The 42669-nt window shown below is 69.8% G+C and carries 44 protein-coding genes and 4 tRNA genes (1 of these 48 running past the window's edge); 28 read left to right on the top strand and 20 right to left on the bottom strand.

Annotated elements, in window-relative coordinates; translation table 11 throughout:
• Nucleotides 1-53: 53 nt before the first annotated feature.
• The 3 genes from NCG93_RS04405 (at nt 54) to NCG93_RS04395 (ending at nt 2298) form a co-directional block, all read left to right on the top strand.
• Entirely contained in the window at nt 54-1316 is a 1263-nt protein-coding gene (locus NCG93_RS04405; RefSeq protein ID WP_194415238.1) for a DNA polymerase IV, read from the top strand.
• Nucleotides 1317-1409: 93 nt separating this feature from the next.
• Entirely contained in the window at nt 1410-1730 is a 321-nt protein-coding gene (locus NCG93_RS04400) for a hypothetical protein (protein ID WP_194415239.1), read from the top strand.
• The gene (locus tag NCG93_RS04395) at nt 1705-2298 is read left to right on the top strand and encodes a sigma 54-interacting transcriptional regulator (protein ID WP_194415240.1); all 594 of its coding nucleotides are present in this window, start codon (nt 1705-1707) and stop codon (nt 2296-2298) included. The genes NCG93_RS04400 and NCG93_RS04395 overlap by 26 nt, the downstream gene beginning before the upstream one ends.
• A gap of 8 nt (nt 2299-2306) precedes the next feature.
• Here the strand turns inward: NCG93_RS04395 and NCG93_RS04390 are convergent, their stop codons facing one another.
• The 6 genes from NCG93_RS04390 to NCG93_RS04365 form a co-directional block, all read right to left on the bottom strand.
• Complete coding sequence (locus tag NCG93_RS04390) at nt 2307-2795, bottom strand: DUF2017 family protein (RefSeq protein WP_252787438.1); 489 nt, start codon at nt 2793-2795, stop codon at nt 2307-2309.
• Nucleotides 2792-3106 (bottom strand): ATP-dependent Clp protease adapter ClpS, encoded by a 315-nt coding sequence (gene clpS / locus NCG93_RS04385; protein ID WP_372495946.1) that lies wholly within the window; start codon nt 3104-3106, stop codon nt 2792-2794. Before clpS ends, NCG93_RS04390 begins: the two co-directional genes overlap by 4 nt.
• A complete protein-coding gene (locus tag NCG93_RS04380; RefSeq protein ID WP_194415242.1) occupies nt 3097-3447 on the bottom strand; it encodes a metallopeptidase family protein in 351 nt (116 codons plus the stop codon). Before NCG93_RS04380 ends, clpS begins: the two co-directional genes overlap by 10 nt.
• Nucleotides 3448-3502: 55 nt before the next feature.
• Nucleotides 3503-3578: transfer RNA gene (locus NCG93_RS04375), tRNA-His, on the bottom strand.
• Nucleotides 3579-3615: 37 nt separating this feature from the next.
• On the bottom strand, nt 3616-4242 hold the full coding sequence (gene orn, locus NCG93_RS04370; RefSeq protein ID WP_194415243.1) for an oligoribonuclease: 627 nt from the start codon (nt 4240-4242) through the stop codon (nt 3616-3618).
• Between the two features lie 77 nt (nt 4243-4319).
• Nucleotides 4320-4392 (bottom strand) — tRNA-Arg (locus tag NCG93_RS04365).
• Between the two features lie 105 nt (nt 4393-4497).
• Between NCG93_RS04365 and NCG93_RS04360 the strand changes: the two genes are divergently transcribed.
• Complete coding sequence (locus NCG93_RS04360; RefSeq protein WP_194415244.1) at nt 4498-4710, top strand: methyltransferase; 213 nt, start codon at nt 4498-4500, stop codon at nt 4708-4710.
• A 40-nt stretch (nt 4711-4750) separates the two neighbouring features.
• Here the strand turns inward: NCG93_RS04360 and yczE are convergent, their stop codons facing one another.
• Nucleotides 4751-5356: a membrane protein YczE gene (gene yczE / locus NCG93_RS04355; RefSeq protein ID WP_194415245.1), complete on the bottom strand. Its 606-nt coding sequence runs from the start codon at nt 5354-5356 to the stop codon at nt 4751-4753.
• A gap of 62 nt (nt 5357-5418) precedes the next feature.
• Between yczE and yczR the strand changes: the two genes are divergently transcribed.
• A complete protein-coding gene (gene yczR / locus NCG93_RS04350) occupies nt 5419-6843 on the top strand; it encodes a MocR-like transcription factor YczR (RefSeq protein WP_194415246.1) in 1425 nt (474 codons plus the stop codon).
• Nucleotides 6844-6868: 25 nt separating this feature from the next.
• Here the strand turns inward: yczR and NCG93_RS04345 are convergent, their stop codons facing one another.
• Nucleotides 6869-7132 (bottom strand): hypothetical protein, encoded by a 264-nt coding sequence (locus NCG93_RS04345; protein ID WP_194415247.1) that lies wholly within the window; start codon nt 7130-7132, stop codon nt 6869-6871.
• Nucleotides 7133-7364: 232 nt separating this feature from the next.
• Between NCG93_RS04345 and ssb the strand changes: the two genes are divergently transcribed.
• From ssb to NCG93_RS04325, 4 genes are all read left to right on the top strand, one after another.
• Nucleotides 7365-7904 carry a single-stranded DNA-binding protein gene (ssb, locus tag NCG93_RS04340; protein WP_194415248.1) on the top strand — a complete coding sequence of 180 codons (540 nt, stop codon included), beginning with the start codon at nt 7365-7367 and terminating at the stop codon, nt 7902-7904.
• Nucleotides 7905-7961: 57 nt separating this feature from the next.
• A complete protein-coding gene (locus NCG93_RS04335; protein ID WP_252787437.1) occupies nt 7962-8492 on the top strand; it encodes a DUF6993 domain-containing protein in 531 nt (176 codons plus the stop codon).
• Nucleotides 8493-8612: 120 nt separating this feature from the next.
• The gene (gene ettA, locus NCG93_RS04330) at nt 8613-10292 is read left to right on the top strand and encodes an energy-dependent translational throttle protein EttA (protein ID WP_194415249.1); all 1680 of its coding nucleotides are present in this window, start codon (nt 8613-8615) and stop codon (nt 10290-10292) included.
• Entirely contained in the window at nt 10285-10809 is a 525-nt protein-coding gene (locus NCG93_RS04325; protein WP_194415250.1) for an acyl-CoA thioesterase, read from the top strand. Before ettA ends, NCG93_RS04325 begins: the two co-directional genes overlap by 8 nt.
• Before the next feature lie 3 nt (nt 10810-10812).
• On the opposite strand, the gene NCG93_RS04320 is transcribed toward NCG93_RS04325, so the two are convergent.
• Nucleotides 10813-11673, bottom strand: a complete 861-nt coding sequence (locus NCG93_RS04320) for an acyl-CoA thioesterase (RefSeq protein WP_194416019.1) — start codon at nt 11671-11673, stop codon at nt 10813-10815.
• A 112-nt stretch (nt 11674-11785) separates the two neighbouring features.
• Here NCG93_RS04320 and NCG93_RS04315 point away from each other — a divergent pair, with 112 nt between their 5' ends.
• On the top strand, nt 11786-12463 hold the full coding sequence (locus NCG93_RS04315) for a DUF8185 domain-containing protein (RefSeq protein WP_194415251.1): 678 nt from the start codon (nt 11786-11788) through the stop codon (nt 12461-12463).
• Between the two features lie 27 nt (nt 12464-12490).
• Here the strand turns inward: NCG93_RS04315 and NCG93_RS04310 are convergent, their stop codons facing one another.
• The 8 genes from NCG93_RS04310 to pepN form a co-directional block, all read right to left on the bottom strand.
• Nucleotides 12491-14155 (bottom strand): FAD-binding dehydrogenase, encoded by a 1665-nt coding sequence (locus tag NCG93_RS04310; RefSeq protein ID WP_194415252.1) that lies wholly within the window; start codon nt 14153-14155, stop codon nt 12491-12493.
• A 116-nt stretch (nt 14156-14271) separates the two neighbouring features.
• The gene (locus NCG93_RS04305) at nt 14272-14808 is read right to left on the bottom strand and encodes a globin (protein WP_194415253.1); all 537 of its coding nucleotides are present in this window, start codon (nt 14806-14808) and stop codon (nt 14272-14274) included.
• Complete coding sequence (locus NCG93_RS04300; RefSeq protein ID WP_194415254.1) at nt 14805-15914, bottom strand: mechanosensitive ion channel family protein; 1110 nt, start codon at nt 15912-15914, stop codon at nt 14805-14807. Before NCG93_RS04300 ends, NCG93_RS04305 begins: the two co-directional genes overlap by 4 nt.
• 91 nt (nt 15915-16005) lie before the next feature.
• Complete coding sequence (locus NCG93_RS04295) at nt 16006-16698, bottom strand: response regulator (protein ID WP_194415255.1); 693 nt, start codon at nt 16696-16698, stop codon at nt 16006-16008.
• Nucleotides 16691-18010, bottom strand: a complete 1320-nt coding sequence (locus NCG93_RS04290; protein ID WP_194415256.1) for a sensor histidine kinase — start codon at nt 18008-18010, stop codon at nt 16691-16693. The genes NCG93_RS04295 and NCG93_RS04290 overlap by 8 nt, the downstream gene beginning before the upstream one ends.
• Nucleotides 18011-18019: 9 nt before the next feature.
• Nucleotides 18020-18880, bottom strand: coding sequence for an ABC transporter permease (locus NCG93_RS04285; RefSeq protein ID WP_194415257.1), 861 nt, complete (start codon nt 18878-18880; stop codon nt 18020-18022).
• Complete coding sequence (locus NCG93_RS04280; RefSeq protein WP_194415258.1) at nt 18880-19788, bottom strand: ABC transporter ATP-binding protein; 909 nt, start codon at nt 19786-19788, stop codon at nt 18880-18882. Before NCG93_RS04280 ends, NCG93_RS04285 begins: the two co-directional genes overlap by 1 nt.
• A 101-nt stretch (nt 19789-19889) precedes the next feature.
• Nucleotides 19890-22436, bottom strand: coding sequence for an aminopeptidase N (pepN, locus tag NCG93_RS04275; protein WP_194416021.1), 2547 nt, complete (start codon nt 22434-22436; stop codon nt 19890-19892).
• 183 nt (nt 22437-22619) lie between these two features.
• Here pepN and NCG93_RS04270 point away from each other — a divergent pair, with 183 nt between their 5' ends.
• The 8 genes from NCG93_RS04270 (at nt 22620) to NCG93_RS04235 (ending at nt 31389) form a co-directional block, all read left to right on the top strand.
• Nucleotides 22620-23819 carry a ferrochelatase gene (locus NCG93_RS04270; protein ID WP_194415259.1) on the top strand — a complete coding sequence of 400 codons (1200 nt, stop codon included), beginning with the start codon at nt 22620-22622 and terminating at the stop codon, nt 23817-23819.
• Nucleotides 23820-23902: 83 nt separating this feature from the next.
• Entirely contained in the window at nt 23903-24445 is a 543-nt protein-coding gene (locus NCG93_RS04265; protein ID WP_194415260.1) for a ribose-5-phosphate isomerase, read from the top strand.
• A gap of 4 nt (nt 24446-24449) precedes the next feature.
• Nucleotides 24450-25448, top strand: a complete 999-nt coding sequence (locus NCG93_RS04260) for an Fpg/Nei family DNA glycosylase (RefSeq protein ID WP_194415261.1) — start codon at nt 24450-24452, stop codon at nt 25446-25448.
• Between the two features lie 41 nt (nt 25449-25489).
• Nucleotides 25490-26131, top strand: coding sequence for an FMN-binding negative transcriptional regulator (locus NCG93_RS04255; RefSeq protein ID WP_194415262.1), 642 nt, complete (start codon nt 25490-25492; stop codon nt 26129-26131).
• The gene (locus NCG93_RS04250) at nt 26128-27633 is read left to right on the top strand and encodes an amidohydrolase (protein ID WP_194415263.1); all 1506 of its coding nucleotides are present in this window, start codon (nt 26128-26130) and stop codon (nt 27631-27633) included. The genes NCG93_RS04255 and NCG93_RS04250 overlap by 4 nt, the downstream gene beginning before the upstream one ends.
• Nucleotides 27634-27723: 90 nt before the next feature.
• Entirely contained in the window at nt 27724-29316 is a 1593-nt protein-coding gene (locus NCG93_RS04245; RefSeq protein WP_241742189.1) for a multicopper oxidase family protein, read from the top strand.
• Nucleotides 29297-30700 carry a sensor histidine kinase gene (locus NCG93_RS04240; RefSeq protein WP_194415264.1) on the top strand — a complete coding sequence of 468 codons (1404 nt, stop codon included), beginning with the start codon at nt 29297-29299 and terminating at the stop codon, nt 30698-30700. The genes NCG93_RS04245 and NCG93_RS04240 overlap by 20 nt, the downstream gene beginning before the upstream one ends.
• A 20-nt stretch (nt 30701-30720) precedes the next feature.
• Nucleotides 30721-31389: a response regulator transcription factor gene (locus NCG93_RS04235; RefSeq protein WP_194415265.1), complete on the top strand. Its 669-nt coding sequence runs from the start codon at nt 30721-30723 to the stop codon at nt 31387-31389.
• A 49-nt stretch (nt 31390-31438) separates the two neighbouring features.
• On the opposite strand, the gene NCG93_RS04230 is transcribed toward NCG93_RS04235, so the two are convergent.
• Nucleotides 31439-31921, bottom strand: a complete 483-nt coding sequence (locus NCG93_RS04230; protein WP_194415266.1) for a Dps family protein — start codon at nt 31919-31921, stop codon at nt 31439-31441.
• Nucleotides 31922-32088: 167 nt separating this feature from the next.
• On the opposite strand from NCG93_RS04230, the gene NCG93_RS04225 reads away from it, so the two are divergent.
• Entirely contained in the window at nt 32089-34236 is a 2148-nt protein-coding gene (locus NCG93_RS04225; RefSeq protein ID WP_194415267.1) for an acyltransferase family protein, read from the top strand.
• Entirely contained in the window at nt 34233-34772 is a 540-nt protein-coding gene (locus tag NCG93_RS04220; protein ID WP_194415268.1) for a gamma carbonic anhydrase family protein, read from the top strand. Before NCG93_RS04225 ends, NCG93_RS04220 begins: the two co-directional genes overlap by 4 nt.
• 31 nt (nt 34773-34803) lie before the next feature.
• Here NCG93_RS04220 and NCG93_RS04215 read toward each other — a convergent pair whose 3' ends face one another.
• Both NCG93_RS04215 and NCG93_RS04210 read right to left on the bottom strand, forming a co-directional pair.
• Complete coding sequence (locus tag NCG93_RS04215) at nt 34804-35712, bottom strand: alpha/beta fold hydrolase (protein ID WP_194415269.1); 909 nt, start codon at nt 35710-35712, stop codon at nt 34804-34806.
• A gap of 323 nt (nt 35713-36035) precedes the next feature.
• Nucleotides 36036-36109 (bottom strand) — tRNA-Gly (locus tag NCG93_RS04210).
• Nucleotides 36110-36328: 219 nt separating this feature from the next.
• Here NCG93_RS04210 and NCG93_RS04205 point away from each other — a divergent pair.
• The 8 genes from NCG93_RS04205 to NCG93_RS04170 form a co-directional block, all read left to right on the top strand.
• Nucleotides 36329-36402: transfer RNA gene (locus NCG93_RS04205), tRNA-Pro, on the top strand.
• Nucleotides 36403-36481: 79 nt separating this feature from the next.
• A complete protein-coding gene (tig, locus tag NCG93_RS04200; RefSeq protein WP_194415270.1) occupies nt 36482-38032 on the top strand; it encodes a trigger factor in 1551 nt (516 codons plus the stop codon).
• 70 nt (nt 38033-38102) lie between these two features.
• Nucleotides 38103-38594: a tetratricopeptide repeat protein gene (locus NCG93_RS04195; protein WP_194415271.1), complete on the top strand. Its 492-nt coding sequence runs from the start codon at nt 38103-38105 to the stop codon at nt 38592-38594.
• 79 nt (nt 38595-38673) lie between these two features.
• A complete protein-coding gene (locus NCG93_RS04190; RefSeq protein WP_194415272.1) occupies nt 38674-39267 on the top strand; it encodes an ATP-dependent Clp protease proteolytic subunit in 594 nt (197 codons plus the stop codon).
• A gap of 33 nt (nt 39268-39300) precedes the next feature.
• On the top strand, nt 39301-39981 hold the full coding sequence (locus NCG93_RS04185) for an ATP-dependent Clp protease proteolytic subunit (protein WP_194415273.1): 681 nt from the start codon (nt 39301-39303) through the stop codon (nt 39979-39981).
• Nucleotides 39982-40196: 215 nt separating this feature from the next.
• On the top strand, nt 40197-41465 hold the full coding sequence (clpX, locus tag NCG93_RS04180; RefSeq protein ID WP_194415274.1) for an ATP-dependent Clp protease ATP-binding subunit ClpX: 1269 nt from the start codon (nt 40197-40199) through the stop codon (nt 41463-41465).
• 68 nt (nt 41466-41533) lie between these two features.
• Nucleotides 41534-42520: a serine hydrolase domain-containing protein gene (locus tag NCG93_RS04175; protein WP_194415275.1), complete on the top strand. Its 987-nt coding sequence runs from the start codon at nt 41534-41536 to the stop codon at nt 42518-42520.
• A gap of 9 nt (nt 42521-42529) precedes the next feature.
• A protein-coding gene (locus NCG93_RS04170; protein WP_194415276.1) for an epoxide hydrolase family protein crosses the window boundary here: on the top strand, nt 42530-42669 show its 5' portion. It continues 979 nt past the right edge of the window; the window shows 140 of its 1119 coding nt (coding positions 1-140); the start codon lies at nt 42530-42532; the stop codon falls past the right edge of the window.

Below are 42669 nucleotides of genomic sequence, written 5' to 3'. Positions count from 1 at the left end.
TCAGGGGCCGCCCTCGCGCGTCCATGTCGGGGACTGCTGCGAGAATGGACGACATGGGGCGTGGTGACGGATCCGGGCGTCTCGTCTCGCCCGAGGACGCCGACGACGCCGGTGCCGGCATCCTGCACGTCGACATGGATGCGTTCTACGCCTCTGTGGAGCAGCTCGACGATCCGTCGCTGCGCGGCAAGGCGATCATCATCGGCGCCCCCGAGAGCCGGTCCGTCGTGTCGAGCGCCTCGTACGAGGCACGACGCTTCGGCGTGCGATCCGCCATGCCGGTCGGCCAGGCGCTCCGGCTCTGCCCGACCGCGATCGTCGTGGCGCCGCATTTCGAGCGGTACCTGGAGATGTCGGCCCAGGTCATGCGGATCTTCCGCGACGTCACGCCCCTCGTCGAGCCGCTGTCGATCGACGAGGCGTTCCTCGACGTCCGCGGAGCCCGTCGGCTCTGGGGGAGTCCCGGGCGTATCGCCCGGATGCTGCGCCAGCGGGTGCTCGACGAGACGGGGCTCACCTGCAGCATCGGCGTCGCCGCCACCAAACACGTCGCGAAGATGGCCTCCACCATCAGCAAGCCCGACGGGCTGCTCATCGTCCCCGCAGCTGACACCGCCGCGTTCCTGGCGCCGAGATCGGTCCGGGCGCTGTGGGGCGTCGGACCGAAAGCCTCGGAGGCGCTCGAGAGCCGCGGCATCCGCACGATCGGCGATGTCCTCGAAGCCCCACGCGAGATGCTCGATCGGGCGCTCGGAGCTGCGATGGGCGACCGCGTGTGGCACCTGGCACGCGGGATCGACGCCCGGGAAGTGGACACCCGCCGCGTCGAGAAGAGCGTCGGACACGAGGAGACGTTCCACGACGACATCGCCGACACGGCGATCCTCCGTTCGGAGCTGCGTCGCCTGGCAGACCGGGTGGGCTCCCGGCTGCGCGCGAACGGCTGGGAGGCATCGACCGTCGCGATCAAGGTGCGCTTCGCCGACTTCACGACGATCTCCCGCTCCCAGACCCTCGTCGAGTCGACGGCCGTGGGCCAGCGCATCGGGGATGCCGCACTGGAGCTGTTCGCGTCGGTGGATCGCGCGCTCCCCGTCCGCCTGATCGGCGTTCGAGCGGAGAAGCTGCGTCCCGCGGGAGCAGCAGCTCCGACGCTCTGGGACGACGACGCCGGCTGGCGGCGCATCGAGGATGCGCTGGACGGCGCGGCCGCGAAGTTCGGCCGCGGCGCGGTCACGCGTGCGACGCTTCTCGGCGTGCGCGGAGGCGGCACGATTCCGTCGAGCCCGCCCGCCCCTCGGCTGGATCAGGGCTGAGTCGACAGAGCGAACGCGGCACCGGTCGTTCCTGTACGCGCGAAGTTGGGAGGGCGGGTGTGCCGGAACGCTCGCGCCCGCTACCGTTGACCCATGCCCAACATCGCACTCGAACTCGGCAAGCAGTCAGCGTCTTTCGGCGTGAAGGGCGCATACGGGGAGCAGCTGGACGTGGACGGCGTCCGTATCATCCCGGTCGCCCTGACCTGGTCCGGCTTCGGCGGTGGATCCGACGAGGCCGGCAACGGCGGCGGCGGCGGCGGAGGCTGGGCCATCCCGGTCGGCGCCTACATCCGCCGCGGCGACGACCTCCGGTTCGAGCCGAACATCATCGCGCTGCTGACCATCGCGGTCCCGTTCGTCTTCTTCGCCGGCCGCGCGCTCAGTCGTGTCATCCGCACCCTCAAGAAGTAGCCAGGACGCGGTCGGCAACGCGCTGGCCATCGCAGTCGACCAGATCAGACACGAGATCGCCCAGGTGGCGGCATCCAATCCCGTCGTCCTCATCGACGGCCGCAGCGGAGCCGGCAAGTCCTCGCTGGCCCGTGCGCTCGTGGCGCGATGGCCGCTGAGAGGCCGCGTGCAGGTCGTCGCACTGGACTCGATCTATCCGGGCTGGGACGGCCTCGACGACGGGGTCGAGCTGGCGCGAGAGCTGATCCTGCGGCCGCACGCGCGGGGACTCGTGGGTGTCTGGCAGCGCTGGGACTGGACCGTCGGCGAACCGGCGGAGGCGCACGCCGTCGACCCGTCGCTGCCGCTCATCGTCGAGGGCGCCGGACTGCTCACTCCCGCGACGGCGCGCCTCGGGGATGTGCGCGTGTGGCTCGAGTCGCCCGCGGCATCCCGCAAGCAGCGCGCACTGGCCCGCGACGGCGATGGGTTCCGTCCGCATTGGGAACGCTGGGCCGCTCAGGAGCGGCAGCACGTCGCTCGCGACGACCCCATGCGCCTCGCGACGCTGGTGATCCCGGTGCCCTGAGGTCGGTCTCAGCCGTCGAGCGCGGCGACCAGGCCGTCCAGCCGGTAGCCGACCCAGTCGTAGATGCCGAAGCGAGGGTCGGCGACGTCGTGGTCGTCATCCTGCCCGACACCGAGCCGCGTCGCGAGGACGAGTCGCACGGCGGCGAGCGTCCGCAGCCATGCCTGCGCGGCGTCCGGCCCGAGCCGGATCTCGACCTGTTCGAGGAGAGCAGGGTCCTCTGGATCGTCTGAGATCCGAGCCGCGTCCTGCAACGAGGCGAGTACGACACCGGCATCGGCCGAGCGCCGGTCGAGCAGGTCGGACTGGGTCAGTGCACGGAACTCTCGGGCGGCCTCTTCATCGTCGGGGTAAGCCGCCGGTACGAGGCGAGCGAGCGCCGGGTCGCCGTCTTCGGGCGCCGTATCCCGCAACAGCTCGGCGAACTGCCCGACGAGGCCGGCCAGATGCGCGGCCTCCAGGCGGGTGATCTCCATCACCACCAGCCGTTCGCTCACGCCGGCGCCTGCCGTACGGTCGCCCACAGGCCGTAATCGTGCATCGCCTGCGCGTGCAGCTCCATCTGCTCGCGCGCGCCCTGGGCCACGACGGCGTGACCCTCGTTGTGGACGGCGAGCATGAGCCGCTCCGCCTCCGCACGTGCGAGACCGAAGTACTCACGGAAGACATGCGCGACATAGCTCATGAGGTTGACGGGGTCGTCCCACACGACGGTCTGCCAAGGCCGGGCCGGATCGACCCGCGAGGCGATGTCGAGCTCGACGTCGTGATCGACGGAGGGAGTGGCCAACGGAGTCATCAGGCCCACCCCAGCTCATGAAGCCGGTCGTCGTCGATCCCGTAGAAATGGGCGATCTCATGCACGAGCGTCGTGTGCACCTCGTCGCGAAGCTCACCCGCGTCGTCGCAGGCTGCGAGGTGCGGTTCGCGGTAGACGATGATGCGATCCGGCAGCTCGCCGACGCCGTAGCGATCGCGTTCGGTCAGCGCCCAGCCGTCGTACAGCCCCAGCAGATCGAGACTGCCGTCCTCGGGGCGATCCTCGACGACGAACACGACGTTGTCGAGACCCTCCACCATGTCGTCGGGAAGGGCATCCAGCTCGTCGGTCACCAGCTGCTCGAAGGTCTCGGCATCCATCTCCATCATGATGCCTCGCCTCTCCGCGAATGGGGCGCGTGCACGCGCCCCATTCGACCGGAATTGGGGTGAGTAACGGGACTCGAACCCGCGACATCCGGCACCACAAGCCAGCGCTCTACCAACTGAGCTATACCCACCATGTCTCCCGCCTGAGCGGGCAACCAGACGATTCTCTCACACCTCCGGAGCAAACGACGACACGACGGCAGCGGCTGCGGCGCGCGCTCCGTCGCTCGTGGGACCCGGCTCGGGGACGAACACCGCCTGGCGATAATAGGCCAGTTCGCGGATCGATTCGAGGATGTCCGCGAGCGCGCGGTGGCCGCCGTCCTTCGCCGGAGCGTGGATGTACGCGCGGGGATACCAGCGGCGCGACAGCTCCTTGATGCTCGAGACATCGACGTTCCGGTAGTGCAGCCAGCGGTCCACGCGGGGCATGTACTTCGCGAGGAACATGCGGTCGGTGCCGATGGTGTTTCCCGCAAGTGGCGCCTTGCCCTCCAGGGGCACGAACCGCTGGATGTACTCGAGAACCTGGAACTCGGCGTCCGCAAGGCTGACGCCGTGCGGGATCTCCTCCAGGAGCCCGGAAGATCGATGCATGTTCGTCACGAACTCGTTCATGTTCGCCATTGCGGAGTCGTCCGGCTTGATCACGACGGCGAAGCCTGGATCGATGGCGCGCAACTCGAAGTCGGTCACGACCACGGCGATCTCGACGAGTTCGTCGACGCCCAGATCGAGTCCCGTCATCTCGCAGTCGATCCACACCAGACGATCGTTCTCGGATGCACCCACCATGTGCTCCATCCTTGTCGCAAGTCCAGACATCCCACGGGCCTGGACCCGGGTTCCGGCTCTCACGCCGGTCCCGTGAGCCCCTCCGGGAGGATTCGAACCCCCGACCTTGCGGGTAGAAACCGCTCGCTCTGTCCCCTGAGCTACGGAGGGAAGGGTGCTCCCACACTACCGGGTCGCACCACGCCGTCGCGGACGCTGGCGCTGGCGGCGGCCTCGGCGTAGCGTCGGCATCGGAGGCATCGAAAGGAGTTCACGATGAGCACCACACAGACGCACCACTCGCTCTGGGTCGCTTACGGCGCGTCGGGCGTCGCAGGCAGCATCCGCAAGGACGACGACGGCTACACCGTCACGATGGCGGGAGCGGATCACTCGGCGGGCACGTATCCCACGATGGAGATCGCGAAGAGCGCGCTGCACGCCCACATGACCCCGGGCAGCGACTGGCCACAGTTCCGCGAACACTGAACACCGCGGCGGGGCGCAGGTCGCTCCGCCGTGAGACGCGTCAGATCGCGCGCTCGACGGCCGGCGCCGGCGTGCGGCGCGTGTCGAGCAGGGGTAGCGCGACGTGCACGAGAGGGCCGATCAGCACCGCGAAGAGCACGGTGCCGATGCCGACGGTGCCACCGAGCAGCCAGCCCACCAGCAGCACCGAGATCTCCACCAGTGCGCGGCACACCCAGATCGGCCAGCCGAGCCGAGCGTTCAAGCCGGTCATGAGCCCGTCACGGGGACCCGGGCCGAACCGGGCGCCGATGTACAGCCCGGACGCGACCGCGACCAGCACGATGCCACCGAGCAGCACGGCCAGCTGAGCGCCGAAGCCGGCCACCGCAGGGACGAGGCCGATCACGATCTGCATGCTCGTTCCGACCAGGAGGATGTTCGCGATCGTGCCGACGCCGGGCTTCTGACGAAGCGGGATCCACAGCAGGAGCACGAAGAAGCCCACGATGTTCGTGATCCACCCGATGCCGATCCCGGTCTTGAGCGAGATGCCCTGAGCGAACACGGTCCACGGGTCGACGCCGAGCCCGGCTTCGACGGTCAGGGCGCAGCCGGCCCCATAGAGGAAGAGGCCGACGAGCAACTGGACGATTCGGCGTGGCATCCACCTATCCAATCTCACTATTGGCCTGCATGGTGCAGTCCAATAGCCGTATGCTGGCCCTCATGGATTCGCGGATCTCGGCGCGTGCTCTGGCTGCTTCGCTGGGCGGATGGCGGACACGAGAACCTGCCTACGAGGCACTGGCCGACGGCATCCGTCTGTTATGTCTCGACAATCGCCTCGCGCCGCGCACCGCGCTGCCGGCCGAGCGGGAGCTCGCGATTGCGCTGCACGTGAGTCGCAGCACGGTGGCCGCCGCCTACGGCAGTCTCCGTCGCACGGCGCACATCGCCAGCCTCCGCGGATCCGGAAGCGTCACGCTGCCACTCGGACGCCGGGACGCGGGACGGATGCCGGCCTCCGACGGCATGATCGATCTTCAGCAGGCCAGCCCGCCGGCATGGCCGGGTCTCGCCGGGATCATGTCGGAGACGGCCGCGCAGGCGTCGGGACTGATCTCGCGTGTGGGCTACGACGTGCTCGGCCGCATCGAGCTGCGGGAGGCCATCGCCCGTCGGTACACCGATCGGGGGGTCCCGACGCGCCCCGAGGAGGTGCTCGTGACGACCGGCGCGCAGAGCGCGATCCATCTGGTCGCATCGGTGCTCATCGGTCGTGGGGACCGTGTCCTCGTCGAGACGCCGACGTACCCGCACGCCGCCGACGCCCTCCGTCGCGCGGGGGCTCGGCTCGTCGGTGTGCCGGTGACGACGGATGACGGGTGGGACCTCGACCGCGCCGAGCAGGCGTTCGCACGCACGCTGCCTGTCATGGCGTACCTCATGCCCGACTTCCAGAACCCGACGGGTCGCAGCATGACCCCGCGGGAGCGCGAGGCGCTGCTGGCGGCAGGAGAGCGTTCGGGCTCGGTGCTGGTGCTGGATGAGACGACCGCCGACCTCGACATCGATCGCGGCCCGGTCGCACCGGGGTTCGAGAGCTCCGAACCGGGCACCGTGGTGCGGATCGGCTCGCTGGGAAAGACGGTATGGGGTGGTCTGCGGCTCGGCTGGGTGCGCGCGGACGGCGAGCTCATCGGTCGCCTTGTTGCCGCGCGCCCCGCCCATGACCTGGGGACGCCGGAGTTCGAGCAGGCCATCGCGACGCGTCTCATCGGGCAGTTCGACGCGATCGTGCGGCAGCGATCGGAGCTGCTGCGCGCGGGCCGCGACGCGCTGATGGCGGCGCTCGAGCAGGCGCTGCCCTCATGGCACCTGCCCGTCGTCCACGGGGGAGTGTCGCTGTGGATCGAATTGGGGGCGCCTCTGAGCTCCGCCCTCGTCATGCAGGCTCGTTCGCGCGGCCTCCTGTTGAGTGCGGGACCGCGGTTCTCGGTCGAAGGCGGCCACGAACGCCACCTGCGGGTGCCGTTCACCGGACCGCCGGACGAGATGGTTCGCGCCGCGAGCGTGCTCGCCGACGCCTGGGCATCGGTGCGGTCGGGCGCGCCGTCGTCCATCACGGAGCACGTCGGCGCGGTCATCTGACGGGTGCTCCTGCGGGGATCGGGCCTCACCGCGCGAATCTCAGGCACTCGACCGCCTCGTCGGCGGTCCAGAACTCGCCCAGCTCCCGGAACGTGTGCGCGGTCGCGTGAAGACGTCGCGCCCGGAACCGGACTCCGGCGGGGTGCGCCGCCTCCTGGAGATGGCCGATGACGATGCCGCGGGAATCGACAACGCGCCAGAGAGACGGCGCGGCAGGGACCAGACGCACGCGCGCACCGGTCGTGAGACGCGGCTCGCGAGACGATCCGGCTTCGATCAACATACTCATGATTCCTCCTCGCTCTCGAACATAACTACGGGTTCGGACATCAGGTCCGCGCGCGGCCTCCGGCGATTCCTCCCCAACCGACGGTTCGCGTGAGCTGTCCCCAGATCCGCTGGTCGCCGGGGTCGGCGGCTCTGCCGCGCGCCAGGCTGAATCCACCCGCCGGCGTCCTCGGGCACGGGGCGCCGGCGGGTACCACCGGGGAAGGTCCCCGGAACGACAGATGGGAAGCGACATGAGCGATACAGGCGACACGATCACGATCACCGGCAATGTGGCCACGCCTCCGGAGTTGAAGCACACGCCGGCCGGCGTGACGATCGCGACCTTCCGCGTGGCGAGCGGTCGGCGACGCTACAACCGCGAGACGGAGTCGTGGATCGATGCCGGCACGAACTTCTACACTGTCTCGGCATTCCGCACCCTCGCCGATCACGCGTACAAGTCCCTGAAGAAGGGGGACCGCGTCCTCCTCACGGGTCGAGTACGGGTGCGCGAGTGGGAGAACGGCGCGCGTCGAGGCACCGCGATCGAGATCGACGCCGATGCGATCGGCCACGATCTGCTGTGGGGCACGACGACCTTCATGAAGGACGCCGGTCGGGCGGCGGCTGGCGGACGCGAAGGGCCCCAGGATGCCGGGACCGACGCGTGGGCCGCCCCCGGCGTGGATGCGGCCTCGCCCGCTGCCGAGGCCCCGAGCCTGGAGCCGATGCTCGTCGGTGCGGGCCACGACACCGATGCATCCACCGATGACGCTCTGACGCCGTTCTGAAGCGTTCAACTCTGAAGCGTTCAGCCCGCGCGGGGCCGGCGGCCCTAAACTCTCCCCGTGGCCCGAGACCTCCCGCCCCGCGCTGGCTTTTCCGATCGGCGCCGTCGTGCGGCCTGGGTGCTCACGGCGACTCTGCTCGTCGGCACGCTCACGGCGTGCGCTCCTGGAGGGACGCCCGACCCGACCCCCACCCCGACCGTCTCGGCGTCGAGCGCGCAGCCCACCCCGGATGCGACCCCGACGACTCCTCCCGAGCCGACGCTGGTGCCGAACGGCACCGCGGCCGAGAATCTGCCGCTGTTCACGTCGGTGACAGCGGCGGTGTGGGCATCGGAGAACCGCGTGGTCGGACGAGCGTACGTGGACGCGCTGACGGCCGCGGGCTTCGACAAGGCGGCGATGCAGGTCACGAACGATCAGACGACGGTCGGCAATCCGGCAGAGAGCATCCAGTTCTCGGTGCGATGGGGCGAGGAGTGCCTCATCGGCCAGGTGGGTCCCGCCACCGGGAATCCCGTCACGGTGGTGGTGCCGGTTCTCGCCGAGGGCTCATGTCTCGTCGGCGAGACGCGCCCCATCGACTGGTGACATCCGGCTCGGCCTGTCGGCGACGGCGCCTGTCCGCAGGCTCCGCCGTGGAGTCGGCCCGCCGCGGGGCCGGTAGGCTGGGACGCTGACGTCCGAAGTCCGAGGAGAGCAGAAACCCGCATGGCTGAGTACATCTACTCCATGGTCCGAGCCCGCAAGGCGGTCGGCGACAAGCTGATCCTGGATGACGTCACGATGGCGTTCCTACCCGGCGCGAAGATCGGCATGGTGGGCCCGAACGGCGCGGGCAAGTCGACGATCCTGAAGATCATGGCGGGGCTCGACACGCCGTCGAACGGCGAGGCGAAGCTGGCTCCGGGGTTCAGCGTCGGCATCCTCATGCAGGAGCCGGAGCTCGACGAGACGAAGACGGTCCTCGAGAACATCCAGGACGGCATCGCGATCAAGGCGAAGGTCGACCGCTTCAACGAGATCTCCGGGCTGATGGCCGATCCCGATGCGGACTTCGACGCACTGCTGGCAGAGATGGGCGTGCTGCAGGAGGAGATCGACGCGGCCGACGCATGGGACCTCGACTCGCAGCTCGAGCAGGCGATGGATGCGCTGCGCACCCCGCCGGGCGATGCCGAGATCGCCCCGCTGTCGGGCGGTGAGAAGCGGCGTGTCGCGCTCACCAAGCTTCTGCTGCAGAAGCCCGACCTCCTGCTGCTCGACGAGCCCACCAACCATCTCGACGCCGAGAGCGTGCTGTGGCTCGAGCAGCACCTGCAGAAGTACCCCGGCGCGGTGATCGCCATCACCCACGACCGGTACTTCCTCGACAACGTCGCCGAGTGGATCGCCGAGGTCGACCGCGGTCGCCTCATCGGCTACGAGGGCAACTACTCGACCTATCTCGAGAAGAAGGCCGAGCGCCTCGCAGTCCAGGGCAAGAAGGACGCGAAGCTCGCCAAGCGTCTGGCGGAGGAGCTGGACTGGGTCCGCTCCAACGCCAAGGGGCGCCAGGCCAAGTCGAAGGCGCGTCTCGCGCGCTACGAGGAGATGGCGGCGGAGGCGGACCGCACTCGCAAGCTGGACTTCGAAGAGATCACGATCCCGCCCGGGCCGCGCCTGGGCAGCGTCGTGATCGAGGCCAAGAAGCTCCAGAAGGGCTTCGACGGTCGTTCGCTCATCGACGGTCTGAGCTTCAGCCTGCCGCCGAACGGCATCGTCGGCGTGATCGGCCCGAACGGCGTCGGAAAGACCACGCTGTTCAAGACGATCGTCGGCCTCGAGCCGCTCGACGGCGGCGACCTCAAGATCGGCGAGACGGTCAAGATCAGCTACGTCGACCAGTCGCGCTCCAACATCGATCCCAACAAGACGCTGTGGGAGGTCGTCTCGGACGGTCTCGACATCATCACCGTGGGAAAGACGGAGATCCCCTCGCGTGCGTACGTCTCGAAGTTCGGCTTCAAGGGGCCCGATCAGCAGAAGAAGGCCGGCGTGCTCTCGGGCGGTGAGCGCAACCGCCTCAACCTCGCGCTGACGCTCAAGGAGGGCGGCAACCTGCTGCTCCTCGACGAGCCGACCAACGACCTGGACGTCGAGACGCTGCAATCGCTCGAGAACGCGCTGCTCGAGTTCCCCGGCTGCGCGGTGGTCATCACGCACGACCGCTGGTTCCTCGACCGCATCGCGACGCACATCCTCGCCTACGAGGGCACCGAGGACGACCCCGACAAGTGGTACTGGTTCGAGGGCAACTTCGAGGCGTACGAGACCAACAAGGTCGAGCGCCTCGGCGCCGACGCCGCCCGCCCGCACCGCACCGCCTACCGCAAGCTCACGCGTGACTGACAGCGGCGACACCGCAGCCACGGCCGCTCCGCGCGGCCGTCGCCTGCACGTGCCCATCCACCTGCGCTGGGGCGACCTCGACGCGCTCGGGCACGTCAACAACACCTCGATGCTCAAACTGCTCGAGGAGGCGCGCCTGCGCGCCTTCTGGCGCCCCGAGGACGGGACGGATGCAGCGGCCACCGCGGTCTTCGACATGTCCGTCCTCGAGGGCGGCGGCTCGCGCGCCACGCTCGTCGCGCGGCAGGAGATCGAGTACCTGCGGCCGGTGCCCTACGGGCAGAAGCCGCTGGACGTGCAGCTCTGGGTCGGCCGCATCGGCGGCTCGAGCGTGGAGGTCTGCTACGAGGTGTTCAGTCCCGAGGGGAATGACGCCCAGGTCCTGTACGCGCGGGCCTCCGCGGTCGTCGTCCTGGTCGACACCGCCAGCGGTCGCCCGACGCGATGGGGTGCCGCCGAGCGGACCGCTTGGGCACCGTTCGTCGGCGAGCCCATCGTGTACGCGAAGCGTCGCTGAGACTCAGTCCCGGCGCTCGTCGGCGTCGGGGACGCGCACCATGATCTCCTGCGCGACACTGGCGAGCAGCGTGCCGTCCGCGGCATAGATGCGTCCGGTCGCCAGGCCACGGCCGCCTCGGGCGCTCGGCGACTCCTGGACATACAGCATCCATTCGTCGACCCGCCCGAAGCGATGCCACCACATCGCATGATCCAGGCTGGCCACCTTGAGTCCAGGAGTGGCCCACGAGACGCCGTGCGCGCGCAGGATGGACTCCTGGATGGTCAGATCGCTGAGGTAGGCCAGCGCTGCGCGATGGATCGCCGGGTCGTCGGGGATCGGACGCCGCACACGCATCCAGACCGCCTGCCGGGGGGAGCGCGCGGGATCCGCTGCCACGTAGATGGGTGACGGGACGTGCCGCAGATCGACCGGCCGGTCGGTGAACAGGCGCTTCGACATCGGGTGCAGACCCTGGAGGTGCGACTCGACGTCGGGGAGATCGTCGGGCGCGGGCACGTCTTCGGGCATCGCCTCCTGATGCTCCAGACCGGGATCTTCGTCCTGGAACGACGCGATCATCGAGAAGATCGGCACGCCCTCCTGGTACGCCTGCGTGCGCCGCGTGGAGAAGGACCGCCCGTCGTGGATGCGATCGACCGAGAACGTGATGCCCTTCGCCGAGTCTCCAGGTCGGAGGAAGTAGCCGTGCATGGAGTGCACGGTCCGCTCGCCGGGGATGGTCCGCGACGCCGCGACGATCGACTGCGCGAGCACCTGGCCGCCGTAGACCCTGCCGAGCGGCATCGACTGTGAAGCCCCGGTGAAGATGTCCTCCGTGGTACGCGCATCCGATGCGCTGAGATCGATCACCGACAGCATCGACGCGACCGGATCGGCCTCGGGCGCCACCCCGGCGTTCGACTCCGCATCCACGGGTACTCCTCTCCGGGGCGGCGGCCGCCCGCAGGTCCGCTTGGTAGCTTAGGGGGCGATGTCCCAGCGCCTGTTGCTCGCCGATCCCGATTCCGCCGCCGACGCCCTGACCTTCGCCGGACGGGCCGCGCGCGTCACGGTCGAGGGGGTGCGGCTGCGGGCAGACCGCGGTGTGCTCGTCATGACCGCAGCACCGCTCGCTCCGCGCGGATTCGGCGACCCGACCCCGACTGTCCTGGCCCTGCGCACCCTCGCCGCCGATCCCGAGCTGGAGTGCGACCTGGTGGTCGACGCATCCGCCCTGCGCGCCGTCACGGACGACCCGCGCGCGCTCGAGCTGCCCGAGACGGCGCTGTCACCGGCCTGGGCCGGAATCACCCCGCCCCGGAGCGGCTGGGACGCTCGCCCGGGGATCGATGCGTCCACCCTCGCTGCGCAGGCGCAGGCGGGCATCGTCCGCGTGGGCGAGACCGTCCCGACGGATGCGGGCGAGGACGTCGTGCGGACGGTGCGCGCCGCGGTGTGGGGCGCACCCTCCGATGATCTGGGCGGGCTGCCGCTCGGCGTCGCCTACGCGGCGCTGAGCCTCGGGTTCATCAGCGGCAGCGAGACCGCGAGGGTCTTCGCGATCGGGCCGTGGACGCGCATCAGCCTGACCCGCGGGCATGTGCTGGTGCGCGGGCCGGTGGCGACCGGCCTCACGGCAGTGCGCCGCACCGGTCCAGCCGCGGGCTGAGACGCACGCGCTGCCGGCGGGTCGCCGTCACAGGGCCGCCGCCGCGGCGCGGCCGGCCACCCGGCCCGAGAACAGGCATCCGCCCAGGAAGGTGCCCTCCAGCGCGCGGTAGCCGTGCACCCCGCCGCCGCCGAAGCCGCTCGCCTCACCGGCGGCGTACAGGCCGGGTACGGGCTCACCGCTCGCGCCCAGTGCGCGGGCCGACAGGTCCGTCTCGATGCCGCCGAGGGACTTGCGGGTGAGCACATGCAGCTTCACCGCGATGAGCGGCCCCGACTTCGGATCGAGGATCTTGTGCGGTGCGGCGGTGCGGATGAGCCGGTCGCCGCGGAAGGATCGCGCCGAACGCAGCATCGCGATCTGCGCATCCTTGGTGAAGTCGTTGTCCATCTCGCGGTCGCGCCCCTCGACCTCGAACCGCACACGATCGGCGTCGAGCACCGCGCCGCCCGGCAGGGCCTGCATGCCGGCGATGAGGTCGTCGAGCGTGTCGCGCACGACGAAGTCCGCGCCTCTGTCCATGAACGCCTGCACGGGGCCGGACGCTCCTTTGCCCAGACGCGACGTGGCGAGCAGGCGCACGTCCTTGCCGGTGAGATCGGGGTTCTGCTCGCTGCCCGAGAGCGTGAACTCCTTCTCGATGATCTGCTGCGACAGCACGAACCACGAGTGGTCGTGGCCGGTGGCGCGCAGATGCGCCAGGGTGCCGAGGGTGTCGAAACCGGGGAAGAGCGGCACCGGCAGACGGTTGCCCGTCGCATCGAGCCAGACCGACGACGGCCCGGGAAGGATGCGGATGCCGTGATCCGGCCACACCGGATCCCAGTTCTGGATGCCCTCCACGTAGTGCCACATGCGATCGCCGTTGATGAGGCGGGCGCCCGCGGCTTCGCTGACCGGCTGCAGCGAGCCGTCCACGTACGCGGGGACACCGGTCAGCATGGTGGCCGGGGGAGTGCCCAGGCGCTCGGGCCACCACCGGCGCACGAGTTCGTGGTTGCCGCCGATGCCGCCGGAGGAGACGATCGTGGCGCCGGCACGGATCGCGAACGTGTCGACCACCTCGCGAGAACTGGCAACGCCGCGTGCCGCGCCCGACGGTGCCAGGACATCGCCTGCCGCACCCGTGACGGTGCCGTCCTCGACGGTGAGCGACGTGACCCGGTGCCGGGGCAGGATCGTCACGCGCCCGTCGGCCTCGCCCGACTCGACGGCCGCCTGGAACGGGGCGACCACTCCCGGGCCCGTGCCCCAGGTGACGTGGAAGCGCGGCACCGAGTTGCCGGGGCCGGTGGCCGAGTATCCGCCGCGCTCTGCCCAGCCGACGATGGGGAAGAAGCCGACGCCCTTCTCCCGCAGCCACGCGCGCTTCTCCCCGTGCGCGAACTGCAGGTACGCCTCGGCCCAGCGGCGGGGCCAGAGATCCTCCTCGCGATCGAAGCCGGCATTTCCCAGCCAGTCCTGCCGTGCCAGCTCGAGGGAATCGCGGACGCCGAGCCGGCGCTGCTCGGGCGAGTCGATGAAGAACAGCCCGCCGAACGACCACCACGCCTGACCGCCGAGATTGGACCGCGGCTCCTGGTCGACGATCGTGACCCGCTTGCCGGCGGCCACGGCTTCCGCCGCGGCGACGAGACCGGCGAGGCCCCATCCGATGACGAGGATGTCGGTCTGGTGGGTGGCGAGGGGCATGTCGACTCCTTCGTCGGCGGTGAGGTGGAGCTGTCGGGAAGCGGTGGTCTGGGAAGCGGTGGTCTGGGAAGCGGTGCGGGGGGAGTGGTGCGGGGGGAGTGGTGCGGGGCGGTGGCTCAGCCGGTGGCGCCGGGATCCGCGGGTGGAGCCGGCGTCACGGGCAGACCCGTCGTGCTGCGGGCTCCGGCCGCCGGTCCGATGCCTGCGGGCTCGAAGGTGTTCACCATCGCGTACGCGGCGCGCTGCAGGTAGTCCCAGAGGGTCGTCTCATGCAGCGGCGGCAGATCGAGCTCGTCCACGGCGATGCGCATGTGTGCCAGCCAGCGGTCGCGCGCGGCCGGATCCACATGGAACGCCGCATGACGCATGCGGAGGCGTGGATGCCCGCGCTCCTGGCTGTAGGTCGTGGGGCCGCCCCAGTACTGCTCGAGGAAGAGGGTGAGACGCTGCTTCGCGGGCCCGAGGTCCTCCTCGGGATACATGGGTCGCAGCACGTCATCGTCCGCGACGCCCCGGTAGAACGCGTCGACGAGGCGCACGAAGGTGTCGTGCCCGCCGATCTCGTCGTAGAAGCTGAGCGGCGTCGCCGGTTCCGACGCGCCCGCGGCAGCGCCGTCGCCGACAGCCGGCTGGGGAGGCGTGGAGTCGGTCATGGCGTTCCTCCCGGAGTCGTCCCCGGCTCCTCGCCCGCGGGCGGCGAAGCGGGCTTCTTGGTGGGGCGCTTGGGCTTCCACACCGGACGTTCGGGCGTGGCCGCGACGGGAGTGGGCTTCGTCTTCGGAGGGTTCGCGCCCCGGACGCGCTGCGCGCCTTCGATCCCCGTCGGCATCACCGCGGTGAGCGCAGGAAGGGTGATGCCCATCTCGTCGATCGTGTGCTTGAGCCGCATGCGCAATTCGCGCGCGACGTCGTCCTTCGCGTTGGCGCGGGTCTTCATCACGAGGCGGATTACGAGCGCGTCGCCCGAGATGGACTCGAGACCCCAGACCTCGGGCTGCTCGAGGATCCGCGTGCGCCACTTCGGGTCCTTGGCCAGGGCCTTCGCGGTGTCGAGCATCGCCTTCTCCACCTCGTCGATGTCGGAGTCGGTGGCGACCGACAGATCGAGGATGACACGGGACCAGCCCTGCGACAGGTTGCCGATGCGGGTGATCTCGCCGTTGCGGACGTACCAGAGGGTGCCGTTCACGTCGCGGACGTGCGTCACCCGCACGCTCACGTACTCGACGATGCCGGTGGCAAGCCCGAGGTCGACGACGTCGCCGATGCCGACCTGGTCCTCGGCGACGATGAAGATGCCGTTCAGCACGTCCTTGACGATGTTCTGGGCACCGAAGCCGAGACCGGCGCCGATGGCGGCGGTGAGGAGGGTCAGCGAACCGAGCGCCGTCGGCGCCAGGACGTTGAGGATGAGCAGCAGCGCGACGATGACTATCGTCACGTTGACGATGTTGCTGAGGATGGAGCCGAGCGTCCGCGTGCGCTGCACGAGCCGCACGGATGCGAGCGGCGACCGCTCGAGGGCCTGCGTGTCGTCGACGTTCGCCTTGTTCTTCGCGCCGTTGACGATGCGGTTCACGACGCGGTGGATGACGAGCCGGAGGATCCAGGTGACGACCAGCGCGCCCACGATGATGCTGACCACCGCGAGCAGGTTCCACCCCGCGGCGGCGAAGAACGAGCCGACGCCTGTCCAGAACTCGGGCGTCGTGATGTCCGGGGCATCGGCGGTCGGCGTGGTCGTGTCGAAGGGCAGCATCGTGTCGATCCTAACGAGCGTCGCCCGAGCATCGGCCGAGTGGTGCAGCGCGAGATGGACGCCGCGTCACGCGGGCCACGGCTGCGCGGCGTCAGCCCGGCCGCCCGGAATCGCGCGGGACGACGCCCAGGCGGTGAGCCAGGATCACGGCGTGGACGCGGTCCCGCGCGCCGAGCTTCGCGAGCACGCGCCCGACGTGGGTCTTCACCGTGGACTCGCTGACGAACAGCTCCGCGCCGATCTCGGCGTTGGTGAGGCCGCGCGCCATCGCGATGAACACCTCGTGTTCGCGCTCGGTGAGGTCGCGCGTGCGCGCGTCGGCGGCGGCATCCGCCGGAAGCCGATCGCCGAACATCTCGAGCATGCGGCGCGTGACCCGCGGCGCCAGCACCGCGTCCCCGCCGTGCGCGGCGCGGATCGCGCCGGTGAGCTCATGGGGATGCGCATCCTTCAGCAGGAACCCGCTGGCGCCGGCGCGCAGCGCCGCGAAGGCGTACTCGTCGAGGTCGAACGTGGTCAGCACCACGATGCGGACGCTGGGATGCTCGGCCACGATGCGCCGCGTGGCCTCCAGGCCGTCCATCCGCGGCATCCTGACGTCCATCAGCACCACGTCGGGCGGAGCTGCGCCCACCGCCGAGACGGCCTCGATGCCGTCCGACGCGTCTCCGACGACGACGATGTCCGGCTCTGCCTCGAGCACGAGCCGGAACCCGAGGCGGATCAGCTGCTGGTCGTCCACCAGCAGCACCCGGATCGGTTCCGTCGTCGTCGGCTCAGCCATGCTCGTCTCCGTTCCCCTCGGCTCCATCGCGCTCGGCTCCCTCACGCTGAGCTTCCTCCCGCTCGCCATCCCTGGGCAGCTCGGCGGTCAGGCGCCAGAGGCCCGGAGCCGCGAGGCCCGCGACGACCGTGCCGCCGAGCGTGCCGACCCGTTCCTCGAGGCCGCGCAGACCCCAGCCCGCACCCGCCGACTCCGCTTCGGGGTGCGCACCGTCGTTCTCCACGACGATGCGCACGCCGCCCGGCGAATACTCCGTGATCACGCGGATGAAGCTCCCGTCGCGCGAGTACCTCATGGCGTTGGTGATCGCCTCCTGCACCACTCGGAGGATCGCGAGCCGGTGGGCGGAGGGAACGTCGGGGTCGCCGGAGACCGACAGCGTCGCGGGGAAGCCGGCCGCACGCGCCGCCTCGATGACGTCGTGGAGAGACGCGTCCAGGAGCGGGCCGAGGGGCGCGTCGTCCGCGGCGCCGGCGCCGCGGAGCACACCGAGCATCATCCGCATCTCCGAGAGCGCCTCGCGGGCGGTCGCCGCCACCGCCCGGCTCGCCTCCCGCGCGCGCACCGGATCCGCGGTGGCGCTCGCACCCTCGGACAGCGCCACGATGACGGTGAGCGAGTGCGAGACGATGTCGTGCATCTCCCGGGCGATGCGGGCACGCTCGGATGCGGCGGCGAGCGCGGCCTGCTGGTCCCGCTCCACGAGCAGCTGACGGGAGCGGTCGATGAGGGCGCTGAGGTAGCGGCGGCGATTGCCGACGTTGATCCCGACCAGTGCGCCGAGCAGCAGCGCGACCGTAGTGGACACGTCGACGTTGATTTGCGTAGCGGCGACCGCCGGCTGGGTGAGCACCAGCGCAAGGGTGCGAAGGGCGATCAGCGCCGCCGCGGCGCCGAACGCGATCCAGCACGCGCGCACGCCGCGATAGACCGCGACCGAGTAGATCGCGATCAGCGACACCGGTCCGCTGAGCGTCGCCGCGAGCTCGGGCTCGATCAGCAGGGCGGGCAGAAGCGAGATCGCGAAGACCGTCACCGGCCAGCGCCGCCGCCACACGAGGGCGACGCAGCCGACGAGAACGAGCGCCAGGCCGGCGCCGATCATCCACGGATCGGCCGGCTCGGGCAGCGCCGAGCGCACGGTGACGGCCGGGATCGAGATCAGGAGCGCGATGACCGCGATCAGGATGTCGGTGCCGAGCGGATGCCGCGCCCAGAACTGCCGGAACACCCCGGGCGGCTTCGGTAGACGCAGCTCGTCCTCGGCCGGGAGGGACTCCCGGCCGAGGACGACGTCTGGGTGTTCGGGCACCGATCGACTCTACGCGTCGCGCGTTTTCAGCACCGCGATGCCTCCGGCGAGGGCGACCACGGCCCAGGCGGCGAGCGTGACGAGCGCCGGGACGGGCTCCAGGAGTTCCCCGGTCATCGGCGAGCCCATGAAGAGGGACTGGCCGGCGTTCGAGGGCAGGTAGCTCGCCGCGTCGTGGATCCACTGGAAGGAGTCGAGCCGGGGGAAGAACAGCACGAGGATCGGTGCCACGAAGACGAGGCCGATCCCGGCCGCCAGCGCACCCGGTCCGTTGCGGATGATGAAGCCGATCCCCACGCCGACGACGGAGATGATGGCGAGGTAGACGGTCGCACCGAGCAGCGGCATCAGGGAGCTGTCGGGATCGCTGAGATCGATGGCACCTGTCGGCAGCACCGGGCCCGACACGGCGGCGGCGATCGCGAACACGACGGCGCTCGTCACGAGCATCGTGACCGCGACGACGAGGGCCTTGGCGAACAGCGCCCCCACCCGTCCCGGGGCGGCGGTCAAGGTCGATCGGATCATCCCGGTCGAGTACTCTCCCGTCACCGTGATCGTGCCGAGCACGACGGCGAGCAGCTGCGTGAGGACGGTGCTGAACACCACGACCTGCACGGCCTGCCGGTTCGCCTCCTCGACCGACATCGGCGGCATGTCACCGGCGAAAGCCGCGTAGGAGAAGGCCATGAGCAGGCTGAGGCCGATCGAGACGACCGCGACGAGTCCGATCGACCACCAGGTGGAGCGGAGGCTCGTGAACTTGATCCACTCTGAGGCCACGAGGCGCGCGAACGAGAGCCGATAGGGGGAGTCTGCTGCGGCAGCACGTGTCGGCGTGGCGGGGGCGGGAGCGAGTGCGGTGGTCATCAGATGTCCTTCGTCTTGTATTCGACGTCATCGCCGGTCAGTCCGAGGTACGCGTCCTCGAGGGTGCCGGACGTGGGGGTCAGCTCGTGCAGGGCGATACCGTGCGCGAGGGCGAGATCGCCGATGTCCTGAGCGGCCGCGCCCTCGACATCCATCAGCCCGTCGGCGAGGTGCGTGACCGTCACGCCGTCTCTCGCGACGAGCTCGGCCAGCTCGAGCGCCCGCGGCGTGCGGATGCGCACCGTGGCGCGCGTCCACTGACGAACGAGGTCGTCCACCGACGCATCGGCGAGCACCTTGCCGCGTCCGAGCACGATGATGTGATCGGCCGTCAGGGCCATCTCACTCATCAGGTGGCTCGAGAGCAGCACCGTCTTGCCCTCGGATGCCGCATGCCGGACGAACCGACGGACCCAGAGGACGCCCTCGGGGTCGAGGCCGTTGACCGGCTCGTCGAGGATGAGCGTCTTGGGGTCGCCGAGCAGCGCGGCCGCGATGCCGAGGCGCTGACCCATGCCGAGCGAGAACCCTCCGGCGCGCTTGCGTGCCACCGAGCTGAGTCCGGTGATCTCGATCACCTCGTCGACACGTCGACGGGGGATGCCGTGCGTCGCGGCCATCGCCCGCAGATGGTTCTGGGCGCTCCGGCCGGTGTGGACCGCCTTGGCATCCAGGAGCACGCCGACCTCGGTCAGCGGCGAACGCAGGCGACGGTAGTCGCGGCCGTCCACGGTCACCCGGCCGCTGGTCGGCCGGTCGAGTCCGACGATCATCCTCATCGTGGTGGATTTGCCGGCACCGTTCGGACCGAGGAACCCGGTCACCCGGCCCGGTTGGACGGTGAAGCTCACGTCCTGGACGGCGTGCTTGGCTCCGAAGCTCTTGCTCAGATTCTCTGCGACGATCATGTCATCGACGCTACGCAAGACCCTCCCTGCGCCGCGTCGGCCGCAAGGAGGGTCTTGGAGAACGGCGACTGGTACCTGGGTACCACGCCGGCAGTCTGTCGTTACTGGGCGTCGCGGTCCTGCACCGAGAGCGCCCGCTCGACACCAGCGAGGTTCTCGGCGACGAGGCGGCGCAGCGCCGGAGCGGCGTCGGCGTTCGCCTCGAGCCAGGCGCGTGTGGCGTCGCGCAGGGCGACGTTCGCCAGCGGCGCGGGGTAGAGCCCGACGATCAAGTACTGCGCGATCTGGTACGTGCGCGAGTCCCAGATCGGCACCAGTGCGTCGAAGTAGCGCGTGACGAAGCCGTCGAGAAGCTCGCGACCCGCCGGGTGCACGAATCCGAGCGCAGCGGCGCGGACGATCGTGTTCGGCTGGTCGTCGCTGTCGACGAGCGACGACCACGCCGCGGCCTTCGCCTCGGCGCTCGGCAGGGCCGCCTTCGCCTGTGCCGCGAACTCGCCGCCCTTGGCCGTGTTGTCCGCCACGAGGGCCTCGTCGATCTCGTCCGCGGTCACGGCGCCGCCGGCCGCGAGCGACACGAGCAGCTGCCACGAGAGATCGGTGTCGATCTCGAGGCCGGTGAACGTCGCCTCGCCGTCGCGCACCTGACGCACCTTCGCCCACTGGCTCGGCGTGGCGGCCGCGGAGGCGAAGGCCGTGACGAACTGCAGCTGGCTGTCGCTGCCCGCCTCGGCGGACTCCGCGAGCTGCCATAGGGTGTCGGCGACGCGGGCACGGGTGATGTCGCGCTTCTCGGGCGCCACGTACGAGTTCGCGGCCAGCTGCAGCTGCGCGAGCGTCGTCCGCACCGTGGTCGACTCGGTCTCGGCGCCGATGTTGCGCAGGACCAGGTCGACGTAGTCCGACGCCGAGGTCTCGGCATCCCGCGTCTGATCCCACGCGGCACCCCACACCAGCGACCGCGCGAGCGGGTCGGTGATCTTGCCGAGGTGGTCGATCGCGGTCTGCAGCGACTGGTCGTCGAGGCGGATCTTGGCGTAGGCGAGATCCTCGTCGTTCAGCAGCACGAGCGCGGGGCGCCTGCGGCCCTTGAGCTCAGGCACCTCGGTCAGGTCGCCGTCGACGTCGAGTTCGACGTGGTGCACGCGCACGAGGGCATCGCCGTCGAGTTCGTAGAACCCCACACCGAGCCGGTGCGGGCGGATGGTCGGGTAGTCGGCCGGCGCCGTCTGCACGATGGCGAAGCGCGTGATCGTGCCGTCGACGTCGGTCACGATCTCGGGCGAGAGGGTGTTGACGCCCGCCGTCTCGAGCCACTTCTTCGACCACGTCGAGAGCTCACGGCCGCTGGTGGTCTCGAGCTCGGTCAGCAGGTCCGAAAGCTCGGTGTTCGACCACTCGTGCTTCTTGAAGTACGCGCCGACGCCCGAGAAGAAGGCGTCGATGCCGACCCACGCGGCCAGCTGCTTGAGCACCGAGCCGCCCTTGGCGTACGTGATGCCGTCGAAGTTGACCTGCACGTCCTCGAGGTCGTTGATCTGGGCGACGACGGGGTGCGTGGAGGGCAGCTGGTCCTGGCGGTACGCCCAGGTCTTCTCCATGGCGTTGAAGGTCGTCCACGCCTCGGTCCACTCCGTGGCCTCGGCGGTGGCGATCGTGGACGCCCACTCGGCGAACGACTCGTTGAGCCACAGGTCGTTCCACCACTTCATCGTGACGAGGTCGCCGAACCACATGTGGGCGAGCTCGTGCAGGATCGTGACGACGCGCCGCTCCTTGACGGCATCCGTCACCTTCGAGCGGAACACGTACGTCTCGGTGAAGGTCACCGCCCCGGCGTTCTCCATCGCACCCGCGTTGAACTCGGGAACGAACAGCTGGTCGTACTTCGCGAAGGGGTAGGCGTAGTCGAACTTCTCCTCGAAGTACGAGAATCCCTCACGCGTCTTGTCGAAGATGTAGTCGGCGTCGAGGTACTGCCAGAGGCTCTTGCGGCTGTAGACGCCGAGGGGGATGACGCGGCCCGACGAGCTGGTGAGCTCGGAGAACGTGGCCTCGTAGGGGCCGGCGATGAGCGCCGTGATGTACGACGAGATGCGGGGCGTGGGCTCGAAGCGCCACGTCGCGGTGCCGTCGCCGTGCTTCTTCGGGTCGGGGGTGGGGGAGTTGGAGACGACCTTCCACGGCTCGGGCGCGGTGACCGTGAACGCGAAGGTCGCCTTGAGGTCGGGCTGCTCGAACACCGCGAAGACGCGGCGCGAGTCGGGGACCTCGAACTGCGAGTAGAGGTAGACCTCGCCATCGACCGGGTCGACGAAGCGGTGCAGGCCCTCGCCGGTGTTCGTGTAGAGGCAGTCGGCGTCGATGACGAGCTCGTTGTCGGCGGCGAGGCCGTCGAGCGCGATCCGCGAATCCGCGAAGGCGGTCGCCGGATCGATGGACCGGCCGTTGAGGGTGATCTGCCGCACCTCGCGCGCGATCAGGTCGATGAACGTCGCGGCACCCGCCGTGGCGGTGAAGCGGACGACGGTGTGCGATCCGAAGACCTCAGCGCCCTTCGTCAGGTCCAGCGCGATCTCATAGGACTGCGTCTCGACGATCGCGCGGCGCTCCTGCGCCTCGATGCGGGTGAGGTTCTCTCCAGGCACTGCTGTGGCTCCCATGGGTGAGGATGACGGATGATCTCGATAAGCCCGTTGCGCGGACACTCGATCCGGCGGCCGTCATCAGCGCTGCTGGCACCGATGACAACCGGTCCAGCCTATGTCAGCCGCCGGGGGAAGCACTGATCCGATGGCGGAATCGTCCGTGCCGGGTGTCAGGATGGAGGGGTGACCTCTCCCGAGCAGCACGTCGTTCCGTTCGCATCGCCCGCCGCCGCCTCCGGGGCTCCGTACGTGGAGCAGGCCGTCGCGTATGACGGCATCCTGCTCGCCGGCTTCGGCGGACCCGAGGGCCAGGACGACGTCATCCCGTTCCTCCGCAATGTCACGCGCGGGCGCGGCATCCCCGACGAGCGCCTCGAAGAGGTCGCCCACCACTACCGGCACTTCGGCGGCGTGAGTCCGATCAATGCGCAGAACCGTGCGCTGAAGGCCGCGCTGGAGGCAGAGCTCGCCGCCCGCGGCATCGAGCTCCCCGTGTACTGGGGCAACCGCAACTGGGCTCCGTACCTCGATGAGGCGGTGACGGATGCCGCGGCCGCGGGTGACACCAGACTCCTCGGTCTCGCCACCAGCGCCTACTCGTCGTTCTCGAGCTGCCGGCAGTACCGCGAGGACTTCGCACGCGTGCTGATCGACACCGGGCTGGAGGGGACGGTCACGATCGACAAGGTGCGCCAGTTCTTCGACCACCCCGGCTTCGTGCAGCCCTTCGTCGACGGTGTGCGCGATGCGGTGGGCGGATTCCTGGCCGACGGCATCGCCCCGGAGTCCGTGCGCGTCCTGTTCTCGACCCACAGCATTCCGACGGCGGACGCCGAGCGTTCCGGCCCGCGCGAAGGCGACGAGCGTCACCGTGATCTCGGGGAGGGCGGTGCGTACGCGGCACAGCACCTCGCCGTCGCCGAGGTCGTCATGGCAGCGGTCGCGGCGGAGGTCTCCGGCGCCGAGCGCATCGGCTGGGACCTCGTGTACCAGTCGCGCTCGGGCCCGCCGAGCCAGCCGTGGCTCGAGCCGGACGTCAACGACGTGATCGCCGAGCTTCCGGCAGCCGGCGTGCAGGCCGTCGCGATCGTCCCCCTCGGCTTCATGAGCGACCACATGGAGGTCCTCTGGGACCTCGACACCGAGGCGATGGATGCCGCGGCCGAGGTCGGGATCCGTTCCGTGCGCACGCCGACTCCCGGCGTCGACCCGGTGTTCGTGTCGGGCCTGGTGGACCTCGTCCAGGAGCGGCTCAGCGGCACGCCCGCTGCCGAGCGCCCGCACGCGACGGACCTCGGACCGTGGTTCGACGTGTGCCGCCCCGCGTGCTGCGAGAACGTGCGCGCGGGCTTCAAGCCGGCTGCCGCCGGTGTGGCGCCCTGAGCCGCGGAAGCCCTCTCTTCGCGGCCCGGCACCGACGTGCCGGCATCCGTCTCCGCCCTCGCCGGCCTGCCTAGGATTGAGCCATGCGCATCCACATCGCGACCGACCACGCCGGCCTCGAGTTCTCGACGCAGCTGCAGCACCATCTCGCGGCGGCCGGTCACGAGATCGTCGACCACGGCCCTCTCGAGTACGACCCGCTCGACGACTACCCGGCCTTCTGCATCCGTGCCGCGGAGGCCGTCGTGCGCGACCAGGCCGCCGGCATCGAGACGCTCGGGGTCGTGTTCGGCGGGTCCGGCAACGGCGAGCAGATCGCCGCGAACAAGGTCGTCGGCGTCCGTGCAGCCCTGGCGTGGAGCATCGCCACCGCCGAGCTCGCGCGTGAGCACAACGACGCGAACGTCATCGCGATCGGCGCACGCCAGCACACCTTCGAAGAGGCGACGACGTTCATCGACCGCTTCATCGCAACCCCGTTCTCGGGCGAGGAGCGGCACGCGCGACGCATCGCGCAGCTGGCCGCGTACGAGCAGGACGGGACGCTCCTGCCCGACCCGCGCGCGGCACAGCAGCCCGACGTCCTGGCCGCCGGCGACAGTTCGTTCGACCCCGAAGCCGGCTGACGCGATGCCTGAGGGACATTCCGTCCATCGCATCGCCCGCCAATTCGACCGCAATATCGTCGGCCACGCCGTTGGGGCCTCGAGTCCTCAGGGCCGGTTCGTCGAAGGCGCCGCGATCATCAGCGGCCGCACCGCGACGCAGGTGCGTGCCGTCGGCAAGCAGATGTTCCTCGAGTTCGACGACGACCTGTGGCTGCGCGTGCACCTGGGCATGTACGGGGCGTGGGACTTCGCGGGCGAGATCCTCGTCGATCCCACGATCGCCTCGGCGAACGGCCGCATGGGGCAGACCAACCAGCGGGGCACCGAACTGGGCGAGGCGATCCTCGACAGCGCAGGGGAGAACTCGCTCACTTCGATCGGCGCACCGCGGCGATCCCGGGTCCACGTGCGCATGTCAGAGCAGACCACGGGTCTTTCGGACGAGGGCGACGAGTGGCCGCCCCCGGTGGTCGGACAGGTGCGCTTGAGGCTCCTCACCGACCTCACCTGCGCCGATCTGCGCGGCCCGACCGCCTGCGAGCTGCAGAGCGCCGACGAGGTGGCCGCGACCATCGCGAAGCTCGGCCCCGACCCTCTCGTCGACGATGTCCGGGAGGGCGAGGAGCGGTTCGTCTCGGTGGTGCGGCGCAAGCCGACGTCCATCGGCCTGCTGCTGATGGACCAGAGCGTCGTCAGCGGCATCGGCAACGTGTACCGCGCCGAGCTGCTGTTCCGCGCCCGCCAGAACCCGCACACGCCGGGACGGGACGTCCCCGAGGAGGTCGTGCGCGGCATCTGGCGCGACTGGGTGCGGCTGCTCGCGATCGGCGTCGAGACCGGCCAGATGATGACGATGGACGACCTCGATCCCGATGCCTACCGCAGGGCGATGGCGAGCCGCGACGACCGGCATTGGGTCTATCACCGCGCAGGGCTCCCGTGCCGCGTGTGCGGCACGGCGATCGTGGTCGAGGAAGCCGCCACCCGCAAGCTCTACTGGTGCCCCTCCTGTCAGGCGTGACGCCGCGGCTGGGGGCTGGGCGGCGCGAATAGGCTGGGTCCATGCGCCAGAACCCGAGCTTCGCCCTGTCCGATGTCGGCGAGATCCGCCGCCTCATCGAACAGAATCCGTGGGTCACGCTGGTCAGCTCCACGGATGCCGGGCTCGTCGCCTCCCACTACGCGGTGCTCCTCGATGCCGAGCGTGACGACCTCACGATCGTGGGCCACGTCGGCAAGCCGGACGACCTCATCCACGGGTTGGGCGAACGTGAGCTGCTCGTCGTCGTGCAGGGGCCGCATGGGTACGTCTCGCCCGGCTGGTACGGCGACGTGGAGAGCGTCCCGACCTGGAACTTCGTCTCGGCGCATCTCACCGGCATCCCGGAGCTGCTCACGCCCGAGGAGAACCTCGAGGTGCTGGAGCAGCTCGTGACCCGCTTCGAGAGCGGCATGCCGCAGCCCCGCTTGATGTGGGCACCGCCCAACGACCCTGAGTTCGTGCGTCGACTCGAGAAGGGCACGACCGGATTCCGCCTCACCCCGACCCGGGTCGTCGGCAAGCGCAAGCTCAGCCAGAACAAGCCCGACGAGGTCGTCGAGACGGTGATCGTCGAGCTCGAGGCCGGTACGAGCCCCTACGCCGATCCGCGACTGCCCGCCGAGATGCGCCGGGACCTCGAGACCCGGAAGGCGGCTCGGTGACGCTCGCCCGCGGTGACGCCCCCGGCGTGATCGCGAACGCGCGGCTGACCGGATCCGAACGCACCGACCCGTTCGGATCCGACCCGGTCGATGTCCACCTGGCCGAAGGACTCGTCGTCGACATCGCGCCGGCCGGGGCGCTTCCGCGCAACTGCCGGGTGCTCGATGCCGGCGGCGGCTACGTGATCCCGGGGCTCTGGGACCACCACGTGCACACCGTGCAGTGGGCGCTCAGCGCCCAGCGCGTCGCTCTCGGCCACGCCGAGTCCGCCGCACACGCGGCGGAGCTCATGTCGGCGGCAGAGCCGACGGCCGATGGCCGCCGGGTCGGCGGCGGGTATCGCGACGCGTTCTGGGCCGATCTGCCGGACCTCGCCGTCCTCGATGCCGCGACCGGCGAGGTGCCGACGTACCTCATCAACGCGGACGTGCACAGCGTCTGGCTCAACAGCGCGGCGCTCCGCCGTGAGGGCTTCGCGCCCGACGGCATCGGCGTGCTCCGCGAGGAGCCGGCGTTCGAGATCTCGCGGCGGCTCAACGCCGTCGACGCGTCGGTGTCGGACCCGCTCGTCCGGGGCATGTCGCAGGATGCCGCGGCCCGCGGTGTGGTGGGCCTCGTCGATCTCGACATGGCGTGGAACGAGGACGCGTGGGTGCGCCGCCTCGCAGACGGTTTCGACGCGCTCCGGGTCACGTTCGGGATCTACCCCGAGTTCCTCGACCGGGCCGTGTCGGAGGGACTGCAGACCGGCGACGTCGCCCGGGGCGCGGCATCCGACCTCGTCCGTGTCGGCCCCCTCAAGGTCATCACCGACGGCTCGCTGGGAACCCGCACCGCAGCCACGTCCCAGGCGTATCCGGGTGATCCGCACAACCACGGGGTGCTGACAGTCGACCTCGCCACGCTGGTCGATCTGATGACACGAGCGACGGCGGCGGGGATCGCGTCCGCCATCCACGCGATCGGCGACGTCGCGAACTCTCACGCGCTCGACGCGTTCGCCGCGACCGGCGCCTGGGGCACCATCGAGCACGCGCAGCTCGTCGCGCACGCCGACATCCCGCGCTTCGCGCGTCTGGGCGTGGGAGCGAGCGTGCAGCCCGAGCACGCGCTGGACGATCGCGACCTCACCGACACCGTCTGGGCCGGCCAGACCGCGCAGCCCTACCCGCTGCGCGCTCTCGCCGACACCGGGGCGAACCTGCTGTTCGGGTCGGACGCGCCGGTGGCGCCGCTCGATCCGTGGGCGACGATGGCGGCGGCGGTCTTCCGCACGCGTGACGGCCGGGAAGCCTGGCAGCCGCAGCAGCGGGTGGACGCGGCCACCGCGCTCTCGGCATCCACTCGCGGGGGATCGGCGACGCCCGCCCGCATCGAGCCGGGCGACATCGCGGACCTCGCGATCTGCGAGCGCGACCCGCTCACCGCCGACGAGACTGACCTCCGCAGCATGCGCGTCGGCGCGACACTCCTGGGCGGGCGCCTGACCCACCTGGCGTAAAGCCCTCCCCGCGGTGCGGGGGTCTTCCCCCGTACCGGTTCGGGAGGGGGTCGGATGCCGCGGCGACGGCGTCGTGGCGAGGCTGGAGGCATGACCTTCACCTCGTCCGCGTCTCGGGCCCCACAGCCGCCCGCCCCGCCGCCGATGGCGCCGCCGACCGCGACGCCACGCCGCAGGCGCCGTCGCCGGCTCGTCATCGTCCTCGTCGCGATCCCGCTCGCCGTCATCGCCCTGCTCGTCGCGGCCGGCGGCATCTGGTTCGCGACCAACGCGGTGCGCAAGGCGCCGCCCGCCGCCGGGACGGTCGACTTCCGCGCGCCCCTCGCCGTCCCGCCTCTGGCGCCGTCGCGCGTCGAGGACGGCGTCCGCATCTTCGCGCTGACTGCGCAGGAGGGACGGACGTCGTTCGTCGCGCAGGGCGACACGCCGACACTCGGGTACGACGGCACCTACCTCGGCCCCACGCTCGTCGCCGAGCGCGGTGAGCAGGTGCGCGTCGACGTGACCAACGACCTCGCGGATCCGACGACCGTGCACTGGCACGGCATGCACCTGCCCGCTGCCATGGACGGCGGCCCGTACTCGCCGATCGCGGCGGGCGCCACGTGGCACCCCGCGTGGACCATCGACCAGCCGGCCGCGACGCTCTGGTACCACCACCACCTGCACGGTCGCACGCGTGAGCAGGTCGACGCGGGGCTCGCCGGCATGTTCCTGGTGCAGGACGACGAGGAGTCCGCTCTGACCTTGCCGCGCGACTACGGCGTCGACGATCTCCCGGTCATCGTGCAGGACCGCTCCTTCAACTCCGACGGTTCGTTCGCCGGCGGGCTCGGCATGCAGTTCGACGGAGTGCTCGGCGACACCATCCTGGTGAACGGCACGGTCGCGCCCTACCTCGATGTCACGACGGAGCGGGTGCGCCTGCGGCTCCTCAACGGCTCGAGCGCGCGGATGTACGACTTCGCCTTCGCCGACGGCCGGCAGTTCTCCCTCGTCGGCACAGACGGCGGCCTGCTCGAAGCGCCCGTCACCGCGACGGACATCCCGCTGTCGCCGGGGGAGCGCGCGGAGATCGTGGTCTCCGTGAAGCCGGGGGAGCGCGTCGTGCTGCAGTCCCACGCACCCGACCCCGCGCTCAACGCGGGCTCGGCGAGCTTCGACGTGATGGAGCTGCGGGCCGCGGCATCCCTCGCGGACTCACCGGAGGTGCCGTCGCGGCTCGCAAGCCTGCCGACCGCGGATGCGAGCAGTGCAGCGGCGGAGCGCGGCTTCGTCATGTCGGGGCACGACATCAACGACCGGGAGATGGACCTCGATCGGGTCGATGTCATCGCGACGGTCGACACGAGCGAGGTGTGGACCGTGCGCAACAACAACCCGCTGCCGCATTCGTTCCACGTCCACGACACGCAGTTCCGGATCCTCAGCGTCGACGGCGCGCCTCCGCCTGCCCGGCTGGCCGGCTTCAAAGACACCATCGCGCTCGAGCATGATCGCGAATACCGGCTGCTGGTGCGGTTCGACGACTACGCCGATCCGACCACCCCGTACATGTATCACTGCCACCTCCTGTGGCACGAGGACCAGGGCATGATGGGACAGTTCCTGGTCGTGGAGCCGGGCCAGCAGCCCGATCTGAAGCGTCCCGAGGGAGACACCGATGACCGTCACGACCACTGAGCCGGCCCCGCTGCAGCCGGGCGCGTCCGGGCCCGCCACCGGGTTCTGGGCCTCTTACGGGCGGGCGTGGGTCCGCACTCCTGGCAGCGCCCTCTACCTCCTCGCGGTCTTCGTCCTCGCGATGATCTCGATCAGCGTGCTCGCCCCGCTGTTCTGGACGAGCGTCGGGCTGCTGGTCATCCTCATCGGCCTGCCGCTGGGCGTGCTCACCCTCCTCCTCGCGAGAGGGTTCGGTGTGGCGGACCGGTTCCTGCTGCTGCTGACCGGTCTTCCCGAGATCGACGAACCGGAGTGGAACCGCGATACCGCCGACAGGACCGGCTTCTGGATGACGCTCACTCGACCCATCCGCAATGCGCACTACTGGCTGTACCTGGTCCACGGCATGATCGTGAACCCCCTCATCAGCACCATCTCGTTCGCACTGACGACGGTGTGGCTGAGCGTCGGGCTCGGCGGACTGACCTACTGGTTCTGGGGATCGTTCCTGCCGCGAGGCGGCAGCGACGGGCGCGACGGCGAATGGGGCCGTTTCGTCGGCGACTACCTGCCGTGGCTGTTCGGCGGCTGGTCGAGCTGGTCCGTGGAGGTCACGCTGTACCTCGTCGCCGGCATCCTCTTCACAGCCACCATGCCGTGGGTGCTCGGCGGTCTGGCACGCGGTCACCACGCCGTCGCCACGGGCATGCTGGGTCGCTGGAACTCCGACGACCTCGCCGCTGAGGTGCGCGCGGAGTCAGCCGCTCGCAGCGCCGCGGTGCACGCCGAGGATGTGGCGCTGCGCCGCCTCGAGCGGGACATCCACGACGGACCCCAGCAGCGCCTCGTGCGGCTGCAGATGGACCTGGCCGCGCTCGAGCGTCGTGCCGAGGCGGGGGACGCGGATGCCGCGGCCGAACTCGCCCGCGAGGCGCGGGGTCACGCGAAGGCGGCGCTCGACGAGTTGCGCGCCCTTTCGAGCGGTGTCGCTCCGCCCCTGCTGCAGGACCGCGGCCTCGCGGCCGCGCTCGACGCGCTGGCGGCCGGATCGCCCCTGTGGGCGCAGGTGGAGATCGACCCGGCGATCGATCGCGCCGTGAGCCAGGAGGTCGCCCGGACGGTGTACTTCGTCGTCGCCGAGCTGATGACCAACGCCGTCAAGCACTCCGGCGCCACCGCAGCGACGGTGCGCGCCTCGCTCCGCCGCAGCACCGGCGGCGTGCCCACGCACCTGGACGTCTGGGTCGTCGACAACGGCCGCGGCGGCGCCGTCATCACGACGGGACACGGCCTCGAGGGGCTGCGCGAGCGCGTCGCGGGTCTGCGCGGGATCCTCGTCATCACGAGCCCAGTCGGCGGGCCGACGTCGGTCGGAGCACACATCCCGCTGGCGGTCGCATCGTGACCACTGCCTATTCTGAGGGGATGCCCGCCTCGCCCGATTCCGCTGCGCTCCGCGTGGTCCTCTTCGAAGACTCGGTCCTCCTGCGCGAGGGTCTCGTGCGGCTGTTCGACGAGGCCGGTTACACGACCGCCGGCGCGTGGGGCGATGCGCAGGACGTCGTGGCACGGGTCCGTGACGCGCACGCCGACGTCGCGATCCTCGATGTGCGCCTGCCGCCGGGCTTCCGCGACGAAGGGATCCGAGCCGCCCTCGCGGTGCGCGCCGCCCTTCCCCACGTCGGCATCCTCGTACTGAGCCAGTACGTCGAAGGCGTCTACGCCCGCGAGCTGCTCGCGGGCGGTGAGGGCGGGATCGGCTATCTGCTGAAGGACCGCGTCACGTCCCTCGACGAGTTCACGGATGCCGTCCGCCGCGTCCGCGAGCGCGGTACGGTGCTCGACCCGCTCGTCGTGCAGGGCCTGCTGTCCGCTCGGCCCGATCCGCTGGCCACGCTCACCCCGCGCGAGCGGGACGTCCTCACGCTCATGGCAGAAGGCCGCAGCAATGCCAGCATCGCCGAGCGGCTGTTCATCGGCGTGGGCGCGGTCGAGAAGAACATCAGCGCGATCTTCGCGAAACTCGGGCTGGAGGAGTCCGGCACCGAGCATCGGCGGGTGCTCGCCGTCCTCGCCTTTCTGCAGCATCCGTGAAACGACGAACACCCCCGGGAGACCCGGGGGTGTTCGTCAGGCGGTCAGCTCACTCTGCGAGGTGCGCGAAGAGGAACCAGCGGTCCTTCTCGAGCGACTCCTTGATGTTGATCGCGATGTCCTGGCTCGTCAGATCGAATTCGTCCAGTCCGTCGATGGCGGCCTGGACGTCCGCGATGACGGTGTCCATGTCAGTGATCACGTTGCGGATCAGCGCGTCCCACTGCGTGAATCCGGCGGGAACGGCCGTCGCGGTCTTCTGCGCCACGGTGCTGACACGCGCGTCGACGGGCAGGCCCAGTGCGACGATGCGCTCCGCGGCCTGGTCCGCGCCGTCCTGCGCGTGAACGACCACCGAGTCGAGGAGCTCGTGGATCGCGATGAAGTTGGCGCCGCGCACGTTCCAGTGCGCCTGCTTCCCGTTCACGGCCAGGGCCTGCAGGCCCAGGACGACGGGGGTGAGGAACTGCGCCGTCGCGGCGGCGACGTCGGGGTTCGCTGCGGTTGCGGGGGTGGTCTGGGTGTTCGTCATATCTCCGGCCTCCATCGTGCGGAGGAACGCTCAGATCGGCGGTCGTCCTCCAGTGAGTGCAACGCTACTCAGCAGGGGTCATTCCGCAAGCAAGACAAGGCTGGGCTAAACCCGCTTTGCGGGTGGTCGGTGCGGAGAAGCGATGCGACAGCGGCTAACGTCGATGCGTGCCTTCCGCCGATCACGACCTCGGACCGCAGGATCTGGGCGTTCCCGCCAAGACCGTGACCCGTGAGCCCCGCGACCGCTCGCCCGAGCACGCCGAGCCGTCGCGGTTCATCCCGCACGTGCAGGGGCTTCGCGCCATCGCGGTCCTGTGCGTCGTGCTCTATCATTTCTGGCCCGGCCGCCTCACCGGCGGCTACATCGGCGTCGACATCTTCTTCGTCATCTCGGGCTTCCTCATCACCGGGCATCTGATGCGCGAGCTCACCGCGACGGGAACGGTCAGGCTGGGCCAGTTCTGGGCGCGGCGCGCACGGCGGCTGCTCCCGGCATCCCTCCTCGTCCTGCTGTTCTGCGCCGTCGTGGTGATGTCGCCGTACCTCATGCCCACATCGGCCCTGCCGAACGAGGTGCGCGAGATCCTCGCGTCGACGTTCTACGTCGAGAACTGGTATCTCGCGCTGAACTCGGCGGACTACCTCAACCACGCGGGCTCTCCGACGACGGTCCAGCACTACTGGTCGCTGTCGCTCGAAGAGCAGTTCTACGTGATGTGGCCGCTCATCATGCTCCTGGCGGCATGGATCGGCGTGAAGTGGTTCCGCGGTGAGCGGCGCCGCACCGTCATCGGCGCGCTCGGGATCGTCACTGTCGTCTCGTTCGTGTTCTGCGTGATCTTCACCATCACGAACCCGGCGCCGGCATACTTCGTCACGTTCGGCAGGATGTGGCAGTTCGGCGTCGGCGCGCTGATCGCACTCATCCCGATGCTGCGGGTGCGCAACGCCTTGGGCAGCTTCCTGCTCGGATGGGGCGGCATCCTGCTCCTGCTGTACGTCGCCTTCACGTTCGATGCCCAGACGCCGTTCCCCGGCTACATGGCGGCCCTGCCGACGCTCGGCGCCGCCGCCGTGATCGCCGCGTCGAACACCGACCGCTGGTGGTACCCGACGCGGATCCTCGCCATCCGACCGGCGCAGTTCGTCGGCGACATCTCGTACTCGCTGTACCTGTGGCACTGGCCCTTGATCGTCATCGCGCCGTCGGTGCCCTTCTGGGGGCTCACGATCTACCATCGCGTCGCCCTCCTCGCGCTGTGCTTCGTGCTCGCCTGGCTGACCAAGCGGTTCGTCGAGGACCCCGCGCGCCGCTGGAAGGTGCTGACCTCGCGACCGCCGCGGGTGACGCTGTGGACGTCCCTCGCGGCGATGATGGTCGTCGCCCTCGTCGCGGGCACCGCATGGCTCGTGAACGCGCCGCTGTACAGCCAGGGCACGCGCGACATCGCCGCGCTGCAGGAGAACCCGCCGGAGTGCTTCGGTGCCGCATCCGTCCTCGATGCGTCATGCGCCGACGCCGACTTCGCGGGCGAGATCCTGCCCGCGCCCGGGTTCGCCGGCATCGACCGCCCGGAGCACCCGCAGTGCTTCGTGCAGCTGACCGACTCGAGGCCGGTGTCGTGCACGTTCGGCTCGGACGACCCCGATGCTCCGCGCATCGCCCTCATCGGCGACAGCCACGCCTACCAGCTGCTCACGACGTTCCAGCGGATGGCCGACGAGAACGGGTGGCAGCTGGTCACGTGGTTCAAGGGCGCCTGCCCCTGGAACACGACGCCGCTGTCGACGCCGGGAGCCTTCGGGGCCGCCTGCACCGAGTGGCGCGAGCGCGTGCAGAACGCGATCGACGACGCGGACCTGGATGCCGTGTTCACGGCGGCGCTGGCCACGACCCCGTACTCGTCAGCCGGGTACGACTCGTCGCACGATGCCGCAGTCGCCGGCTACCGCGAGGCGTGGAGCACGGTGCAGGAGCGCGGCATCCCCGTCATCACCGTCGTCGACAACCCTGTCTGGGAGACCGACCCGAACAAGTGCCTCCGTACGCGCGACGTCGCGGAATGCGATGGGGTCCGCTCCGATGTGCTCGTCGCCGACGATCCGCTCAAGGAGGCGGCATCCGGACTCGACGCGGCGACGCTGCTCGACTTCACCGATGTCTACTGCGGCGCCGAGCTGTGCGCCCCCGTCGTCGGCGGCGCGAACATCTACCGCGACCAGGACCATCTCACCGTGACGTTCGCCGACACCCTGGCACCCTGGTACACCGCCGCCATCGAGACCGCGCTCGCGAAGAGAGGCCAGCCATGACCGTCGCCCCCGGAGCCTCCGTGCTCGCCGCCGCCGGCAGGACGCCGGATCTCGACCCCACGGCATTCGTCGCGGCCGGTGCGCGCATCGTCGGGGGAGTGACTCTCGCCCGCGGCGCGAGCGTCTGGTACAACGCCGTGCTCCGCGCCGATGGCGACACGATCACCGTGGGCGTCAACAGCAACCTGCAGGACAACGTGTCGGTGCATGTGGATGCCGGAAAGCCCGTCGTGATCGGAGAGAACGTCTCGGTCGGCCACAACGCCGTCGTCCACGGGTGCACGATCGGCGACGGCTCGCTCATCGGCATGGGCGCGGTGGTGCTCAACGGCGCGAGGATCGGCGCGGGATGCCTCATCGCCGGGGGAGCGGTGGTGCTGGAGGGATCCGAGATCCCTGACGGCTCGCTCGTCGCCGGGGTGCCCGGCAAGGTGCGCCGGTCATTGACCGACGAGGAGCGCGCCGGGCTGCTCCGCAATGCCGACCACTACCTGTCGCATGTCCGCGAGCACCTCGAGGCGAAGCCCCTCGGGTGAGCCCATTGGACTCTGCTCGTCCACGGACGAATTACTCTCGCGGCTTCGGCGCGGGGTGGTGCTTGCCGCGGTGCACCTCGTAGAGGCGCACATGCCCCGGCCACGACGGATCGTTCTCGATCGGCAGGTCGTCCATGAAGTGCCGGATGACGTGGGCCAACTGCCCGGGGTGACTGAAGTTGATCGCGTGCGCGGCGCCTTCCATCATCACCACGAGCACATGGCTGTCGGTCTGGCTGGCGATCTCGTCGACGCGGTGCGCATGCGGCAGCAGCGGATCGCGCTGCCCCAGCACGACCAGCGTCGGGAGCTTCATCTCGAGCAGCCGCTGCAGAGACGGATACTGCGTGAGCGCGCGGAACATGCGGGTCGTGCTCGGCACCCCGAACCGCACGTAGTCGGGCACCGCGACCCGCGCCATCCTGACCGGCTCCCGCGGCGCATCCTGGGAGAGCTGCGTGATCGCGCGCCGCAGCGGCTGATTGAACAGTCCGCCGGCGGGCGAGACCAGGACGGCGCGATCGATGCGATCGGGGTACCGGTGCGCGAACTCGATGATGACGGGGCATCCCATGGAGTTGCCGACGAGCGTCGCCTTCTCCACGCCGCGATCGTCCAGGAAGTCGAGCGTGGCGCGGGCGAGGTCGGGGATGTCGAGCATGTCCCGCCGCTTGCCGCTGCGGCCGAAGCCGGGAAGGTCAGGGACATACGTGTGGAATTCCTCGGCCAGCTTTTCGGCCGTCGGCAGCAGGTAGCGGCCCGACAGCCCGAACCCGTGCACGTGTGCCATGACGCGAGGGTCGCGAGAGGGGCGGGGAGACTCGCGATAGAAGACGTCGACGTCATCGATGCGCGTCCACTTCTCGGCGAGGGTGGATGCCGGACGCCGCGGCAGCTTCTTCGGCGGGCCCGGCAGCGGGGCGGGGTTCGGACTGCTCATCGCGGCTCCTGCCGGCCATGGGACGGTTGATCCACAGTCTGCCGCTTCGAGGCCTGCGAGCAACAGCATGACGCGCGGGCGCCTATCAGGAAGGCGGGGTGATCGGCGCCTGAGCCTGACATCGCGGGGGACGAAAGAAAGCCCCGACTCGTCGGGGCTTTCTGATCGAGGGGCTGACGGGAATCGGCCACTCGGCCCCTCCACGCGCCGCTGGCGCGTCGCGCGGAGCCTCTGGCGGAGCGGGACCCCCGAAGCGCGTCAGTTCCTACGGCAGCCACGCGAATGCCCTGTGAGGGCGACCTTCGGCCGGTCTCACAGGGCATTGGAGGGGCTGACGGGAATCGAACCCGCATCATTAGTTTGGAAGACTAAGGCTTTACCACTAAGCTACAGCCCCGAATTCGACGGGCTTTCGCGCCATCTCGTATTCGGTTACCGCGTGCCACGGCACGCCGCGGCGTCGTCAAGTGTAGTCGAAGGATCACCGCCTCTCCGACACCGCCGGCCGGCCCGAGTGTCGCGGCGCAGGTGTTGCCCGGGCGGGTCGGCTAGACTTCTCGGGGCCACTGTGCTTCTCGGAGCACAGAAAGGGCGCACGTACGCGTGCGAACCCGCCCGGGGCGTAGCTCAGCTTGGTAGAGCGCCCGCTTTGGGAGCGGGAGGCCGCAGGTTCAAATCCTGTCGCCCCGACATCACGGCCCTCAGAATTCCGAACCCAGACCTTCAACAGCCGCGTCCTCGCGCGGTCCGATAGAGGAGAAGTACAGGCATGGTGAACAGCACCGTCGAGAAGCTCAGCCCGACCCGGGTGAAGCTGCACATCACGGTCAGCCCCGACGAGCTCAAGCCGTCGATCAAGCACGCGTACGAGCACATCGCGCAGGACGTGCAGATCCCCGGTTTCCGCAAGGGCAAGGTGCCCGCGCCGATCATCGACCAGCGCATCGGTCGCGTGGCAGTGCTCGAGCACGCCGTCAGCGAGGGGCTCGACACGTTCTACCGCGAGGCCGCCGCCGCGCACGAGCTGCGCGTGCTCGGGCGCCCGTCGGCCGAGGTCACCGAGTGGCCGAACGAGAAGGACTTCTCGGGCGACCTCGAGGTCACCGTCGAGGTCGACGTCCGGCCCGAGTTCGACCTTCCCTCGTTCGAGGGCACCACCGTCGAGGTCGACGCCATCGAGGTCGACGAGGCCGCGATCGACGAAGAGCTCGACCGTCTGCGCTCGCGCTTCGGCACGCTCGTCACCGTCGACCGCCCCGCGGCCACCGGCGACTTCGTCGAGCTGGACCTCGTGGCGACCATCGATGACGCCGAGATCGATCGCGCCGAGGGCGTGTCGTACGAGCTCGGTTCGGGCGAGCTGCTCGAGGGCATCGACGAGGCCATCGAGTCGCTCACCGCCGGTGAGGACACCACCTTCCGCTCGAAGCTCGTCGGCGGCGACCACGCCGGCGAGGAGGCCGAGGTCTCGGTGAGCGTCAAGGCCGTCAAGGAGCGCGAGCTTCCCGAGGCCGACGACGACTTCGCCCAGATCGCCAGCGAGTTCGACACCATCGGCGAGCTGCGCGACAGCCTCAAGGAGCGCGTCGCCCAGCAGGGCGCCTTCTCGCAGGGCTCCGCCGCGCGCGACAAGCTCATCGAGACGCTGCTCGAGCAGGTCGAGATCCCGGTTCCCCCGCAGCTGATCGAGGACGAGGTGCACAACCACCTCGAGGGCGAAGGCCGTCTCGAGGACGACGTTCACCGCGCGGAGGTCGCCGAGGCCAGCGAGAAGCAGTTCAAGACGCAGATGCTGCTCGACAAGATCGCCGAGACGGTCAACGTCCAGGTGTCGCAGGACGAGCTCACGCAGTACCTGGTGCAGTCCGCTGCCCAGTACGGCATGGCTCCGCAGGAGTTCGTCAACGCGCTGCAGGAGGGCAACCAGCTGCCCGCCATGATCGGCGAGGTCTCGCGCAACAAGGCCCTCGCGGTCGCCCTGGGCAAGGTCACCGTCGTCGACACCAACGGCAACCCGGTCGACCTGAGCGGCTTCGTCGCCACTGACGACGAGACCGCCGACGAGGCCGAGGTCGTCGAAGAGGCGGAGGAGATCGCGGATGCCGCGGCCGACGCCGACGCGGTGATCGAGGCCGAAGAGGCCGAAGCCGACGCCAAGCCCGCCAAGAAGGCGCCTGCGCGCAAGCCGGCCGCCAAGAAGGCCGACGCTGAGACGCCGGACGCCGAGGCAGCTGAGAAGCCTGCCGCGAAGAAGGCGCCGGCCAAGAAGGCCCCCGCCAAGAAGGCGCCGGCCAAGAAGGCCGCTGCCGACAAGGAGTAATCCCCGCGACTGCGGTGATCAGGGGACGGATGCCGCGGCATCCGTCCCCTTTCTTCATCGAGGAGGAACCGTGCACGACGACTGGACCACTCGTGTCGAGGCCGTCTGGAACGAAGACGCGCTCAGCGACGATGACCGGCTGGTGCGCATCGACGCGCTGGCTGCCGAACGAGCCGCCGGTGACCCCGTCGCGCTGTTCGAGCGTGCCGGCGCGCGCGATGCCGCGGGGCTCGAGGCCGAAGCGGCCCCGTTGTATCGTGCCGCACTCGACGCGGGTCTCGACGCCGTGCACCGACCGCAGGCCGTGATCCAGCTCGCCAGTACGCTGCGCAATCTCGGGCGGGCGGAGGAGGCCGTGTCGATGCTGCGAGCCGAGGTCGCGCGGCGGCCCGCCTCTCCTCTTCAGGATGAGGCCTCGGCCTTTCTCGCGCTGGCGCTGGTCTCGCTCGGACGCGAGCGGGAGGCCGCATCCCTCGCGCTGCGAACCCTCGCCCCTCACCTCAGTCGATACGCCCGTTCGGTGACGTCCTACGCCGACGAGCTGGCCGGGCACACGCCCTGATCTGCCCAGGGCGAACACGGGCGGGTCACTCGTGGCGCGCCGGTAGATTCGATGGCGACCCAAGGAAACAGGAGTACACATGGCCGAACCACTTGTCGCGACCAGCGTCTTCGACAGGCTGCTGAAGGACCGCATCATCTGGCTGGGGTCGGAGGTGCGTGACGACAACGCCAACGAGATCTGCGCGAAGATCCTGCTTCTCGCCGCCGAGGATTCCGAGAAGGACATCTACCTGTACATCAACTCGCCGGGCGGGTCGATCACGGCCGGGATGGCGATCTACGACACCATGCAGTTCGTGCCCAACGACATCGTGACGGTCGGCATCGGCATGGCCGCGTCGATGGGGCAGCTGCTGCTCACCGCGGGCACCAAGGGCAAGCGCTACATCACGCCGAACGCCCGTGTGCTGCTGCACCAGCCGCACGGCGGGTTCGGCGGCACCGCGAGCGACATCCAGACGCAGGCGCAGCTGATCCTCGACATGAAGAAGCGCCTCGCCGAGATCACGGCGTCGCAGACCGGCAAGACCGTCGAGCAGATCAACGCCGATGGTGACCGCGATCGCTGGTTCACGGCACCCGAGGCGCTCGAGTACGGCTTCGTCGACCACATCCGCGACTCGGCGCTCGACGTCATCGGCGGCGGCGGCACCGCCGTCTCCGCGAGCTGACGGCACCCGAAGGCGAAAGAGAGAGAACCCGGAATGCAGACCCCCACCTTCGGCGGAGCGCCTCAGGCCCCGCAAGGCCTCCAGATGCCCGGCAGCCGCTACATCCTGCCGCAGTTCGAGGAGCGCACGGCCTACGGCTACAAGCGCCAGGACCCCTACAACAAGCTGTTCGAGGATCGCGTGATCTTCCTCGGCGTGCAGGTCGACGACGCGTCGGCGGACGACGTCATGGCCCAGCTGCTCGTGCTCGAGAGCCAGGATCCCGACCGCGACATCATCATGTACATCAACTCGCCCGGCGGCTCGTTCACGGCCATGACGGCGATCTACGACACCATGCAGTACGTGTCGCCGCAGATCCAGACCGTCGTACTCGGTCAGGCGGCTTCGGCGGCCGCCGTGCTGCTGGCTGCAGGCGCGCCCGGCAAGCGTCTGGCGCTGCCGAACGCCCGCATCCTGATCCACCAGCCCGCCGTGGGCGAGGCGGGACACGGTCAGGCGTCCGACATCGAGATCCAGGCCGCGGAGATCCTCCGCATGCGGACGTGGCTCGAAGAGACCCTCGCCAAGCACTCGAACAAGACGCAGGCAGAGGTGAACAAGGACATCGACCGCGACAAGATCCTGTCCGCCGAGGAGAGCGTCACGTACGGTCTCGTCGACCAGGTGCTGACGACGCGCAAGCGCGGCCAGCAGGCGGCGCTGACCAAGTAGTCGCTTCCGACACCCGCCAGCGGTTCATCGACGCCCCGTCGTCCGGATTCCCCCGGGCGGCGGGGCGTCGTCGCGCCGCCGCGGCGCGGCGTCCGCTCAGCGCGAAACCGGCGATTCCACAACGCGTGTCGCAATGCCGCCGCATGTCGGCGTCAGCTATTAGGCTCGGAGAACAGCTGGGGGGCTCGTCCCCTGAGGTCACAAGGAGGAGCGGCATGGCACGCATCGGTGAGAGCGCCGACCTGTTCAAATGCTCCTTCTGCGGCAAGAGCCAGAAGCAGGTCCAGCAGCTGATCGCAGGACCGGGCGTCTACATCTGCGACGAATGCGTCGAGCTCTGCAACGAGATCATCGAAGAGCGCATGGCCGAGTCCTCCTCGGGCGTCGTCGCGGATTTCGATCTGCCCAAGCCGCGTGAGATCTTCGCGTTCCTCGAGGAGTACGTCGTCGGGCAGACCGACGCCAAGCGGGCGCTCTCGGTGGCCGTGTACAACCATTACAAGCGGGTGCGCGCCCACGGCACGATCCAGTCCGCCGAGCAGCGCGCCGACGAGATCGAGCTCGCGAAGAGCAACATCCTGCTTCTCGGCCCCACCGGCTGCGGCAAGACCTATCTCGCGCAGACGCTGGCCAAGCGCCTCAACGTGCCGTTCGCCGTCGCCGACGCGACAGCGCTGACGGAGGCCGGCTACGTCGGTGAAGACGTCGAGAACATCCTGCTGAAGCTCCTCCAGGCGGCCGATTTCGACACCAAGCGCGCCGAGACCGGCATCATCTACATCGACGAGGTCGACAAGATCGCCCGCAAGGCCGAGAACCCGTCGATCACCCGCGACGTGTCGGGAGAGGGCGTCCAGCAGGCGCTCCTGAAGATCCTGGAAGGCACTGTCGCTTCGGTGCCCCCGCAGGGCGGTCGCAAGCACCCGCACCAGGAATTCATCCAGATCGACACGACGAACGTGCTGTTCATCGTCGCGGGCGCCTTCGCCGGGCTGGAAGACATCATCTCGTCGCGGGTCGGCAAGCACGGCGTCGGCTTCGGCGCCTCGCTGCACCGCAAGGACGAGGATCTGAACCTGTTCGGCGACGTGCAGCCCGAAGACCTCCACAAGTTCGGCCTGATCCCCGAGTTCATCGGCCGCCTTCCGGTCGTCGCGTCGGTGTCCCCGCTGGACCGTGAGGCCCTGATGGAGATCCTCACCGAGCCGAAGAACGCGCTGGTGAAGCAGTACCAGCGCATGTTCGAACTCGACGGCGTCGCCCTGGAGTTCGATCGCGAGGCACTCGAGGCCATCGCCGACCTCGCCGTGGCCCGCAAGACCGGTGCTCGCGGTCTGCGTGCGATCCTCGAGGACGTCCTCGGCCCGATCATGTTCGAGATCCCGTCGACCGACGACGTCGACAAGGTCGTGGTGACGCGGGCGGCCGTCGAAGAGGGCGCGGCTGCCACGCTGGTCCTGAGGGAGAAGCGCAAGAGCGCCTGACCTGCGGTTCCCTCGCTGCAGCGAGCACATCCGGACCGCCGGCAGCGCGGCGGGGATACAGTTCCAGGATGGACACGTTCGCTCCCGATCTCGACGGGTTCCACGGGGTCATCAGTGTGCGCCGTGGCGAGGACGTCCTCGGCGAATGGGCCGTCGGCGTGGCGGACCGCACGTTCGACGTCTTCCACACGCCGGAGACCCGCTTCGGGCTGGCGAGCGGCACGAAGACGTTCACCGCAGTGACCGTGCTGTCCCTGGTCGGTGATGGGCTGCTGTCCCTCGACACGCCCGTCCGCGAGCTTCTCGGCACCGACCTGCCGCTCATCGCCGATGACGTCACGGTCGATCACCTGCTGACCCACACCTCCGGCATCGGCGACTACCTCGATGAGGAGGTGGACGCGCTCGCGCCGCTGACCCTGCCCGTTCAGCAGCTCGACTCGACGCCGGCGTACCTTCCGATGCTCGACGGCTTCCCCACGAAGTTCCGCGCGGGGGAGCGGTTCTCGTACTGCAACGGGGGATACGTGGTTCTGGCGGTCATTGCGGAGCGCGCTGCTCAGGATGTGCCGTTCGCAGATCTGGTCGCCCGTCGGGTCTTCGCACCGGCCGGAATGACGGCTTCCGGCTTCCCGCGCGCCGATCTGCTGCCGCCGGGAACCGCCACCGGCTACAAGGACGACGGGCGCACCAACGTCTTCGAGCTGCCCGTCGTCGGGTCCGGCGACGGCGGGGCGCATTCGACGGTCGCGGATCTGCACCGGTTCTGGGTCGGCCTGCGCGCAGGCCGCGTGCTGCCGCCGGAACTCGTGGAACGGGCGCTGGAGGCGACGACCGCAGATACCGGCGACGGCCTCGGCTACGGACGCGGTGTGTGGCTCGACGAGCGCGAACTCGTCATGGCAGGAAGCGACCACGGCGTGACCGCGGTCAGCCGGCACGACCCGGAGACCGGGATCACCGTGTCGGCCCTCGCCAACATCGAGGTGCCCACGTTCGCGCGCACCCGCGAGGCCATGCAGCGGGTCCGAGAGAGTGTCGGCGGTGCCGGGTAGCTTCGGCGTGTGAACAGTCCGCGTCCCTTCTCGATCCAGGTGCCCGATCCCGACCTCGCCGATCTGCGCGATCGCCTGGCCCGGTTCCGGCCGCTGCCCGACTCGCCGCGCCGGCCGGAGTCCGGTATGAGCGCCGACTACCTCGCCGA

The sequence above is a fragment of the Microbacterium yannicii genome (assembly GCF_024055635.1).
GTDB lineage: Bacteria > Actinomycetota > Actinomycetes > Actinomycetales > Microbacteriaceae > Microbacterium > Microbacterium yannicii.
This window is presented reverse-complemented; position numbering and strand designations above follow the sequence as displayed.

Excerpts from the sequence above, each read along its gene's own strand:
- NCG93_RS04405 (WP_194415238.1), top strand. The coding sequence starts at position 54 with ATGGGGCGTGGTGACGGATCCGGGCGTCTCGTCTCGCCCGAGGACGCC.
- NCG93_RS04400 (WP_194415239.1), top strand. The coding sequence starts at position 1,410 with ATGCCCAACATCGCACTCGAACTCGGCAAGCAGTCAGCGTCTTTCGGC.
- NCG93_RS04380 (WP_194415242.1), bottom strand. The coding sequence starts at position 3,447 with ATGATGGAGATGGATGCCGAGACCTTCGAGCAGCTGGTGACCGACGAG.
- orn (WP_194415243.1), bottom strand. The coding sequence starts at position 4,242 with ATGGTGGGTGCATCCGAGAACGATCGTCTGGTGTGGATCGACTGCGAG.
- NCG93_RS04360 (WP_194415244.1), top strand. The coding sequence starts at position 4,498 with ATGAGCACCACACAGACGCACCACTCGCTCTGGGTCGCTTACGGCGCG.
- yczE (WP_194415245.1), bottom strand. The coding sequence starts at position 5,356 with ATGCCACGCCGAATCGTCCAGTTGCTCGTCGGCCTCTTCCTCTATGGG.
- yczR (WP_194415246.1), top strand. The coding sequence starts at position 5,419 with ATGGATTCGCGGATCTCGGCGCGTGCTCTGGCTGCTTCGCTGGGCGGA.
- NCG93_RS04345 (WP_194415247.1), bottom strand. The coding sequence starts at position 7,132 with ATGAGTATGTTGATCGAAGCCGGATCGTCTCGCGAGCCGCGTCTCACG.
- ssb (WP_194415248.1), top strand. The coding sequence starts at position 7,365 with ATGAGCGATACAGGCGACACGATCACGATCACCGGCAATGTGGCCACG.
- ettA (WP_194415249.1), top strand. The coding sequence starts at position 8,613 with ATGGCTGAGTACATCTACTCCATGGTCCGAGCCCGCAAGGCGGTCGGC.
- NCG93_RS04320 (WP_194416019.1), bottom strand. The coding sequence starts at position 11,673 with ATGCTGTCGGTGATCGATCTCAGCGCATCGGATGCGCGTACCACGGAG.
- NCG93_RS04315 (WP_194415251.1), top strand. The coding sequence starts at position 11,786 with ATGTCCCAGCGCCTGTTGCTCGCCGATCCCGATTCCGCCGCCGACGCC.
- NCG93_RS04310 (WP_194415252.1), bottom strand. The coding sequence starts at position 14,155 with ATGCCCCTCGCCACCCACCAGACCGACATCCTCGTCATCGGATGGGGC.
- NCG93_RS04305 (WP_194415253.1), bottom strand. The coding sequence starts at position 14,808 with ATGACCGACTCCACGCCTCCCCAGCCGGCTGTCGGCGACGGCGCTGCC.
- NCG93_RS04300 (WP_194415254.1), bottom strand. The coding sequence starts at position 15,914 with ATGCTGCCCTTCGACACGACCACGCCGACCGCCGATGCCCCGGACATC.
- NCG93_RS04295 (WP_194415255.1), bottom strand. The coding sequence starts at position 16,698 with ATGGCTGAGCCGACGACGACGGAACCGATCCGGGTGCTGCTGGTGGAC.
- NCG93_RS04285 (WP_194415257.1), bottom strand. The coding sequence starts at position 18,880 with ATGACCACCGCACTCGCTCCCGCCCCCGCCACGCCGACACGTGCTGCC.
- NCG93_RS04280 (WP_194415258.1), bottom strand. The coding sequence starts at position 19,788 with ATGATCGTCGCAGAGAATCTGAGCAAGAGCTTCGGAGCCAAGCACGCC.
- NCG93_RS04265 (WP_194415260.1), top strand. The coding sequence starts at position 23,903 with ATGCGCATCCACATCGCGACCGACCACGCCGGCCTCGAGTTCTCGACG.
- NCG93_RS04260 (WP_194415261.1), top strand. The coding sequence starts at position 24,450 with ATGCCTGAGGGACATTCCGTCCATCGCATCGCCCGCCAATTCGACCGC.
- NCG93_RS04255 (WP_194415262.1), top strand. The coding sequence starts at position 25,490 with ATGCGCCAGAACCCGAGCTTCGCCCTGTCCGATGTCGGCGAGATCCGC.
- NCG93_RS04245 (WP_241742189.1), top strand. The coding sequence starts at position 27,724 with ATGACCTTCACCTCGTCCGCGTCTCGGGCCCCACAGCCGCCCGCCCCG.
- NCG93_RS04240 (WP_194415264.1), top strand. The coding sequence starts at position 29,297 with ATGACCGTCACGACCACTGAGCCGGCCCCGCTGCAGCCGGGCGCGTCC.
- NCG93_RS04235 (WP_194415265.1), top strand. The coding sequence starts at position 30,721 with ATGCCCGCCTCGCCCGATTCCGCTGCGCTCCGCGTGGTCCTCTTCGAA.
- NCG93_RS04230 (WP_194415266.1), bottom strand. The coding sequence starts at position 31,921 with ATGACGAACACCCAGACCACCCCCGCAACCGCAGCGAACCCCGACGTC.
- NCG93_RS04220 (WP_194415268.1), top strand. The coding sequence starts at position 34,233 with ATGACCGTCGCCCCCGGAGCCTCCGTGCTCGCCGCCGCCGGCAGGACG.
- NCG93_RS04215 (WP_194415269.1), bottom strand. The coding sequence starts at position 35,712 with ATGAGCAGTCCGAACCCCGCCCCGCTGCCGGGCCCGCCGAAGAAGCTG.
- tig (WP_194415270.1), top strand. The coding sequence starts at position 36,482 with ATGGTGAACAGCACCGTCGAGAAGCTCAGCCCGACCCGGGTGAAGCTG.
- NCG93_RS04190 (WP_194415272.1), top strand. The coding sequence starts at position 38,674 with ATGGCCGAACCACTTGTCGCGACCAGCGTCTTCGACAGGCTGCTGAAG.
- NCG93_RS04185 (WP_194415273.1), top strand. The coding sequence starts at position 39,301 with ATGCAGACCCCCACCTTCGGCGGAGCGCCTCAGGCCCCGCAAGGCCTC.
- clpX (WP_194415274.1), top strand. The coding sequence starts at position 40,197 with ATGGCACGCATCGGTGAGAGCGCCGACCTGTTCAAATGCTCCTTCTGC.
- NCG93_RS04175 (WP_194415275.1), top strand. The coding sequence starts at position 41,534 with ATGGACACGTTCGCTCCCGATCTCGACGGGTTCCACGGGGTCATCAGT.